The organism is Deinococcus frigens DSM 12807 (genome assembly GCF_000701425.1).
In the GTDB taxonomy this organism is placed as follows: domain Bacteria; phylum Deinococcota; class Deinococci; order Deinococcales; family Deinococcaceae; genus Deinococcus; species Deinococcus frigens.
In genome coordinates this window covers 1-55,290 of the sequence record NZ_JNIW01000015.1, presented here as the reverse complement: position 1 = coordinate 55,290, position 55,290 = coordinate 1, and the positions used below count along the sequence as shown (strand labels likewise).

Annotated in this window: 61 protein-coding genes (1 of these 61 only partly in view); 36 read left to right on the top strand and 25 right to left on the bottom strand. The window is 64.2% G+C overall.

Annotated elements, in window-relative coordinates; translation table 11 throughout:
• From pulA to Q322_RS0107675, 10 genes are all read left to right on the top strand, one after another.
• A protein-coding gene (gene pulA / locus Q322_RS0107720) for a pullulanase-type alpha-1,6-glucosidase (protein WP_029477301.1) crosses the window boundary here: on the top strand, positions 1-1,255 show its 3' portion. The gene continues 2,105 nt to the left of window position 1, outside the view; 1,255 of the gene's 3,360 nt are visible here — the last part of the coding sequence; the start codon falls outside the window, past its left edge; its stop codon occupies positions 1,253-1,255.
• A gap of 2 nt (positions 1,256-1,257) precedes the next feature.
• A complete protein-coding gene (locus tag Q322_RS0107715) occupies positions 1,258-1,839 on the top strand; it encodes an AAA family ATPase (protein ID WP_029477299.1) in 582 nt (193 codons plus the stop codon).
• Between the two features lie 307 nt (positions 1,840-2,146).
• Positions 2,147-2,602 (top strand): hypothetical protein, encoded by a 456-nt coding sequence (locus tag Q322_RS0107710; RefSeq protein ID WP_029477298.1) that lies wholly within the window; start codon positions 2,147-2,149, stop codon positions 2,600-2,602.
• A 36-nt stretch (positions 2,603-2,638) separates the two neighbouring features.
• The gene (locus Q322_RS0107705; RefSeq protein WP_029477297.1) at positions 2,639-3,826 is read left to right on the top strand and encodes a DUF3179 domain-containing protein; all 1,188 of its coding nucleotides are present in this window, start codon (positions 2,639-2,641) and stop codon (positions 3,824-3,826) included.
• A gap of 236 nt (positions 3,827-4,062) precedes the next feature.
• Positions 4,063-4,983 carry a glycine betaine ABC transporter substrate-binding protein gene (locus Q322_RS0107700; RefSeq protein ID WP_029477296.1) on the top strand — a complete coding sequence of 307 codons (921 nt, stop codon included), beginning with the start codon at positions 4,063-4,065 and terminating at the stop codon, positions 4,981-4,983.
• Between the two features lie 194 nt (positions 4,984-5,177).
• Positions 5,178-6,359 (top strand): ABC transporter permease, encoded by a 1,182-nt coding sequence (locus Q322_RS0107695; protein ID WP_029477295.1) that lies wholly within the window; start codon positions 5,178-5,180, stop codon positions 6,357-6,359.
• A gap of 64 nt (positions 6,360-6,423) precedes the next feature.
• Positions 6,424-7,368: an ABC transporter ATP-binding protein gene (locus Q322_RS0107690; RefSeq protein WP_029477293.1), complete on the top strand. Its 945-nt coding sequence runs from the start codon at positions 6,424-6,426 to the stop codon at positions 7,366-7,368.
• Positions 7,369-7,378: 10 nt separating this feature from the next.
• Complete coding sequence (locus tag Q322_RS0107685) at positions 7,379-8,125, top strand: ABC transporter permease (RefSeq protein WP_051668349.1); 747 nt, start codon at positions 7,379-7,381, stop codon at positions 8,123-8,125.
• A gap of 99 nt (positions 8,126-8,224) precedes the next feature.
• Positions 8,225-9,286 (top strand): DNA double-strand break repair nuclease NurA, encoded by a 1,062-nt coding sequence (locus tag Q322_RS0107680; RefSeq protein WP_029477291.1) that lies wholly within the window; start codon positions 8,225-8,227, stop codon positions 9,284-9,286.
• A complete protein-coding gene (locus tag Q322_RS0107675) occupies positions 9,283-11,130 on the top strand; it encodes an ATP-binding protein (RefSeq protein WP_029477290.1) in 1,848 nt (615 codons plus the stop codon). Before Q322_RS0107680 ends, Q322_RS0107675 begins: the two co-directional genes overlap by 4 nt.
• 122 nt (positions 11,131-11,252) lie before the next feature.
• Here the strand turns inward: Q322_RS0107675 and Q322_RS0107670 are convergent, their stop codons facing one another.
• The 5 genes from Q322_RS0107670 to Q322_RS21675 form a co-directional block, all read right to left on the bottom strand.
• Positions 11,253-12,005 (bottom strand): anti-sigma factor, encoded by a 753-nt coding sequence (locus Q322_RS0107670; protein ID WP_029477288.1) that lies wholly within the window; start codon positions 12,003-12,005, stop codon positions 11,253-11,255.
• A 143-nt stretch (positions 12,006-12,148) separates the two neighbouring features.
• Positions 12,149-12,694, bottom strand: a complete 546-nt coding sequence (locus Q322_RS0107665; protein ID WP_029477287.1) for a sigma-70 family RNA polymerase sigma factor — start codon at positions 12,692-12,694, stop codon at positions 12,149-12,151.
• Positions 12,695-12,791: 97 nt separating this feature from the next.
• On the bottom strand, positions 12,792-13,082 hold the full coding sequence (locus tag Q322_RS0107660; RefSeq protein WP_029477286.1) for a Sec-independent protein translocase subunit TatA/TatB: 291 nt from the start codon (positions 13,080-13,082) through the stop codon (positions 12,792-12,794).
• A 127-nt stretch (positions 13,083-13,209) separates the two neighbouring features.
• Positions 13,210-13,965, bottom strand: a complete 756-nt coding sequence (locus Q322_RS0107655) for a ferritin-like domain-containing protein (protein WP_084147869.1) — start codon at positions 13,963-13,965, stop codon at positions 13,210-13,212.
• 70 nt (positions 13,966-14,035) lie between these two features.
• Complete coding sequence (locus Q322_RS21675) at positions 14,036-14,806, bottom strand: ferritin-like domain-containing protein (protein WP_084147872.1); 771 nt, start codon at positions 14,804-14,806, stop codon at positions 14,036-14,038.
• Positions 14,807-15,028: 222 nt separating this feature from the next.
• On the opposite strand from Q322_RS21675, the gene Q322_RS0107645 reads away from it, so the two are divergent.
• Entirely contained in the window at positions 15,029-16,003 is a 975-nt protein-coding gene (locus tag Q322_RS0107645) for an RluA family pseudouridine synthase (RefSeq protein WP_051668346.1), read from the top strand.
• A gap of 141 nt (positions 16,004-16,144) precedes the next feature.
• On the opposite strand, the gene Q322_RS0107640 is transcribed toward Q322_RS0107645, so the two are convergent.
• From Q322_RS0107640 to Q322_RS0107630, 3 genes are all read right to left on the bottom strand, one after another.
• Complete coding sequence (locus Q322_RS0107640; protein ID WP_156952941.1) at positions 16,145-17,461, bottom strand: WD40 repeat domain-containing protein; 1,317 nt, start codon at positions 17,459-17,461, stop codon at positions 16,145-16,147.
• 245 nt (positions 17,462-17,706) lie between these two features.
• Complete coding sequence (locus tag Q322_RS0107635) at positions 17,707-18,225, bottom strand: DUF305 domain-containing protein (RefSeq protein ID WP_211248878.1); 519 nt, start codon at positions 18,223-18,225, stop codon at positions 17,707-17,709.
• Positions 18,226-18,314: 89 nt separating this feature from the next.
• Complete coding sequence (locus tag Q322_RS0107630; RefSeq protein ID WP_029477279.1) at positions 18,315-18,752, bottom strand: four-helix bundle copper-binding protein; 438 nt, start codon at positions 18,750-18,752, stop codon at positions 18,315-18,317.
• Between the two features lie 232 nt (positions 18,753-18,984).
• On the opposite strand from Q322_RS0107630, the gene msrB reads away from it, so the two are divergent.
• A complete protein-coding gene (gene msrB / locus Q322_RS0107625; protein ID WP_029477278.1) occupies positions 18,985-19,449 on the top strand; it encodes a peptide-methionine (R)-S-oxide reductase MsrB in 465 nt (154 codons plus the stop codon).
• Positions 19,450-19,522: 73 nt separating this feature from the next.
• Here msrB and Q322_RS21670 read toward each other — a convergent pair whose 3' ends face one another.
• The 7 genes from Q322_RS21670 to Q322_RS0107590 all read right to left on the bottom strand — a co-directional run bounded on the left by Q322_RS21670 (position 19,523) and on the right by Q322_RS0107590 (position 25,458).
• Positions 19,523-20,704, bottom strand: a complete 1,182-nt coding sequence (locus tag Q322_RS21670) for a hypothetical protein (protein WP_051668345.1) — start codon at positions 20,702-20,704, stop codon at positions 19,523-19,525.
• A 32-nt stretch (positions 20,705-20,736) separates the two neighbouring features.
• Entirely contained in the window at positions 20,737-21,507 is a 771-nt protein-coding gene (locus tag Q322_RS22355; RefSeq protein ID WP_162176599.1) for a CAP domain-containing protein, read from the bottom strand.
• Positions 21,508-21,547: 40 nt separating this feature from the next.
• Positions 21,548-22,213: a hypothetical protein gene (locus Q322_RS0107610; RefSeq protein WP_051668344.1), complete on the bottom strand. Its 666-nt coding sequence runs from the start codon at positions 22,211-22,213 to the stop codon at positions 21,548-21,550.
• A 12-nt stretch (positions 22,214-22,225) separates the two neighbouring features.
• On the bottom strand, positions 22,226-22,429 hold the full coding sequence (locus Q322_RS0107605; RefSeq protein WP_029477273.1) for a tautomerase family protein: 204 nt from the start codon (positions 22,427-22,429) through the stop codon (positions 22,226-22,228).
• 82 nt (positions 22,430-22,511) lie between these two features.
• Positions 22,512-23,975, bottom strand: coding sequence for a sigma 54-interacting transcriptional regulator (locus Q322_RS0107600; protein WP_029477272.1), 1,464 nt, complete (start codon positions 23,973-23,975; stop codon positions 22,512-22,514).
• Between the two features lie 79 nt (positions 23,976-24,054).
• Positions 24,055-24,549 (bottom strand): hypothetical protein, encoded by a 495-nt coding sequence (locus tag Q322_RS0107595; RefSeq protein ID WP_029477271.1) that lies wholly within the window; start codon positions 24,547-24,549, stop codon positions 24,055-24,057.
• A gap of 27 nt (positions 24,550-24,576) precedes the next feature.
• Positions 24,577-25,458, bottom strand: a complete 882-nt coding sequence (locus tag Q322_RS0107590; protein ID WP_211248877.1) for an ornithine cyclodeaminase family protein — start codon at positions 25,456-25,458, stop codon at positions 24,577-24,579.
• Positions 25,459-25,537: 79 nt separating this feature from the next.
• On the opposite strand from Q322_RS0107590, the gene Q322_RS0107585 reads away from it, so the two are divergent.
• Positions 25,538-25,750, top strand: a complete 213-nt coding sequence (locus Q322_RS0107585) for a hypothetical protein (protein WP_029477268.1) — start codon at positions 25,538-25,540, stop codon at positions 25,748-25,750.
• A 3-nt stretch (positions 25,751-25,753) separates the two neighbouring features.
• On the opposite strand, the gene Q322_RS0107580 is transcribed toward Q322_RS0107585, so the two are convergent.
• The gene (locus Q322_RS0107580) at positions 25,754-26,422 is read right to left on the bottom strand and encodes a VOC family protein (RefSeq protein ID WP_034417974.1); all 669 of its coding nucleotides are present in this window, start codon (positions 26,420-26,422) and stop codon (positions 25,754-25,756) included.
• 152 nt (positions 26,423-26,574) lie between these two features.
• Between Q322_RS0107580 and soxR the strand changes: the two genes are divergently transcribed.
• From soxR to Q322_RS0107565, 3 genes are all read left to right on the top strand, one after another.
• Entirely contained in the window at positions 26,575-27,027 is a 453-nt protein-coding gene (gene soxR / locus Q322_RS0107575; protein WP_029477265.1) for a redox-sensitive transcriptional activator SoxR, read from the top strand.
• 98 nt (positions 27,028-27,125) lie between these two features.
• On the top strand, positions 27,126-28,655 hold the full coding sequence (guaB, locus tag Q322_RS0107570; RefSeq protein WP_029477264.1) for an IMP dehydrogenase: 1,530 nt from the start codon (positions 27,126-27,128) through the stop codon (positions 28,653-28,655).
• Complete coding sequence (locus Q322_RS0107565) at positions 28,642-29,202, top strand: HIT family protein (protein ID WP_029477262.1); 561 nt, start codon at positions 28,642-28,644, stop codon at positions 29,200-29,202. The genes guaB and Q322_RS0107565 overlap by 14 nt, the downstream gene beginning before the upstream one ends.
• 55 nt (positions 29,203-29,257) lie before the next feature.
• Here the strand turns inward: Q322_RS0107565 and Q322_RS0107560 are convergent, their stop codons facing one another.
• Positions 29,258-29,683, bottom strand: coding sequence for a hypothetical protein (locus Q322_RS0107560; RefSeq protein WP_029477260.1), 426 nt, complete (start codon positions 29,681-29,683; stop codon positions 29,258-29,260).
• Between the two features lie 121 nt (positions 29,684-29,804).
• Here Q322_RS0107560 and Q322_RS0107555 point away from each other — a divergent pair, with 121 nt between their 5' ends.
• Positions 29,805-31,259 (top strand): DR2241 family protein, encoded by a 1,455-nt coding sequence (locus tag Q322_RS0107555; protein ID WP_281173633.1) that lies wholly within the window; start codon positions 29,805-29,807, stop codon positions 31,257-31,259.
• Positions 31,260-31,261: 2 nt separating this feature from the next.
• On the opposite strand, the gene Q322_RS0107550 is transcribed toward Q322_RS0107555, so the two are convergent.
• Complete coding sequence (locus tag Q322_RS0107550; RefSeq protein ID WP_029477257.1) at positions 31,262-32,077, bottom strand: HEAT repeat domain-containing protein; 816 nt, start codon at positions 32,075-32,077, stop codon at positions 31,262-31,264.
• 453 nt (positions 32,078-32,530) lie between these two features.
• Between Q322_RS0107550 and purC the strand changes: the two genes are divergently transcribed.
• The 12 genes from purC to Q322_RS0107495 all read left to right on the top strand — a co-directional run bounded on the left by purC (position 32,531) and on the right by Q322_RS0107495 (position 41,188).
• Entirely contained in the window at positions 32,531-33,250 is a 720-nt protein-coding gene (gene purC, locus Q322_RS0107545; RefSeq protein ID WP_029477256.1) for a phosphoribosylaminoimidazolesuccinocarboxamide synthase, read from the top strand.
• 75 nt (positions 33,251-33,325) lie between these two features.
• Complete coding sequence (purS, locus tag Q322_RS0107540) at positions 33,326-33,604, top strand: phosphoribosylformylglycinamidine synthase subunit PurS (RefSeq protein ID WP_029477254.1); 279 nt, start codon at positions 33,326-33,328, stop codon at positions 33,602-33,604.
• Entirely contained in the window at positions 33,601-33,972 is a 372-nt protein-coding gene (locus tag Q322_RS0107535; protein WP_029477253.1) for a cupin domain-containing protein, read from the top strand. Before purS ends, Q322_RS0107535 begins: the two co-directional genes overlap by 4 nt.
• Positions 33,969-34,634, top strand: a complete 666-nt coding sequence (purQ, locus tag Q322_RS0107530; RefSeq protein WP_029477252.1) for a phosphoribosylformylglycinamidine synthase subunit PurQ — start codon at positions 33,969-33,971, stop codon at positions 34,632-34,634. Before Q322_RS0107535 ends, purQ begins: the two co-directional genes overlap by 4 nt.
• A complete protein-coding gene (locus Q322_RS0107525) occupies positions 34,631-35,101 on the top strand; it encodes a DinB family protein (RefSeq protein WP_029477251.1) in 471 nt (156 codons plus the stop codon). Before purQ ends, Q322_RS0107525 begins: the two co-directional genes overlap by 4 nt.
• Before the next feature lie 41 nt (positions 35,102-35,142).
• A complete protein-coding gene (locus Q322_RS21665; RefSeq protein ID WP_051668343.1) occupies positions 35,143-35,553 on the top strand; it encodes a helix-turn-helix domain-containing protein in 411 nt (136 codons plus the stop codon).
• On the top strand, positions 35,550-35,978 hold the full coding sequence (locus Q322_RS0107515; RefSeq protein ID WP_034417970.1) for a type II toxin-antitoxin system VapC family toxin: 429 nt from the start codon (positions 35,550-35,552) through the stop codon (positions 35,976-35,978). Before Q322_RS21665 ends, Q322_RS0107515 begins: the two co-directional genes overlap by 4 nt.
• Positions 35,968-36,099: a hypothetical protein gene (locus tag Q322_RS24785; RefSeq protein WP_281173632.1), complete on the top strand. Its 132-nt coding sequence runs from the start codon at positions 35,968-35,970 to the stop codon at positions 36,097-36,099. Before Q322_RS0107515 ends, Q322_RS24785 begins: the two co-directional genes overlap by 11 nt.
• Complete coding sequence (locus tag Q322_RS23190) at positions 36,099-36,500, top strand: hypothetical protein (RefSeq protein WP_156952940.1); 402 nt, start codon at positions 36,099-36,101, stop codon at positions 36,498-36,500. Before Q322_RS24785 ends, Q322_RS23190 begins: the two co-directional genes overlap by 1 nt.
• A complete protein-coding gene (gene purL, locus Q322_RS0107505; protein ID WP_029477247.1) occupies positions 36,497-38,737 on the top strand; it encodes a phosphoribosylformylglycinamidine synthase subunit PurL in 2,241 nt (746 codons plus the stop codon). Before Q322_RS23190 ends, purL begins: the two co-directional genes overlap by 4 nt.
• Positions 38,734-40,188, top strand: coding sequence for an amidophosphoribosyltransferase (purF, locus tag Q322_RS0107500; RefSeq protein WP_051668342.1), 1,455 nt, complete (start codon positions 38,734-38,736; stop codon positions 40,186-40,188). The genes purL and purF overlap by 4 nt, the downstream gene beginning before the upstream one ends.
• 79 nt (positions 40,189-40,267) lie before the next feature.
• Positions 40,268-41,188, top strand: coding sequence for a LysR family transcriptional regulator (locus tag Q322_RS0107495; protein WP_029477245.1), 921 nt, complete (start codon positions 40,268-40,270; stop codon positions 41,186-41,188).
• Here the strand turns inward: Q322_RS0107495 and Q322_RS0107490 are convergent.
• The 5 genes from Q322_RS0107490 to Q322_RS0107475 all read right to left on the bottom strand — a co-directional run bounded on the left by Q322_RS0107490 (position 41,172) and on the right by Q322_RS0107475 (position 48,489).
• A complete protein-coding gene (locus Q322_RS0107490) occupies positions 41,172-41,897 on the bottom strand; it encodes a M48 family metallopeptidase (protein WP_051668341.1) in 726 nt (241 codons plus the stop codon). The two genes, Q322_RS0107495 and Q322_RS0107490, sit on opposite strands and share 17 nt — an antisense overlap.
• A complete protein-coding gene (locus Q322_RS0107485; RefSeq protein WP_029477243.1) occupies positions 41,881-44,913 on the bottom strand; it encodes a type I restriction endonuclease subunit R in 3,033 nt (1,010 codons plus the stop codon). The genes Q322_RS0107490 and Q322_RS0107485 overlap by 17 nt, the downstream gene beginning before the upstream one ends.
• Positions 44,910-46,079 carry a restriction endonuclease subunit S gene (locus Q322_RS23185; protein ID WP_162176598.1) on the bottom strand — a complete coding sequence of 390 codons (1,170 nt, stop codon included), beginning with the start codon at positions 46,077-46,079 and terminating at the stop codon, positions 44,910-44,912. The genes Q322_RS0107485 and Q322_RS23185 overlap by 4 nt, the downstream gene beginning before the upstream one ends.
• A gap of 68 nt (positions 46,080-46,147) precedes the next feature.
• A complete protein-coding gene (locus Q322_RS0107480; RefSeq protein WP_051668340.1) occupies positions 46,148-47,734 on the bottom strand; it encodes a type I restriction-modification system subunit M in 1,587 nt (528 codons plus the stop codon).
• A 134-nt stretch (positions 47,735-47,868) separates the two neighbouring features.
• The gene (locus tag Q322_RS0107475; protein ID WP_084147867.1) at positions 47,869-48,489 is read right to left on the bottom strand and encodes a restriction endonuclease subunit S; all 621 of its coding nucleotides are present in this window, start codon (positions 48,487-48,489) and stop codon (positions 47,869-47,871) included.
• Between the two features lie 389 nt (positions 48,490-48,878).
• Between Q322_RS0107475 and Q322_RS0107470 the strand changes: the two genes are divergently transcribed.
• The 5 genes from Q322_RS0107470 (at position 48,879) to Q322_RS0107450 (ending at position 51,096) form a co-directional block, all read left to right on the top strand.
• Complete coding sequence (locus Q322_RS0107470) at positions 48,879-49,259, top strand: hypothetical protein (protein ID WP_029477239.1); 381 nt, start codon at positions 48,879-48,881, stop codon at positions 49,257-49,259.
• Entirely contained in the window at positions 49,256-50,059 is an 804-nt protein-coding gene (locus Q322_RS0107465; protein ID WP_029477238.1) for a RecB family exonuclease, read from the top strand. Before Q322_RS0107470 ends, Q322_RS0107465 begins: the two co-directional genes overlap by 4 nt.
• Before the next feature lie 128 nt (positions 50,060-50,187).
• Positions 50,188-50,451: a hypothetical protein gene (locus tag Q322_RS22350; protein ID WP_029477237.1), complete on the top strand. Its 264-nt coding sequence runs from the start codon at positions 50,188-50,190 to the stop codon at positions 50,449-50,451.
• A gap of 97 nt (positions 50,452-50,548) precedes the next feature.
• The gene (locus Q322_RS0107455) at positions 50,549-50,770 is read left to right on the top strand and encodes a ribbon-helix-helix domain-containing protein (RefSeq protein WP_029477236.1); all 222 of its coding nucleotides are present in this window, start codon (positions 50,549-50,551) and stop codon (positions 50,768-50,770) included.
• Complete coding sequence (locus Q322_RS0107450) at positions 50,770-51,096, top strand: type II toxin-antitoxin system PemK/MazF family toxin (protein ID WP_034417984.1); 327 nt, start codon at positions 50,770-50,772, stop codon at positions 51,094-51,096. Before Q322_RS0107455 ends, Q322_RS0107450 begins: the two co-directional genes overlap by 1 nt.
• A 54-nt stretch (positions 51,097-51,150) precedes the next feature.
• On the opposite strand, the gene Q322_RS0107445 is transcribed toward Q322_RS0107450, so the two are convergent.
• Positions 51,151-51,561: a phospholipase A2 gene (locus Q322_RS0107445; RefSeq protein WP_162176597.1), complete on the bottom strand. Its 411-nt coding sequence runs from the start codon at positions 51,559-51,561 to the stop codon at positions 51,151-51,153.
• A gap of 256 nt (positions 51,562-51,817) precedes the next feature.
• Here Q322_RS0107445 and uvrB point away from each other — a divergent pair, with 256 nt between their 5' ends.
• Positions 51,818-53,833 carry an excinuclease ABC subunit UvrB gene (gene uvrB, locus Q322_RS0107440; RefSeq protein ID WP_029477232.1) on the top strand — a complete coding sequence of 672 codons (2,016 nt, stop codon included), beginning with the start codon at positions 51,818-51,820 and terminating at the stop codon, positions 53,831-53,833.
• An 81-nt stretch (positions 53,834-53,914) separates the two neighbouring features.
• Here uvrB and Q322_RS0107435 read toward each other — a convergent pair whose 3' ends face one another.
• Positions 53,915-54,874 carry a DMT family transporter gene (locus Q322_RS0107435; RefSeq protein WP_211248876.1) on the bottom strand — a complete coding sequence of 320 codons (960 nt, stop codon included), beginning with the start codon at positions 54,872-54,874 and terminating at the stop codon, positions 53,915-53,917.
• 142 nt (positions 54,875-55,016) lie between these two features.
• On the opposite strand from Q322_RS0107435, the gene Q322_RS0107430 reads away from it, so the two are divergent.
• A partial coding sequence (locus tag Q322_RS0107430; RefSeq protein WP_029477230.1) for a transposase occupies positions 55,017-55,290 on the top strand: 274 nt, incomplete at its 3' end.

Genomic DNA, 55,290 nt, shown 5'->3' with positions numbered 1-55,290 from the left:
GATGATCGACACGCTGGTGCTAATGGCAAAGGCTTACAAGGTGGACGGCTTCCGCTTCGATCTGATGGGCCACCACATGGTGGAGGATATGAAGGCCGCCCGCGCGGCGCTGGACGCCCTGACCGTGCAAAAGGACGGCGTGGATGGCAGAAAGCTCTATCTCTACGGCGAGGGCTGGGACTTCGGCGAGGTGGCGGGGGGCAAACGCGGCGTGAATGCCACCCAGATCAACCTGTACGGGCAGGGCGTCGGCACCTTCAATGACCGCATCCGGGACGCGGTGCGCGGCGGAAATCCTTTTGGAGGCTTGCAGGAACAGGGTTTCGCCACCGGCCTGGTGGGTCTGCCCAACGGCCAGAAGGGCAACACCGACACCGCCAAATTGCTGCAACTCTCGGACCTGATCCGGGTGGGGCTGACCGGCAACCTGCGCGACTACAAATTCACGGGCGCAGCGGGGCAGACGGTCAAGGGCGCGGACATCAAGTACGGCGACTCTCCTGCCGGGTACGCGGCCAGCCCGCAGGAAACCATCAGCTACGCCAGCGCGCACGACAACCAGACGCTGTTCGACGCCGTGCTGCTCAAGGCTCCGCAGAACGCGACAGGGGCGCAGCGCACGCGGATGCAGAACCTGGCCAACAGCATCATTTTACTGGGTCAGGGCTTGCCGTTCAGCACATCGGGCGACGACATCCTGCGCTCCAAGAGCTTCGACACCGACAGCTACAACAGCGGCGACTGGTTCAACGTGCTGGACTGGACCCTGAAGACCAACGGCGAGGGCCGGGGCCTGCCTCCCGCCGAGAAGAATGCAGACAACTGGAACCTCTACCGCCCCATTCTGGGCAACGCGGCACTGAAACCCAGCCCGGCAGATATCCAGCGGGCCTTCGACTCCTACCGCGATTATTTGCGGGTGCGCTATTCCTCGGACCTGTTCCGGCTGGAGACGGCGGCAGAGGTACAGCAGAATTTGACGTTCCTGAACACCGGCCCCAAACAGATGCCCGGCGTGATCGCCATGAAACTCAGCGGGGCGGTCAGCACTGGCAACCCGTATAAAAACATCGTGGTGGTCTTCAACGGCAGCGGCAAGTCTGTGACCGTGACCGACGCGAAACTGGCCGGCCTGAAGCTGAGCCTGCATCCGGCACTGGCGTCAAGCACAGATTCCATCGTCAAGACGAGCAAATACGCCGGAAATGGCGTCACGGTGCCGGGCCTGACGACTGCGGTGTTCGTCGGGAAATAACTGTGAAACCGCTGCTGGTGCTGGTAACAGGCGTGCCGGGCAGCGGCAAGACCACGCTGGCCGCCGCCCTGCGCGCAAGATTGGGATTCGTTTCGCTGTCCCGTGACGACTTTCAGGTGCGGCTCTGGAACCTCTGGCAGCACCAGCCGGACTTGTTGCCCCAGGTTCCCAGGGCGCACTGGGCCGCGTATTACGCCGCGATTGACGCCCTACTAAGCGCGGGCCTGAGCGTGGTGGCGGAGGGGAGCGTCCACAGTGAGCGCGGCGTGGCTGAAATCGGGGCGCTGCTGCCGAAAGCCGATGCGGTGGTCATCCATTGCACGGTCCCGGAAGCCGTTAGCCACGAGCGATTCCGGGCGCGGGCGGGAACAGGGCGTCGCCTTCACCCCGCTTACACAGACTCCGAAAACCTGCGGCAGATGGAGGAAAACCCGGCCCGCTGGGCGCACTTTGCGCAGCCCGTTCAACTGGGCCTTCCCACGCTGATCGTGGACACGGGGGACGGCTATCAACCTGAACTGGAGAGCATCCTGGAGTTCGTCTGGGAGCGCGGGCAAATGCGGAGCGACGCCCAGCGCAATTGAAGATGTTCCAGAGCCTTTGTCGTAAAGAGACCGTCCTGATGACCGAGCAGGACTGGCACAGCTCCGCAGGAGAGGAGCAGCGTCCTCATGGGCGTCTGTGCGCGACGATAGCAAGTGAATTTTGCCCGGCAGGACGGAGAATGGAGTCACCATAAGTCTGTTTTTCCGGTGACGTAGTTCGGAGAACCGCTTGATTGCTGAGCTGGAATGGGCTAGCGACACTGCCCTACTTTTCAAGACCTGTCATCCTGGGGGGCAGCCGCCTTCCATTCCTCCTCTGTGGGAGGCCGCCAGGGAGGAAGGTCAGATGCCCCATGGCTCGCGCCTGCTCACGGTTCCGGGTCTGCTGGTTGCGGGCCTGCTGGTTCTGGGCCTGGGTGGCGCGGCGCGGCAGATGAACCCGCCCCGGCAGTTCTTCGCGGCGCAGCAGGGCCAGGACCCCCGGCCCGACCTGCCCTTTCCTGACAATGCCGATGCCAGCCAGTGTGGGCTGCCCACGCTGCTGGGCAACGCCTACACCGGAACATTGACGGGCGTGTACCAGGGCACGCTGACCGAACCGCAGGTGCGTCTGTACGACTCGCACGCCCGCGCGAGGGTTCTGGCACAAATCCAGGCCGGAACGCGGGTGCGCGCCCTGTTGCTGGTGGCTGGTCCGCAACTGGATTACCTGCTGGTGCGCGCTGTGATGGACGGTAAAACGCTTGAAGGCTGGGTTCCCGCACCGTATTTCCAGGCAGATGCCAGAACACGCGAGTTCTGAGCTGCCCCGTTCCCACTCTGTTTCAGGAGGTTCCACATGATCAGAACACTCCTCACCCTGGCCGCCCTTTCCGTCGGGGTGGTCGCCGCGCAATCGGCACAACTGGACGCGCTGAAAGTTCAGACACAGTTCAAGAACATCGCCCTGAGCGACTTGCGTTCCGGTGGGCCGCCCCCCAACGGCATTCCGCCGCTGGGCTTCGCGGGCGACAGCGGCCCCCTGCCCGACACCAGCGCCGTGAAATTTGAGAGTGTGAAAGAGGCGGCGGGCTGGCTGACCCCGCGTGAGCCGGTCATTCTGGTGACGGTGGGCGGCAGGAGTGGCATTTTTCCCATGCAGGTGCTGCTGTGGCACGAGATCGCCAACGTGACGCTGGGCAACGTGCCGCTGGCCGTGACCTTCTGCCCGCTGTGCAATACCGCCCTGGTGGCGGACCGGCGTATCCCCATCGGCCCGGAGCAGCGCACACGGCTCAAGGGCACCCCGCAGGCCAACGCCTCATCGGTGCTGGTCACCTTTGGCGTGTCGGGGCTGCTGTACAAGAGCGATCTGGTGATGTTCGATTCGGTCACGCATTCGCTGTGGTATCAGGCCATCGGGCGCGGGCTGGTGGGGCCGCTGGAGGGCGCGGAGCTGAGGGTGTATCCCAGCCTGATCGTGCCATTCGAGGAAGCCGCGTGGGCCGCGCCGCGTGCGCTGGTGCTGTCCAAAGAAACGGGCTACGACCGCCCCTACGGACGCAATCCCTACGTGGGCTACGACAACGCTGCCGAGCCGCCCTTCCTGTACGACGGCCCGGTGGACGGACGCCTGCCGCCCAAGGAGCGGGTGGTCACCGTGACGGCGGGGGACGCGCGGGCCGCCTATCCCTTCACGTTGCTGTCCAAACTGGGCGTGGTGAATGACCGGGTGGGCGACGTGCCGCTGACCGTATTTTGGGCGAGTGGCACCACCAGCGCCCTGGGCAGCGCCGCCCTGCGCGACGGGCGCGATGTGGGCGCGGGCGTGGTCTTTGACCGCCGCGTGGGCGGGCGCACCCTGACCTTCGGGCGCGTGGACGGCAGCTTCCGTGACCGCGAGACGGGCAGCACCTGGACCCTGACCGGGCAGGCCACGGCAGGAGCCTTGAAGGGCCAGACCCTGAAACCCGTCGTCCACGCCAACCACTTCTGGTTTGCCTGGGCGGCCTATGCGCCGCAGACGCGTATCTATACGGCGCGCTGAGAATGTGTTTTTCAGGTCACCACTCCGATGTGGGCGGTGGCCTCTGCGCCTGTCTTAAGGCCACGTTCAGGAAGAAGCAACCGTCGGTCAGCTCTCAAGCCTTTATCTGAGATAAATGAGAGGTAGAGGCACAAAGTCACACCTCTGTCTAGCATTAGCCTTTCTTTTGCACCTGAACGCTGGACTTAAGCTCAATGACGTTCCTACCATCATTGAATGTTTTACGGAGGTTTTCCATGAAAGTATCACCCCTGACCCGTTCCACCCTCGCCCTGCTGGCCGCGTCGCTGCTGGCTGGCGCGTCTGCCAAGCCCATCATCGTGGGCAGCAAGCTCGATCCCGAAGCACAGATTCTGGGCCAGATGATCCTGCTGACCCTCAAGAACGCGGGCCTGGAGACCACCGACAGGACCAACCTGGGCGACACTGGCGTGAACCGCAAGGCCATCCTGGCCGGGGAAATCGACGTGTATCCCGAATACACCGGCAACGCGGTCTACCTGTTCCCGGCGTCCAAGATCTCGGCCAAGCAGGCGGGCAACCCCGGCACCATCTACGGGCTGGCGCGGCAACTGGACAGTAAGAACGGCGTCACCTGGCTCAAGCCCGCCAACGTGAACAACACCTGGGTTATCTCGGTGCCGCAGAAGCTGGCGACGGCGGAGAAGCTGAGGAGCGTGGCGGACCTGGCGAAATACGTCAATGGCGGCGGCAAATTTAAGATCGCGGGCAGCCCCGAGTACTTTAACCGCCCCGATACCTTCCCGGCTTTCGAGGCCGCCTACGGCTTCAAACTCAAACCCGATCAGAAGCTGGTGCTGGCGGGCGCGACGCCCCCGCAGACGCAACAGGCAGCCAGCAACGGCACCAACGGCGTCAACGCGGCGATGGCCTACGGCACCGACGGCACACTGGCGGCCCTGAGCATGGTGGCCCTGACCGACCCCAAGGGCGCGCAGTTCGTGTATCAGCCCGCGCCGATCATCCGCACCAGCACCCTCAAGGAAAACCCGCAGGTAGAGTCGGCCCTGAACAAGGTCTTTGCCAGCCTGAACGCCAGCACCCTGCAAGGGCTGAATGCCAAGGTGGCCCTTGAGGGCCGGACCCCACAGGCTGTGGCGCAGGAATACCTGAAGTCCAAGGGCCTGATCAAGTAACCGGATTTCCTGGAGCGGGCGGTGGAGTGGCCGGAATAGATGGCGCTCCACCGCCCTTCTTCTCTCCTGCATCCTTCATCTTTCAACAAAAAGTAAAGCGGATCGGACGGTGAAGTGAGCTGACCTCCTCAATGATAGGGACGTTTTCCCAACTCTCTCGCATGGAGGAGATTCCTCTTGACTGTTCCCAACGCATGACCCCATCCACCCTGAGTCCAGAGGTCAAGCCTCGCCGCCTCGCCGCCCAGCCGGACGTGCAACTGATCTTCTGGCTGGGCGGCATGCTGATGCTGGTGGCCTGCTTCCTGCCGTGGGCGCTGCTGCGGCCCAACCGTCTGGCGGCGGGCGTGTACCAGAATCTGCCTGTCGCCTGGATGGTGCTGGGGGCAGTGCTGGCGCTGGCCGTTCCCCTCTCGGCCCGGGTGCTGCCACGCATCATGCCGTTGCTGGGCGGCACGGCCCTGGCGCTGGGCTTCTACCTGCTGGGGGCACGGATGACCGCCGCCATGCTGGATCAACCCGAGATTGCGCGGGCCAGCGCCAGCAGCGGGCTGTGGGTGTGGCTGCTGGGCGCGGGCATCGCGGTTTATGGTGCGGGCCAGATCGGGCTGCCGGAGCGGTTCTGGTCCTGGCTGGCGTGGCTGTGGCTGCCCGTGCTGATTGTGCTGGCCCTGACCGGGCAACTGGCCGCGTGGTCCGTGCTGCGCGAGCTGGACGCCCAGCAGGCCCGCTTTCTCCAGGAAGTGGGGCAACACCTGAAACTGGTGCTGACCGGGCTGGGCCTGGCGGTGCTGATCGGCGCGCCGCTGGCGGTGTGGGTGTCGCGGCGGCCCCGCGCGGCGGAGGCGGTGCTGGGCTTTGCCAATGGCATTCAGACCATTCCCAGTCTGGCGCTGCTGGGCCTGCTGATCGCGCCGTTGGGGGCGCTGGCGAACGCGCTGCCATTCCTGCGACAACTGGGCGTCAGCGGCATCGGCACGGCCCCAGCGCTGACTGCGCTGACGCTGTACGCGCTGCTGCCGGTGCTGCGAAACGGCCTGGTGGCCCTGCGCGGCGTGTCGCCCGGCGCGCTGGACGCCGCACGCGGCATGGGCATGACCGACAACCAGCGCTTCTGGCGGGTGCAGTTGCCGCTGGCGCTCCCCGTGTGGCTGTCCGGCATCCGGCAGGCGGCGGTGCTGCTGGTGGGCGTCGCCAGCATCGCGCAACTGATCGGCGCGGGCGGCCTGGGATATTTCATCTTCAGCGGACTGCAAACGGCGGCCAGTGACCTGATCCTGCTGGGCGCGATTCCCGCCGCGCTGCTGGCGATTGGCGTGGACGCCCTGCTGCGCGGCCTGGAAGTGCTGCTGACCCGCCAGTGGGGGCGGGCGTGAGGTCATCCACGGACAATCCCACAGGCGTACCAGTGACCCAATTTTCCATCTCCTCGGAGCAACCATGATTGAACTTCAACATCTGGAAAAGAAGTATGTCAACGAGACTTCCGGCGAGATCTTTTACGCCGTCAAAGACCTCAGCCTTGTCTTCCCAGACGGGAAAATTACGGCGCTGCTGGGGCCTTCAGGCTGCGGCAAGACCACCACGCTGCGGATGATCAACCGCCTGATCGAGCCGACAGGTGGCCAGATTCTACTGGACGGGCAGGACATCATGGCCCAGCGCCCAGAAGACCTGCGGCGGCAGATCGGCTATGTAATTCAGCAGATCGGGCTGTTTCCGCACCTAAGCGTGGTGCAGAACGTCGCCACCGTGCCGGACCTGCTGGGCCGCCCCAGGGCGCAGACGCGCGAGCGGGCGCGTGAGCTGCTGGAACTGGTGGGCCTGGAGCCGGGGCAATTCGCCGACAAGCACCCTCACGAGCTGTCCGGTGGGCAGGCGCAGCGGGTGGGCGTGGCGCGGGCGCTGGCCGCCGATCCGCCGGTGCTGCTGATGGACGAACCCTTCGGCGCACTCGATCCGCTGGCCCGCGACAAGTTGCAGGAGGCGTTTTTGGACATCCAGCGGCGCTTGCAAAAAACGATTGTGCTGGTCACGCACGACATCGACGAGGCGCTGCGCCTGGGCGACCGCGTGGCCCTGCTGACGGGCGGGGAGCTGGCGCAGTTCGGCACGCCCAATGATCTGGTGCGCCACCCGGAGAGCGAATTCGTGCGGCAGTTTCTGGGCGAGGACGCCCTGCTGCGCCAACTGGCGGGCCTGACCGCCGCTCAACTGGCGCAGCCCGGCGACGCCACCGGACTGCCACAGATCAGCGGGACTCTGAATGTGCGAAGTGCGCTGAGCGTCATGCTGGGGCAGCGTTCCGACGCCCTGGCGGTGCTGGACGCCCACGGGCAGGTGCAGGGCGTGCTGACCTGGCAGGCGCTGGAAGAGGCTGGATGAGGGTGGCCGGATGACCGTTGCCCGCGCCGCCGGAACGCGCCGCCCCGCCTCCGCGCGCCTGCTGGCGCTGCTGTGGCCCGCGCTGCTGCTGATCTGCCTGATTCCGGGGGTACTGTCCAACCTGTTCGCGCCGCTGTCGGCGGGGATTGCCCCCGACACCGGGGGGCGGCCCCTGTGGCAACTCACCCTGATTCACCTGCAACTGGTGCTGGGCGCGGAGCTGATCGTGCTGCTGATCGGCGTGCCGCTGGCAGTGTTCGTGACCCGCCCGGGCCGCGCCGCTCTAATGCGCCTGACCGAGACGATTACCGGGCTGGGCCAGACGGTTCCCACCATTGCCATCCTGGCCCTGGCCGTGCCGACGCTGGGGCTGGGGCTGCCGCCCACCGTGCTGGGGCTGGTGCTGTACGGGCTGGTTCCGGTGGTGTCCAACGGCATCGCGGGCTTGCTGGCCGTGGACAAGGGCGTGCTGGACGCGGCGCGTGGCGTGGGCATGACCTCCCGGCAACGGCTGATGCGGGTGGAGCTGCCTCTCAGCCTCCCGGTGCTGATGGCCGGAATCCGCACCAGCACGGTCTACAACGTCGGCACGGCAACGATTGGCGCGGCGCTGGGCGCGGGCGGCCTGGGCAGCCTGATCATCAACGGGCTGTCGCAGCAAAACACCGGGTTGGTGCTGATCGGCGCGGTGCTGGCTGGACTGCTGGCGCTGAGCCTGGACGCTCTGCTGGAGCTGGTTGCGCCGGGCGGGCGGTAAGCTGAGAGGCGAGTTTTTAATGCTCCCCGGCTCCCTTTTGGGGGGAGCTGGCCGCGACGCGGACGGAGGGGTTTCACTTCCCGCTCTAGAATGCCCCCCATGCGGATTCGTCTCGACCCCTGGCCGGTGGATACCCAGGACGGCCAACTGACCCTGAAGCCCTTCGCCGGGCTGGTCTTCAACGCGGAAACGGAATACTGGGCCGCCACCGCGCCGCGCGACATTCCAGCGCGACTCTCGAAAATCCTGGTGGTGGACGGCAAACCGCGCATGGAGGCCCGCCTGCTGCTGGACGACGAGGCGGGCGGCCTGAGCCTGGCGGGTTTCGGGGCCTTTGTGGCGGGCGCGGTGGACCTCTGCCCGCACGGCTCGCGGCAGGCCGCACTGCTGGAAGTGGCGGCCCAGCGCGTGCTGGCCTATAGCGACGAGGGCGGCGCGGCGGTGCAGGTCACCCGCCTCAGCCCGCGCAATCCGCACACCGGACGGCTGGAATACACGCCGCATGTCTTTAGCGGTAGCGGGTTGGAGGGCGCAAAAAGCAAGGTGCAGCGCCTGATGCTGGACGCCGAGGCGGCATTGAGCCACAAGCTGGCCTCCGCCCTGCCGCTGGACGAGCATGATCCCAACGCTCTGCCCGATACGCTGGTCTTGCAGGACGGCCCGGTACGCATCGGCGGCGCGGGCCGCGCGGTGCTGGGCTATGTCAAGACATTGCACACCGATTACCTGGGCGCGGACCGCATTGGCCTGCTGGGAACCCTGAAACCCGGCGAGCGCACGCCCGTCCTGCGCTTCCGGGTGGGCGATCAGGGCGACGCGCAAGGCTCCGAGGGCCGTGAGCAGCGCTTCACCTGGTACGTGCGGCTGTGCGATCCGCCGTTCTATCAGCACCCGCTGGCGGGGGTGGTGCGCCTGGAAATGCACGCGCCGGAGGACAGCGACTTTGTGCCGCGCGGCGTGCTGGATATCGCCAACCTGTCGGGGCGGCTGCTGTGCAAGCTGGCGAGCGCGCCGCACAAGGACGCCCGCGCGCCGCAGAACCTGATTCCCACCGCCGCGCTGGAACAGGCGATGGGCCGCGCGATGGGCAGCGCCGAACTGGTCACGCGCCGCATCCGCTCGCATCTGGCGCGCGAGCTGGGCCAGGGGGCCGTGGCATGACCGGAACCCCTGCTGGAACCTCAGCCGCCCGCATCGGCATGGTGCTGGGAACCGAGGACGTGATGCCCACCGTCTTCTGGTTCGCCGTCAGCGCTGGCGCGAGCGTGCAACTCGACGATCTGGTGGTGGTGGAGACCCTGAGGCCCGATGGCCGCCCGGTGCGTTTTTATGGCCTGGTGGACAACGTTCGCAAGCGGCACGAGGGCGTGACCTTCGAGTCCGACGTGGAGGACGTGGTGGCCGGAATCCTGCCCGCCAGCGTCAGCTACGCGGCGCGGGTGCTGGTCACGCGGGTGGACCCCGAGAATTTCATTCCGCCGCAGCCGGGCGATACCGTGCGGCACGCGCGCGGCGACGATCTGAACATGGCCCTCAGCGCCGACAAGATGGGGCAGGCCAGCTTCCCCGGCGGCCTGCTGGCAGACGGCCAGCCCCTGCCCCTCAACTTCCGCTTCGTCAACGGCGAGAGCGGCGGCCACATCAACATCTCCGGCATTTCGGGGGTGGCGACGAAGACCTCGTATGCCCTCTTTCTGCTGCACAGCATTTTCCGCAGCGGCGTGATGGACCGCGTGGCGCAGGAAAGCGGCGGGCGCATGGCGGGCAGCTCCGGCGGGCGGGCCATCATCTTCAACGTCAAGGGCGAGGACCTGCTGTTTTTAGACAAACCCAACCGCAAAGTCGCCGACAAGGAATCCGAGGCAGGCGTAAGCAAGGGCTTCGCCGGGGACCGCTACGCCCTGCTGGGCCTGCCAATGACTCCCTTCCGCGACACGCAATTTCTGGCCCCGCCCCGCCCCGGAGCGCCTGGCAGCGCGATTGTCCCCCACACCGATCAGCGCTCGGAGGGCATCACCCCGTTTATCTTCACCCTGCGCGAGTTCTGTGCGGGCCGCCTGCTGCAATACGTCTTCTCAGACGCGGGCAGCAGCCTGAATCTGGGTTTTGTGATTGGCAACATCGAGGAAAAGCTGTTCCGACTGGCTGGGGCGCAGCAGAGCAAGGGAACCGGCCTGATGGTGGAAGACTGGCAGGTGGACCTCAGCGAGTCGCCGCCGGAGGATCTGGAATTTGGCGATCTGGGCGGCGTCAATCTACGCACCTTCGATCAACTGATCTCATATGTAGAGTTCAAGCTCCTCGAAGACCGCGACGGCGAGGGCGATCCCAAATGGGTCCTCAAGCAGGCCCCCGGTACGCTGCGCGCCTTTACCCGGCGGCTGCGCGGCGTGCAAAAGCACCTGACGCCCCTGATTCGCGGCGACCTGACGGAAGCGGAGGCCGCCCGTTACCGCCCCAATCTCCTCAGCGGCGCGCAACTGAGCGTGGTGGACATCCACAACCTGTCCGGCCCGGCGCAGATGTTCGTGGTGGGCGTGCTGCTGCGCCAGGTCTTTGACCATAAGGAGAAATACGGGCGGCAGGACACCGTGTTCGTGGTGCTCGACGAGCTGAACAAGTACGCCCCGCGCGACGACGGCAGCCCGATCAAGGACATCCTGCTGGAGATTGCCGAGCGCGGGCGTTCGCTGGGCATCATCCTGATCGGCGCGCAACAAACGGCCAGTGAGGTAGAGCGGCGCATCGTTTCCAACGCCGCCATCCGCGTGGTGGGCCGCCTGGATCTGGCGGAAGCCGAGCGCCCCGAATACCGCTTCCTACCCCAGAGCTTCCGCGCCCGCGCGGGCATCCTGCAACCCGGCACCATGCTGGTGTCTCAGCCGGACGTGCCCAATCCCGTGCTGGTCAATTACCCCTTTCCTGCCTGGGCCACGCGCGGCGATGAGGTAGACGATTTGGGGGGCCGCGACGTGGTGGAAGTGGGCGACGACTGGCTAAGGTGAAGTGCAGGCATGGGATGGGCGTCGCATTGCCCTGCAAGGCGTCAGGAATAGCCGTTCGACGTGCGTCAGAGGGCGGGAAGGGACAGGGGTCAATCTTCACCGTTGACCGCTGCCCTTCCCCGCTACAACTGCTGCACCAGAATTGGCGTGGTGGTGGGCTGCTCGCTGCCGCCGGGCGGCTCCACGCTGACGGCCAGGGTCAGGCCATCGGGCGCGTCCTGCACCAGTGTGCCCTGACCGTCGATCACGCCCAGCGATACCGGGGTCTCGCCCACGATCTTCCACAACTGGTACACCTGTCCCTGCGGCGGCGCGGCGCTCAGATACAGAAAAGCGGTGCCGTCACGCAGACGCACCACCTGGCCGATCTCCGATTTATTTGCGCCGGTCAGGGGTTGGCTCACCGCGCCGGGCATCCCTGCATAGCGGGTCAGCGGGTCGGTGGGAGGGCGCAGGGCGAAGAACAGCGCCAGCGCGGCGGCCAGTCCCAGCGCCCCCAGGCCCAGGGTCCAGCCTCGACTGTTTGTGGAGGCAGGCTCCGTCACAACCGCCGACCCCTGGCCCCCAGACCCCTGGCCCCCAGACCCCTGGCCCCCAGACCCCTGGCTCCCGGGCAACGGCATATTGGAAGTGGTGACCGGGGCCAGTTGCGGCAACCCCTCGGCGCGCATCCGGGCCATCATGCGCTCGGCGGCTCCTTCCGGCACCTGACCGGGCGGCAGACGTTCGGGCAGGGTGTGCAGAACCCGAATATCGCTGTGGTACTCGGCCAGCAGGACAGGGTCAGCTTGCAGAGCCGCCTGAACACGCGCCTGGTCCTGCGAGGACAGGGTCCCCAGCGCCAGGGCGATCAGATCGTCTCTTTGAATGGACATGCGTGTTCACCTGCCTTCTGTTCTGCGCGGCCAGAGCGGATCATGGCCGCTCCATTTTGAGGGTGTGTGATGAGGAGGACTGGAGAGCGGGCATAAGGTCGCGGGTTACTGGGGTGCGGGATGCTGGGTGGTGGGTTGCCGGATCATAGGGTACCGGACGGTCCCAGCGCGGTCTTCATGCGGCCCAGGGCCGACCGCAGGCGTGATTTGACAGTGCCCACCGGCAGTCCCAGCAACGTCGCCAGCTCGCTGTGCGTGTAACCCCGGTAGTAGGCCAGCTCGACCAGTTTCCGGTGGTCCGGCTCCAGCCCCTGCACCGCCTGCTCGGCCATCAGGCGGTCAGTGGGATCGGCGGCGGCAGTGGGAGCGTCCCAGTCCTCAATCTCCAGGGGGGTGTCGGGGCGGTCCCGCAGTTCCTGCAAGAAGCGGTGGTGCGCGATGCTGACCAGCCAGGTCTTAGCACTGGCCCGCGCCGGATCGAAGCGCGCGGCGTGTTTCCAGGCGTTCATAAAAGCGTCTTGCACGCAGATTTCCACGTCGTCGGTCTGGCGGAGCATCCGGTGACCCAGCGCGTACAGCAAGCGGGCATACCGTTCATGCAGTTCGCGCAGAGCGTCTTCCTGCCCGCCCGCCATGGCCTGCATCAAAGCCTCGTCGGGAAAATCGGGGGGAAGGGTGGGTTGGGTCATGGAGTGAATGCCAGCTTATCAAAGGTGAAGCGGCCTTCAGCAAAACCGACATTGGCAGAACTTTATTGATCGGGGGGGAGAGGGTTAAAAAACCGTCTTAAGCTTCCACATTGCGGGACGGCGTCACGGCGGCGGCATGCACCGGAGCGGCAGCGACCTGGGCAGCCACCTGGGCGGCGGGCTGGGCCACGGTCACGGGCTGCTGGATAACGGGGGTGGCGACGATATTTGCGCCGTCCAGCTCGTCTTTGAGGCCCTGGGTACTCTTGCGGAATTCGCGCAGGCCGTGGCCCAGGCTCTTGCCCAGTTCGGGCAACTTGCGGGGGCCAAAGACCACCAGGGCGACAAGGAGAATCACGATCAGTTCAGCGGGGCCGATGTTGGGCATGGACAGTACCTCCGGTCAGGAAAAAGAGTAGAGAATAGAATAGGGGACGGGCCGCCCGGAGGCCAGCCTGCGTCCCCTGAGGACGGATCTTGTGAAAGCGTTGCTGTGGTGAAAGTGTTGCTCTAGATCACCCGACGATCAGCGGCCCGACGATTTTCAGAACCTCGTCCATCGTCAGCGGCTCCCACAGCGCCGTGGGCATCGGCGAGAAGTCGGGATCGAAGTCCGCCGTGCTGGTGCTTTTGGGCGCAGCGTCGCTCTGAGGCGCACGGGCGGTCATGCGGGTGGGCTTCAGGTTGTACCCCAGGAAGACGCGCAGCTGCTGGAGGCCGCTCACGTGGTTGGCTTCCACGGCCAGAATGCTGGCGGCGGCAGTCAACACGTCCCCGTTCATGACGTTGGGAGCCTGACCCAGGTAGGCGCGGGTGCCTACTGGCTCAAAGGTCACAGCCAGTTGCAAAAACACCTTATCGTTAAGGCCGCTCCCATCGCCAATCAACGGGCTAAAGTCCAGGTTGGGCTTGGCCACGGGCGTACCGCCCAGCGAATTGATGGTAGCGATCAGGGCATTGACATGCGCCTGCTCCTGCGCGGCCAGTTCCTTGGCGTATTCCTTGACGCGGGGAATGATCAGCTTGTCTGCGTAAGGTCCCTTTCCTCTAACATCATCCTTGTTGTTGGCTGCTTCATCAAAAGCGGCGTAGAACACGGCCTCGATGTATTCCAGGGTCAGCGCGTAGTTCAGGATCACGATGTCCTGCGCGGCGCTCTTGGTGTTGGGGCTGGCAGCGGCCAGGGCGGACAGGTTCAGGCCACCGAGCATCATTGCGCCCGTGCCTGCTCCGGCGTATTTCAGGAAAGAACGGCGATCAGGGGTAGTCATGTGGAATTCTCCTCTCGTGTCACGGCTGGGGTACAGCTCGGCTTCAGGAACTCTTGGCGCGTCTTGGGGCTTACTTGACGATCAACGGTCCGACGATGGCCAGGGTCTGCGCCATCGTCAATCCCTTCCACAGGAACGTTGGCGTTGGGGAAAAGTTGGGGTCAAAAGAAGACGCGTTGGTGTTGTTGATGTCGGTCTGGGGCGCGATATCCGTTTGACGGGTGGGCTTGGTATTCAGACCCATGTCCGTGCGCAGTTCCTGAATGGCCGACACGTGGTTGGCCTCGACAGCCAGAATGGAGGAGGCGGCGGCCAGCAGATCGGGATTGCTCAGTCGGGCGGCCTGGCCCAGGTAGGCGCGGGTGCCGACTGGCTCGAAGGTCACGGCCAGTTGCAGGAAGAACGCGTCGTTGAGCTTGCTGGGATCAGGGATCAAAGAGCTGTAATCGAACTTGGGCAGAGGAACGGGTTTGCCGCCCAGGCTGATGATGGTCTTTGTCAGTACGGCGACGTGGGCCGCTTCCTGCTCGGCCAGTTCCCGGGCAAATTCCTTGACGCGGGCATCCTTGAGCGTGCCCTTCAGGTCACCGGAATCGAAACGGCGGTAAAAGTCCGCTTCCAGGTACTCCAGGGTCAGCGCGTAGTTCAGGATGTCGATGTCCTGTTTCTCAGCCGCCGTCATGGCCTTGGGGGTGGGCGTGGGGCTGCATGCCACCAGGGCCGCGCCCGCGCCGAACAGGGCGGCGTAGCCCACGAACTGGCGGCGGGACGTGCCCTGCCCGCCTGTGATTTCTGACCCCTGGGTCGCGGTCTGTGCGTTGGTTTCTACGTTCTCCGGCATGAAAATCCTCCCTTGAGCGGCGTCGGTCGCCTCTTCGTCTGCCCGGACCTTGGCAATCCCGGCAGGGTCCAACTCGCGCGGGTGACCGCTGGGGCCGCCCACAAAAACATCGCTCAATGGGATATATGCAGCCGGACAGGGATCGGATCATGTGTGCGAGGAGGCTAAAGGCCGCATGAAGACCGGCATGGGAACGGGGGGCAAGCCCCTAGACTGTCGGGCGTGAATGCCGAAGCGTCCTGTGCCCCCCTGCACCTGGAAGCCACGCCGGGCCGTCTGGACGCGGTGCTGGCCGCGCTGACGGGCCGCAGCCGCTCGCAGGTGTCGTCCTGGATCGCGGGCGGTTTCGTGCAGGTGGGCCAAGAGGTGAGCTTCAAGGCCAGCCTCAGGCTGCGGGGCGGCGAGGCCCTGAGCGTGCAGGTGCCGCCCCCGCCAGACGCAGCCGTGGAAGCAGAAGCGGTGCCGCTGGACGTGCTGTTCGAGGACGATCACCTGATCGCCGTGAACAAGCCGCCCGGCATGATCACCCACCCCGCGCCGGGGGTCAGGAGCGGCACGCTGGTCAATGCCCTGCTGGGGCGTATGGGGAGCCTGCCCGAACAATCGGACTTCGACGGCGAGGGCGGCTACCGTCCCGGCATCGTCCACCGACTGGACAAGGACACCAGCGGCGTGATCGTGGTGGCCAAGACCGTGGAGGCCCACGCCCGGCTGGCCGCCGCCTTCAAGGACCGCGACACCCGCAAGACCTATCTGGCGATTGCCGCCGGGAGCTGGAAGGCCGGGGGGGCGGTGAAGGTGGACGCTCCCGTGGGCCGCCATCCGGTGCAGCGCCAGCGCATGACCGTGGGCGGCGCAAACGCGCGCGAGGCCCAGACCCTCTTCACGCCGCTGGCCGCGCACCCGGACGGGCATGGGCGCACGCTGGCCCTGGTCCGTGCCCAGCCGCGCACGGGCCGCACCCACCAGATTCGCGTGCATCTGGCGCACCTGGGCAGCCCGGTCCTGGGCGACACGGTATATGGCCGCGCCAGCGAGGCCATGACCCGTCAAGCTCTACACGCGCAATTTCTGGAGTTGCCCCATCCGGTCACAGGCCAGACGTTGCACCTGCATGCGCCCGTGCCAGATGACGTGCTCAGTGCGTGGGTGGCGCTGGGCGGTGCGCTGCCGGACCATCTGGAAGTACCGGGTTAGAGTATCTGTCCAAATGACAGCGTCAGAGAAAAGACTTCTGTTGCTTCCATTCTTCTTACATCGTCTAGGTCATCACAACTGTCCAGACACAACCCTGGCCAGGACACTCAGCCTGCCTGTCGTTGGGGTGGGGCGGCCCCGTCACGGCGCGCGGCAGAGCGGGATGCTGACCGGCGTGGTGCGGGCCGAGTCGAACACGATCATATCGGCTCTGCGGTGGTTGATGGTGGCGGCGGGCCGAAGTGCCGGACTGCCCACCGCCCAGATCTGGGTCACGACCTGCGGCGGCCTGCCCTCTGCCGTCTGAATGACCAGCGCCGTGACCTCGCTGTCGCCTGGGCCACTGGCGAGTCCGGCCCCGGTGGTTACCCCCAGGCTCACGGTGGCCCCGGCTTTGCCGTCCCTAGTGCTGAACGCGCTCAGCACGCCCCTCGTGCTGGCCGTGACGATCCACTGGCCGTCGGGCGTCACCGCCCTGGCATTCAGCTTGAAGTTCCTCAGAGAAAAGCGGGGGGTGGCCCTGGCCGCGTCGTAGACCCGGATGGTGCTGGTGGGCGACCACTCCAGAAACAGCGAACTGCCCGCGCCCCGCAGGTCTGAGCTGATCAGCGATACGACCTGCCACGAGTTCAGCGTCTGGCCGCTGGCGATGTCCAGCCAGGTGTAGGTGGTGTTGGCGTCCAGGACCAGCAGCGTCTTGCCGTCGCCAGAGAAGGTCAGAGAGACGGGACCGGATGGCAGTCCCAGGGTTTGGAGCAGCGCCCCGGTGGCCGCGTCGAAGACCTTGACGGCTGGCCGGGCGTCCCAGCCAGCCACTGCGATCCGGCTGCCGTCCGGCGAGACATCGGCTTGCAGCGCACTTCCCGAGAACGCCCGAACCGAACGCAGGAGCGGGTCTGGTAGGGCGGTACACCAGTTCAGCCGCCCCGCGTAGTCGGCGGCGATCAGATAAGGCGTCTGGCCCAGGTAGGTTTCGTGCGGTGTGACGCGCTCGACCAGTCCGCTCAGGTCACGGGTGGCCTGACAGACGCTGAGATACAACGCCCCCTGGTACTCGTTGAACCCGGCGAAAGTCGGTCCTGCGCTGAAATACAGCCGGCTGGGATTCTGGTACAGCGGCTGTATGCCGGACTGCTTCAGCAGGGTCTGAACGAACGCCCGCCCGTCGTTGGGCGTGCCGGGCAGGGCCACGACTTCCCGCTCCCCCGAACACCGGAATCCAAAATCCGACGGCGCGTCGGTGAAGACCCGCTTGAGAAATTCGGCATTGATCACGGAGAGCGAGGTCAGGCGGATGCCGTCGCGTGGCAGGGGGCGGTTGAGCAGCCTGGAGGTGGTGGCCGCCTCGTAAGACCCTTCGGGCAGCTTCAGTGATCGCCCAAAGTCCAGAGCGGACAGGCGCTGCGCCCCCGCAGACGAGAGGCAGATGAACGCCAGCAGACAGGACACACGGAGCATGTTGCCCAGCATAAATCCACAACACGGGGGCGCACCTTTACTCTTTTCAGTCCTTTCGCCACTCTGATGTAACGCTTTAAAACATTGAGAGAGAGCGGTCAGGCCCGGTGAATCCTGGATAGATCCAGCAGTGCGCCCAGTCCCAGGCGGAGCGAGACCTGCGGACCTCTCTTGGGAGGACACACCTTTTCGGCTGGACCTTATGGCCTGCTGGCTTGCTCAGGGCCGGTCCGTCATCGGCCCGCTTACCGCTTGCTTTCCAGGTCCGTGATCAGCGCCTTCATCTCGGCGATCTCGCGGCGCTGGGTCTCAATGATGCCGTCGGCCAGATCGCGCACGCGGGGGTCCTTGATCTGGGCGCGTTCGCTGGTCAGGATGGCAATCGAGTGGTGCGGAATCATGGCCTTCATCCACGCCACGTCGCCCACCGTCGTCTGTGCGCGCACCAGGTACAGCGCCCCGGCAAAGACCACCGCGCTGCCGATCAAAATGCCCAGATTGGTACGGCTGTTCTTGTACATGTTCAGCATGAAACCCAGCATGATCACGGCCATCACTGCGCCCATGTAGAGCGCCATCCACATGCGCGTCTGGCTGTAATACACATGGTCCAACTGGTAGGTATTGAGGTACATCAGGCCGTACATGATCACGATAGAGGTGGCGATCATGGCGGCGAATCGGCCATAACTGCCGCCCATCTTGCCCATCGGTTTCTCGCCTGAGCCTGGTGCTGGGGACGGGCGATTCATGGAATCGTTCACAGGCTTCTCCTTTACATGTAAACACCGTCTACCAGCGCGGTGGCTGTGGCAGACGGCGGGAAACGCTCAGATCAGGTCACCAGGGAAATTCAGGCGCTCAGGCTGTCCAGCATCCTCTGGCACGCCTGCTCACAGCGGCGGCAGGACTCCATGCACACCTCGCAGTGCTTCATGCCCATCTTCTCGGCATGCTGCTGGCACTCGTCGCCGCACGCCTTGCAGGCGGCCAGACACGCCTGAAGCTGCGCGCGAACCACGGCCATTTCCGGCTGGGTCTGGCGCACCAGCACGCGCCCGGTGGTGGTGCAGACGTCGGCGCAGTCGGAGTTGAGGCGAATGCAGTGGGTCAGGTGCCCGGCGTGTTCGGTCTCGCCCAGGCAGGCGTCGGCGCAGGAGGTGCAGACCTGCGCACACTCGAAGCAGGCGTCGATGCACTCGGTCAGGGCACCCATCTCGAAGGGCGACTGGCCGATCTGGGGGTGGGTCTGCAACATGCGGGTGATGGCGGAGCTGGCGTTCTGGGTCATGGGGAAACCTCCGGGAAAAGAGAGAAGCGAATGTTCACCCGGCATGGTAGGGGCCGCCGTGTTCAGCTTGTGTAAGGCGCTGGCGTGTTTGAACGCCGTCTCAATGTCAGCTCAAGGCCATCTCAACAGGTCCGGGCCAGAAAGTCCCTAGCGAGAAGTCCCAAGAACCTCTCAAGCCCCCAGCGTTCGGGCTGCCACGGTTGCGGGCGGCCACGGCTTCTAGACTCTGGGCATGACCGATACGACACAGGCCCCCCCGTACAGCAAGCCCAGCGACGCCGAACTGCGCGAGCGCCTAACGCCTGAGCAGTACCGCGTGACCCAGCACGAGGGCACCGAGCGGGCCTTTTCGGGCGAGTACTGGGACACCGATGGCGACGGCATTTACGTGGACGTGGTGTCCGGCGAGCCACTGTTCTCCAGCGCCGACAAATACGACGCGGGCTGCGGCTGGCCCAGCTTCACCCGCCCGGTCCAGCACGCCAACCTGACCGAGAACACCGACCACAAGATCGGCTACGCCCGTACCGAGGTCCGTTCCGGCAGCGCGGATTCCCACCTGGGCCACGTCTTCCCCGACGGTCCGCAGGACCGGGGCGGCCTGCGCTACTGCATCAACTCGGCGTCGCTGCGCTTCGTTCCGGCGGAAAAGCTGGAGGCCGAGGGTTACGGCGAATACCGCCAGATGTTCAGCTAGGGAGTCCTTACCCCATCCCCTCTCCGGTGGAGGGGAATTTTTTTTGCCCTGAGTGTTGCAGGGGTCTGCGCGCTTACCTGACCGTCCAGCCAGACAGCCTGCCGCTGCTGTCTCCCACCCATACCTGACCACCGGCAAGCAGCAGGTTGCTGGTGTACGCGCCGCCCAGCGCCAGCTTCCCCGTTACCTGGCAGGTGGCCCGGCAATCCAGCGCCAGCAGACTGCGGTGGTCCTGGGCCGGGACGACAAGCTGTCCCGGCGCGGTGACGACTGCCGCGTTCAGGTTGCGGCTGCCGATGCTGTGGCTGGAAAGGCCGTCAACCGGCGCGGAGGCTTCCAGGGCCTCGCCCGACCGGGTGTACTGCACCAGACGGCCCCCGATGTGTGGCGTCTGCACCGCCCACAGTTGACCGAAGCCGACGGCGGGAGCCAGCCAGCGGTGCGTCTGGCCGAAGTCCGGCCCAGCAGCCTGGACCCGCAATCTGCTGCCCGCGCCCGCCACCAGCGCCAGCGCCGCTCCTCTGCCGGGACTGGAACGGACGACGGCCAGCGAATCTTTGTCATCCGTCAGCCGCACGGGCCGCGCCTGCAAATCCTCGAAGACGAAGGGAGCGGGCAGGCTCAGGCGGGCCAGCACCGTCAGGCCATGGCGCTCGAAGACCGTGATCTCTGTGGCCTCTACCGCGTCGCCCAGGATGCCGTGATCGTAACGCGCGCTGTCGGGCCGGGTCAGGGCCACCACCTCATCACCCGTGCCGTCCAGATCGGCCAGGGTCAGTTGGGCGTCTGACAGGGCGTGGGCGGGAGTCCGGGCGGCCTCGCGCCAGCCTGCGCCGCTGGGATCAAAGCGCACCAGATCGCCAGAACGCGCCACGGCCACGATGCCGAAAGGCAGACAGACCGGGTGGGCGCGCGGGGAGAGATCCGTATTGGGCGCAGTCTGAATGGCCTGGCCGTCCCAGACCTGCAATCTGCCCGCGTCGTTGACGCCCACCACCCGGCCCGAACAGGCGGTGATAAAGGCACTGGAAAAGTTCTTCGCCAGCGTGCGGGCCTGTCCGTTCTGAACGCCCAGCAACTCGGATGTTCCGGTCAGGGCGTACACCTGTTGCCCCTCCGCCGCCAGCCAGACTGCCGGGGCAGGCAGGGTCAGGGTCTGGACTGCCGTCGGCGCAGCCTGAGCACACGCGGCTTGCAGCGCCAGCGCCAGGAGGCTCAGGGTCAGCCGGACAGGGGAAAGGAGAGCAGGAGCCATACCCGGGGGTACGCGTCCTGGCTTGTGGAGGTTCAGCGCGTGCCGAAATCCTGCACCCAGTAGCGCCTGCCGCCCGCACCCTGCGCCAGCCCGATGCCCAGCTCGGTGTAGCTGGCGTTCATCAGATTGCGGCAGTGGCCCTCGCTGCGGACCCAGCCGGACACGACTTCCTGCGCACTCGTCTGCCCGGCAGCGATGTTCTCGGCAATCGCGCGCCACGGATAGCCGCTGGCGCTGATGCGGCCTGTGAGGGTGCCGCCATCCGGGCTGACGTGATTGAAATAATCGCGGGCGGCCATGTCGGCGGCGTGGTTTTGCGCGGCCTGGCCCAGCCGCGCCTCGGCACCCAGCGGGGGCGCGGCTGGGAAGGACTGGCCGCCGCAGCTCTGGCCGCTGGCCCGCGCGTCGTTGGTCAGTTTCAGCACCTCCCCGGTCAGCGCGTCCAGCCGCTGCGGGGTGGCGGGCGGCGGGACCATGACCTGCATGCGGAACTCGGCCAGGGCGCGGCCCGAGCCGGTCTGGATGGCCCGCACTGCCGCCTGTCCCGCCGCGCCCGCCCGCGCCAGTCCGCCTGCCGAGACGGTCACGACGCGCAGATCGCTGCTGACCCAGGTCAGGTCATCCGGCGGCACCCCTCTCCCGTTGAGCGTCACCGTGAGTTGCATGCTCTGGCCCATGCCCAGGCGCACCGGCAACACCTGCGTCTGAACCGGTCCCAGGGTCACGGTGGGGCGGGCCGTTCGGGGCGCGCAGGCCACGAGGGTCAGGAGGCTCAGGGGCAGGATCAGGAGACGGGGGCGCATTCCCTTCATTAAAGCGAGGAGACGCGGCCCGGACTGAGATTCAGTCGGCAGTCTCGGCACTGGGCAGGCTGAAGCGCACCCGGCCCACCTCTGAAAGGTCCAGCTCGCCGGGCAGGGCAGAGACGCGCAGGCCACCTGCCAGCGCCCACGCCGCATTCAGCAGCGGCAACTGCGCGGCGCTGTCGGTCACGCCCCACAGATGCGCCGCGCCCCCGCTCTTTGTGGCCCGCCACAGCAGCGCTCCCACCGCCTCACCCGCGCCGCCGTACGCCAGCAGCAGAACATATTCACGCTGCCCCTCCAGCCGCGCGGCCAGATGCCGGGCCAGCGACGTCGCCCACTCCGGCGTTCCATGTGCGGCGGTCAGGACCCCGGCCCACTTCTGGAGATGCAGGCGGCTGATCTGCTCCACCACGGCACCGGAGTCCTGCGGTTCAGCAGGCGTGAAGGTGCCCACTTGCAGCGCCGCCATTTCTCTTGCTCCGGGAACAGGCGACGGCGAGGCGAGCAATGGCGGCAAGTCCTGCGCCCGGTGCCACGCCAGCGCAGAGCACAGGTCCGGCACGTCATCCGGCAGATACGTCGCGTTCAGGCCCAGCACATTCACGCCCGGCGTCAACAACGTCAGAGCGCCGCCCTCCTCCCGTTGAAAGGTAGAAAGCGGCGAAAAATAGTTGGTCAGTTCGGTCAGGACGGGGGGCAGCACGGCTTTCGGATGCTATCGCTGCCGCTTGCGGTGTTCGGAGGTCAGCTCGCCCGCGTAGCCCCAGTTCTCCGGGTCGATCTCGTCGATCATGACATGCACGCTCTCGGGCCGCTTGCCCAGCACGCTTTGCATGGTGGCGGTGATCTCCCGGACAATCTGCGCTTTTTGCTCTGCCGTGATGTCCTTGCGGGTCAGCCGGACGTTGATGTAGGGCATACCCCGATTCTAGTCGAGACAGAAAAATGGAGTCGCCGGAAAAAACTCCCAGCGACTCCATGCTCTGACCGACCCGGTTAAATCAGTTCCAGCGTCCGCCGCGCTGCTGGCGGGTTTCGGGTTCGGGGGCGGCATACAGCTCCTCGGCCCTTGAGAGCTTCTTGCGCCCGTACAGCCCCTCCAGCACGAACTCGGCGGCGCTGACGCGCACGGCGTCGCTGTTGCTGTCCGCCACTTCCTTGGCGATGTCGCTCAGGCCGGGGACTTCCCTGGTGGCCTTCATGCCCGCGCCGGAATCGCCGGACTGCGGGAAGCGAAAGACGTTGCCGTCCTCGAACCACTTTTCCAGTTCCTGGGTGTCCATGCTGCCGCACAGGCGTCCGTACACGGCCCCCGCCGCCTTGCGGATAACTTCCTTGGCCACGTTGTCCGCACCCTTCAGCTCGCCCTCGTATTCCAGTTCCATCTTGCCGGTGATCGCAGGCAGGCCCGCGTACACGTCGCTGACGCGCACCACGGCGTCATCGCCGCCGATCAGGCTGCGGCGCTCGGCGTTGGCGGCGGCCACCTCCAGCAGGCTGATGGGCAAGCGCTGCGAGACGCCGCTCATCTTATCCACGCGGCCATCCTCACGGGCCTGGAAGGCGATTTCCTCGATCAGCTCGGCCATGAAGCCAGGAACGGTCACGGCGTCGGCCTTGACGGCTTCCTGCGCGGTGATGTCCATGCCCAGCCTGACATCGGTGGGGTAGTGGGTGCGGATTTCGCTGCCGATGCGGTCCTTGAGCGGCGTGACGATCTTGCCGCGCGCGGTGTAATCCTCGGGGTTGGCGCTGAAGACCAGCATCACGTCCAGTTCCAGGCGGATCGGGTAACCCTTGATCTGCACGTCGCCTTCCTGAAGGATGTTGAACATCGCCACCTGCACCTTGGGCGCGAGGTCCGCCAGCTCGTTGATAGCAAAAATCCCCCGGTTGGCACGCGGCAGCAGCCCGAAGTGCATGGAGCGGGTGTCGCCCAGCGAGGTGCCCAGACGCGCGGCCTTGATCGGGTCCACGTCGCCGATCAGGTCCGCCACGGTCACGTCAGGGGTTGCCAGCTTTTCCACGTAGCGGTCCGCGCGGGGCAGCCAGCGGATCGGCAGGTCCAGGCCGTGCGCCTCAAGCATGTGCTTGCCCTCCGCGCCCACGGGATTCAGGGGATCGTCGGGCATGTCCACGCCGTCGATCACGGGCACCACATCGTCCAGCAGCTCCGTGATGGCGCGCAGGATGCGGCTCTTGGCCTGGCCGCGCAGCCCCAGCAGAATGAAGTTCTGCCGCGCCAGCAGGGCGTTGACCAGTTGCGGAATCACGGTGTCGTCGTAGCCCACCACACCGGGAAACAGCTCCTCGCCCGCGCGCAGTTTGCGGGTCAGGTTCTCGCGCACCTCATCCTGCACCAGGCGAATTTTGCCGTCGAAGGGGGTCCGACCAGCGTAACCGGGCAGTTGGAGCAGTTCGCCCAGTGTTCTGGCTCTGGCGGCGGTTGTATTTGCAGCGGTCATATGCAAAAAAACGTAGCACGGGGTCTACACCGTGAATGTGCAGGTTGCTGAAGAATGAGGTGCCGGAAAAGGGCGCTGCTCAGCCCGAGCTTGAACCGGCCTTCGCAGCGTTGTGCTCGTCTTCCAGCGCCTTGAACGCGCACACGGCGGCCAGCGCGGCCAGACCGGGCGGAATCTGCCCGAACTCCAGGTCCACGTCCTTGCCGTCCAGGTTTCCGCCGATGCGCCCGCGCAGGGTCGGCCCCTCGCGGCGCAAGTTCACGGTCTTGCCGTCAATCCGGCCCGAGAAACGCCCCGTGATGCTGTCGGCGCTGATCTTCAATTCCACGTTGTCGCCGTTAATCCGCCCGCCCAGCCGGACCTCCACCCGCCCCGCGCCGATTTCACCGCGCGCGTCGAAGCCGCCGAAGACGCCGCCGATGCGTCCGTCCACCTCCTCACCCTTGAGGGTCAGGTCGATGTCTTTGCCGTTAAAGCGCCCGCCGACGCGCCCGCGCAGGCGCTCGCCGTCCCATTTCGCCCTGATGTCGTAGCCCGCCGTGAGGCCGCCCATGCGCCCAGTCAGATCGCTCATGGGGGACATGATGGCAGAGCGGGGCCTTCAGCTCACTCCGAGGAGCGCGTCGGCCAGCAGCACTTCCGTTCCCGCCAGCCCCACCGACAGGAAGACCGTGATGTCGTGGGCGTGGCGAACCGGCGGGTCGTTCAGGCACGCGCCGAGCGAGCGCACTGGCGCGTCTGCAAAGAGATGGCCGCCCGGATACGCCGCCAGTTGCGCCGGGCTGTCCGTGACCACCAGCGCCGCCATGCCTGCCAGGTCCGCCGGAAACTCGTGGCGATTGCGTTCCTTGGGGCCGAGGGTACAGACGTGCGTGCCAGGTCTGATCCAGCCGGTCTCGATGACGGGCGCGGCGCTGTTCGTCGCCAGCGTCAGCAGGTTGGAGTTCTCGCAGACTTCCCGTGCGGAGGCGGCGCTGACGGCGGGCAGGCCCGCACAGCGAAGCTCGGCGGCCAGAGCTTCACGCCGCGCGGGGTCACGGCTGTACACCGTCACCGCCTCCAACTCCCTGACCGAGGCCACCGCCAGCGCGTGCGCCCTGGCCTGCGTGCCACTGCCGATCAATCCCAGACGGGCCGCAGCCGGGTCTGCCAGCACTTGCGTCGCCAGCGCCCCCAGCGCCGAGGTCCGCAGCGGTCCCAGCGCTCCGCCGATCACGATGCCCCGCACGCGCCCGGAGGCGTCCCAGACCACCACGGCCTGATCGTCGTGCGGCGTATCGCGGGTGTGGTAGGCGCGGAAGCCGAAGACCTGCGGGGTGCCGCCCGCCGTGAAGGTCAGGTCTGCGGCGTGAAGCCTTGCGGGTGCGCTCAATTCACCCGATTCGGCGGCCAGGACGGCGGCGCGCATGAGTTCCACGGCAGCGGCGTTGGGAAAGCGGGCCACATCGGCGTCGGTCAGCAGGCGGGCATTGGAATCTCGCACGTTCATTCTCCTCTCCTGTTCTCAAGACCACTTGAACCTTTCCATATCCCGGCGGGGGCCGCATGGCCGACTCTGAAGCATGGATGACAACCAGAAAGGCACCGGTCTCAAGGACACCTCCCCATTAATCGGCATCCACGATGACCACGAGGAGGACACCCCGGCCACTGCCGACGCGGCGGAAAAGCGCAGCTTCGCCAGCGTGCTGCTGGGCACGGCCACCGACACCGAGGAGCCGGAGGAACGCCGCAGCCCCGACGCAGGCGAAACGGGCGAGAATTCGCAGGGGTAGGCGCTACGGGAACTGGAGCCGTTCACCGTTCCTCAGCCGGTTGACGCGGCCCTGATGTTCAAAGGTCATCCGGAAGGGCGCAGCAATGGCGGGCCGCCCAGTGGGAAACCATCCCCGCCCTTCCCGTACCACGATCAGCAGGCCGCCTTGATCACCCACAGGCGAGAATGTGCTGCCCTGTTCGTTGAATGGCGAGAGACCAAAGCGCCGCTCCAGATCAAGAACAGCAGCCGTTACATCCGGCACGATGACGCCCAGCTCGCTGACGTGCAAGATGCTGGCCGGGCTGAACGGGGCGGCACTGTCGCTGGGCAAATCACGGCGCACGATGAATTCCAGGATGTTCCCGGCGGCGTCCCCGAAATACAGGCTCTCGCTGTTCCAACCCTCGCTGAGCGGAAAGCGGCTCACGCCCTTGGCGTCCTCCAGCAACGGCACACGCGCCCGCAACCATACTTCGGCCTCGTCCACCCGGTTGCGCGGAATATCGAAGGCGAGGTGATAAAAACCCTCGAAATCCGCGTGCTGCTGGAACGTCAGAAGGGTCCGCCCAGCCCGGAGCGTTGCGCGGGCGGGAGTCCGCGCTATAGCCTCCAGACCCAGCGTGGCCGCGTAAAAAGCGTGCTGGGCGTTCAGATCGGCGGTCCAGAGGGTCACGGTTTCAATGTGCATGAGTTCTTCCTGGGGGCGAGCCCGCGGCGGTCATGCGGCGGGGCGGCGGGCAGACAGGCAAAGTGTCGGTTTCATCGCTGGTCCTCCATTGGTGCTTCCATAACTGTAAAACCTCAAGTATGGTTGAGGTCAAGCTCCCTGGAGGTGGCCGCATGTCCCCACCCGCTTTTCATTGGACGCCCGCCCAGCTCTCGGAGCGCAGCGGTCTGAAGATTTCCGCCCTGCACTTTTACGAACGCGAGGGGCTGATTTCCAGCACGCGCACCGGAGGCAACCAGCGGCGTTATTCGCGCGACACGGCGCGGCGACTGGCCTTTATTCAGGCGGCGCAACGGGTGGGCGTCCCGCTGGCCGGGATTCGCGTAGCGCTTGCTGCCCTGCCCGCCGGGCGCACCCCGACGGCGGCGGACTGGGAGCGCCTCTCAAGGAACTGGCGCGCAGAGCTGGACGAACGCATCGCCACACTGACCCGGCTGCGCGACGATCTGGGCGGGTGCATCGGTTGCGGCTGCCTGTCGCTGGAGCGCTGCGTCCTGTTCAATCCGGGGGACGAGTACGGCGCGCGGCATCCGGGAGGGAATCGGCTGACGGACCCAGGGGAATAGGGGGAGGTCAGCCGATTCCTTCCCGTCCTTAAGAAATCCACCGGCCTTGTAGACCCAAACACTGCATCCCGCGCGTCAAGTGCTTACACTTCTAAAGCATGAGTGCGCCCACTGCCGCCCCGGCTCCCCCAGATTTTGCCGCCGACGATCCTCAAGACGGCCAACAGGACCGTTTCGCCTACAAATTTGGCCAGCAGGGCATCACCTTCGACGACGTGCTGCTTCAGCCGCGCCATTCCACGGTCCTGCCGCACGAGGTAGACGTTTCAGCCCAGTTGACCCGCCGGGTGCGCCTGAACATTCCCTTTGTCAGCGCGGCGATGGACACCGTGACCGAGACCGGCATGGCGGTGGCGATGGCCCGCGAGGGCGGCATCGGCGTGATCCACAAGAACATGGGCGTGGACGCGCAGGCCGAGATGGTCCGCAAGGTCAAGCGGTCCGAGAGCGGCATGATCGTCGATCCCATCACGCTGCCGCCTGCCGCCACGGTGGGCGAGGCGGACCGCCTGATGGGCGAGTACAAGATCAGCGGCGTGCCGATCACTGATCCGGCGGGCCACCTGCTGGGCATCATCACCAACCGCGACATGCGCTTTATCGATGACCTGTCCACCCCCATTCAGGACGTCATGACCCGCGAAAACCTCGTGACCGTGCCAGTCGGCACCACGCTGGAGCAGGCGCAGGAAATTTTTAAACGCCACCGCATCGAGAAACTGCTGGTGGTGGACGAGGGCAACCTGCTGCGCGGCCTGATCACCATCAAGGACTTGACCAAGCGCGTCAAATACCCCAATGCCGCCAAGGACGATCTGGGCCGCTTGCGCGTCGCGGCGGCCATCGGCGTCAGTGCGGACCTGATGGACCGGGCCGGGGCGCTGGTGGCGGCAGGGGTGGATGTCCTGGTGCTGGACAGCGCCCACGGCCACAGCCAGGGCATCCTGAACGGGCTGTCAAAGGTCAAGGAGCAGTTTGACGTGGATGTGATCGCCGGGAATGTCGCCACGCGCGCCGGGACCAGGGACCTGATTCTGGCCGGGGCAGACGCGGTAAAGGTGGGCATCGGACCGGGTTCGATCTGCACCACCCGCATCGTCACCGGCGTCGGCGTTCCCCAGATCACCGCCATCTTCGAGGCCAGCGCCGCCGCGATGGAAGCCGGAATTCCCGTGATCGCCGACGGCGGCATCAAGCAGACGGGGGACGTCCCCAAAGCCATCGCGGCGGGCGCGGGCGTGGTCATGATGGGCAGCATGCTGGCCGGAACCGACGAGGCCCCCGGCGAGTCCATCCTGCGCGACGGGCGGCGCTATAAGAGCTACCGGGGCATGGGCAGCCTGGGCGCAATGGACCAGGGCAGCAGCGACCGCTATTTTCAAAGTGGCAGCCGCAAATTCGTCCCCGAGGGCATCGAGGGTATCATCGCCTACCGGGGCACGGCGGGCGAGGTGATTTATCAGTTCGTGGGCGGCCTCAAGAGCAGCATGGGTTACTGCGGCGCGCCGGACCTGCAAACCCTGCGCGACACCGCCCAGTTCGTGCGGATCACCGGAGCCAGCCTGATCGAGAGCCACCCGCACGGCGTCACCATTACCAAGGAATCACCGAATTATGGAGGCAGGTAAGGCGGTGTTCAGGGCGCTGGCCGCCGCGCCTCATGCCTGTCTGAACCGCGAATGCATCACCTGCACGCCGCCGCAGGATGATCCCGACACCATCTTCTTCACGGACGGCTGGAAGGTGATCTTGCACCCCTCGCAATGCGGGCTGGGCAACGTGCTGCTGGCGACGCGCCGCCACGTCCCGCGCATGGCGGACCTGACCCCCGCCGAGTGGCAGGAGTTTCAGACGGTCATCGCAGCTCTGGAACTTGCGCTGGAGCGGGCCTTTGGGGCAGCGCTGATCAACATGGCCTATCAGCGCAACTGGGCCTACCGGGAGGCCGAGCCGGACCCGCCATCCAGGAACGGTCAGCCCAACCCGCACGTCCACTGGCACATCACGCCGCGTTACGCGCAGGCGGTTCACTTCGGCGACATGGTCTTTGAAGATCCAACCTTCGGGGAGCCGTTCGAGTGGCGCAAAGTGACGGTTCCCGCAGAGGTGCGTCGCGCCATTGTCGAGCGCTTACAGATGGAAACCGGAGTGATTATGGCCGAGGACGCCCGCTAGAGCCAGCAAAAAACCCCACACGACGGTGGGGTTCTTAGAGATTCAGAGTTGAGATCTAGCGCCGCAGCATCTTGCTGCCGATAATTCCGGCCAGGCCCACCAGACCAGCCTTGACCATCGGATTGCTGAGCATTCCACCCGCGCCGAACGCGGCTTCCAGCGGGCTTTTGCCGTCCTGCGCCGGAGCCTGAGCGGTGCGGGCGTAGGCGTCGGCCAGGTCGCCCGGATCGTCGTGGTTGACACGCTGCACCGGGTTGGCGGGGCTTTTCACGATGGCGTCGCCCATCTGCTGGCGGTCCTGCGGGGACATCCCGCCCATGTAGTCCTTCAGAATCTGCTGGCGCTCCTCGGGTGAGGCGCTTTGCATATAGTCCTGAATGTACGCGGCGGCCTCCTGTGGGCTGACGACGCCATCCCCATTGGTGTCGCGGGGATCAAGTTTGGACATCTGCTCGTGACGGTCTTTCTGATTAAAAAACATGGTGGACCTCCTGGGTTGGGGCTGAATTTGTGTCGCTCCTTACGCTAGATGTTGAGGAGTTGTCCGGTATGAGCGCTGACTTCAGGTTCACTTATCTCTGGCAGGGTCCGCCCAGCAAGAAGTGGGACATTTCCGCGCCCGGCATGGCGTTACAGTGCCTGCTATGCGCTCTCTGGTCCTGATTGGTCACGGCTCCCACCTGAACGGCGAATCGGCTGCGGCGGTCTACCGCTACGCCGAGATGATTCGCGCACGCGGCCTCTACGATGAAGTGGTGGAGGGCTACTGGAAAGAGGAACCCTCGTTGCGGCAGGTGCTGAAAACCACCGCCAGCACGGATGTCACCGTGATTCCCATGTTCATCTCGGAGGGGTATTTCACCGAAACCGTGATCCCGCGTGAGATGGGCCTGGGCCACCAGGGACCGGTGCCGCCCGAAGGCGTGGCCCGCGTGCTGGGCGGACGCACCGTGCGTTACACCCTGCCTTACGGCGTGCATCCCAGCATGTCCGACGTGATCCTGGCCCGCGCCCATGAAGCCCTGCCTGATTCCAACCCCGACGACACCGCTTTGATCGTGCTGGGCCACGGCACCACCCGCAACGAGAACAGCAACAAGATCGTGTACCAGAATGCCGAGGTGCTGCGCCAGTCCGGTCAGTTCGCGTCCGTTCACGCCCTGTTTCTGGATGAAGACCCCAAAGTGGGAACGTGGCCCGAGATGGTCAAGGCCCCGCGCGTTGTGGTGGTGCCGTTCTTCGCCTCCGAGGGCTGGCACACGCTGGAAACCATTCCCGAGGACATGGGACTGGAGGGGGCCGTCACGACATTTGCCGACAATCCGCACGGCACGCAGACGGTGCATTACGCCAAACCCGTGGGAACGCACAGCGCGGTGGCCGATGTAATCCTGCATCTGGCCGAGGAAGCGGCGGGGGCGTCAAAGAGCGACGGCGACACCGAACGCGCCCACGACGCGGCCTGGAGCGCCTTCATGGACCGCGCCCGCCAGGGCCTGCGCTTCGGCGAGGTGCTGGTTCAGCCCGAGAGCGGCATGTTCGAACTGCGGCACGCGCTGGACGAGGGACGGCCCGGCCACGAGCTGCACACCCTGGTCACGCCCGAGGGCGTGCGCGATCAGACCCGCCGCGACGAGGGCGGCCACCACCGCCCGGTGCATACCCTGCGCAACATGCCGCGCGGCTGGCGGGCGGTCCTCAGTGAGGCTGATCTGGTGCGCGCCGTGCAGTACCTGTATCCCGCCGTGATCGAGGAAACCTACGCCCACACCTGCCATACCCTGCGCCCCACCCCCTGGGTCACCACCGCCCGCCGCCAGACCGGCATCTACGCCCGCGTGCAAAAGGCCACCCCCGCGCAGGTGGAGGAAGTGGCAGCGGACGTGTGCGGCGGCTGCCTGCGGACCCGCCTGTGGGCCGGAGACAAGCTGCCCCAGACCTTTTTTGGCGGCGTGCCCGGCGCAATTCCCTGCGCCGAGGCCTGCACCTTCCTGGTGGCCGAGGTCCGCGAGGAAGTGGCGGGCAAGCGCGGCGGCGGGGCGGGACACAGCCACTGATTTCAAGTTCGCCGCCCCAGAATCTGTCGAGCTGAACGGGAGATCACCGTGTCGTCACTGTCTGACAGCCCGCTTAAGAGGTCCAACACCTGTTCCATCTGCGCGTAAGTCTCCAGCATGAGCACGGCAGCGCGGCGGACCCGGATACTCGGATCGTTGAGCACCAAGTCAAGCAGTGTCGGCAAGAAATCCGGCCCGGCATTTAGCGGGCTGAGTTTGCAGGCGTCACACGACAGCGAATGCAGTGCGGAGCGGCGCACACGCGGCACTGGGTCCTGTAGCCGCCGACGCAGGGGTTCAGCACAGCGGGCATTCGCGAAGTGATCCAGCGCTCCCGCACAATCGAATCTGACCCTGGCGCGGGTGTCTGCCAGCCCCACCAACAAGCTGTCTACCACCGCAGGAAGCTGCTCGGACTGTGACAGTTCGTCCCGCACGGCCAAGATGTCTCGCAGGGGCATTCGAGCAAATTCGCGGCCCAACGCCTGTGAATCGGCGGACATGACCAGAATTCTGACGGCCAGTTCCCGTATGAAGCGTTGCCGGACAGACGGATCTTTGCGCCGGAGCGTGCGCTGGGGCAACGCTTCCACATACGCTTTCAGCCGGGGCCAACTGGAGAAACTGTACTCGCGTGCCAGCACGAACTGGGCGTCGGCCAGCTTGAGGGGATGCACCGTGACGCGGCCCGGCATCTGCGCGGCGAAGCGCTGCACAGCGTCTGCCTCTGAGGCATGAACGGCTTTCAGAAGGGCCTTCGCCTGCCCTTTCAAGTGTTCGGGGCTGGGCGCGGCGGGCAACGAAAATGCTGCTGACATGACAACCTCCCATCAGGGCGGCCTGGGTCCGTCAACTGGGGCCAGTGGGGGTGTCGCGGGCTTGAGCTGTGGGGCAGCGGGCTAGGCCCTTTCCACGGACTGGACGCGGCTGCCCCGCGCTTGGATCACATTACCACCGGTTTGGGGGGCAGCGGCAAGCGCCATCCTGCCAGGGCAGATGCGCCAGATGGCGGAGGCGGCCACGTGTCCAGTCCACTCAGATGACGAACCCCAGCGGAGTGTTACCCTGATCTCCGGCCTCCAGTCTCTGGCGGCACCCCTCACCTCTAAGCGCGTCCCGTGAGACGCCCCGGCCCCCTGCGAGCCGTTCAGTCCGTCCAGCGAGACGGAGATGGAGCAACCACATGCCAAGTGCCGCGACTGCCGAGCGTCGCCCCGATACCGTGCGGGGGACGCTGTTTTTACTTGTCCCGAATGGGCGATGGAGAGCGAATGACCAGAGGTGAGCTGAAATACGAGGGCAAGGCCAAGCGCGTTTACGCCAGTGCCAATCCCGCCGAGTACATCGTGGAATACAAGGACGAGGCCACCGCCTTCAACGCCCAGAAACGCGGCGAGTGGGCGGGCAAGGGAGCCACCAACAACGCCATCACCGCCCACCTTTATCCCCTGCTGGAGGCGGCAGGCATCCCCACCCACTTCATCGAGAAGCTCTCCGACACTGAACAGCTCGTGCGGGCCGTGACCATTATCCCCGTGGAAGTGATCGTGCGGAACGTTGCGGCGGGCAGTTTTGCCAAAAAGCTGGGGTTGGAAGAAGGCACGGCCCTATCCCGCCCCGTCGTCGAATACTGCTACAAATCCGACGCGCTGGGCGATCCGCTGGTCAACACCGACACCGCGATTGCCCTGGACTGGGCCAGCGAAACCGATCTGACGCGCGTGCGCGAGCTGGCTCTGAAAGTGCGCGACTTCCTGACCCCGTTTTTTCTGGAACGCGGCGTGCGCCTGATCGACTTCAAGCTGGAATTCGGCAAATTGCCCGATGGTACGGTGATCCTGGCCGACGAGATCAGCCCCGACACCTGCCGCTTCTGGGACGCCGAGACAGGCGAGAAGATGGACAAGGACCGCTTCCGGCGCGATCTGGGCGGTGTGGAGGACGCGTATGCGGAGATGCTGCGGCGCGTGGCTTCGCCCGTTGATGGTTGATGGAGGATGGTTGATAGAAAAAGCTGTTCCATCAACTTTCAACCATCCTCCATCTGCCCTCTGAAGGAGTTCCCCATGCCCCACTACCATGCTCGCGTTTACGTCACCCTCAAGCCCAGCATTCTCGATCCGCAGGGACGCACCGTGGAACGCGCCCTGTCGCATCTGGAACACGCCAATGTCAGCGGCGTGCGCGTGGGCAAATACATTGAGCTGCGTCTGGACGGCGAACGTGCCGAAGTCGAGGGGCAGCTCCGCGACATCACGCAGAACGTGCTGAGCAATCCCGTGATGGAGGACGCCCGCTGGGAGCTGGAAGAAGTGGCCGCTCAAACGGGTATGGAGCCGGCGTGAGCGTGCCGCAGACGGTGAACTTGCCGGAAAAGTTTGGCCTCTTTACCGATCAATGGTCCCCCAAAGTGGTGGGCGAGTTGAACGGGCAGCAGGTTAAAATTGCCCGGATTGCGGGTGAATTTGAGTGGCATGCCCACGAGCAAGAGGACGAGCTGTTCATGGTGATCCGGGGCGTGCTGCGCCTGAAATTTCGGGATGGCGAGGCCATAGTGAATGAGGGCGAATTCATCATCGTGCCGCGTAGCGTGGAACATCTGCCGGTGGCCGAAACAGACGAAACCTGGATCATGATGTTTGAGCCAGCCAGCACTCTGAATACCGGAAACGCTGTGAGCGCGCGTACGGTCAGGGAATTGGAAAAGATATGAAAACCGCCGTCATCCAATTCCCCGGCTCCAACTGCGATGCCGATGCCCTGCACGCCGCCCGCCTGACCCTGGACTCGGACGCGCAGTTCGTGTGGCACACCCAGGTAGGTTTACCGGATGGCACAGAGCTGGTCTTCGTCCCCGGCGGCTTTTCCTACGGCGATCACCTCCGCAGCGGCGCGATTGCCGCCCGCAGCCCGATTATGGACGCCGTGAGGGCGCACGCTGAACGCGGCGGCTTTGTCCTGGGCGTGTGCAACGGCTTTCAGGTGCTGACCGAATCGGACCTGCTGCCCGGCGCGCTGGGCCGCAACCGTGATCTGCATTTCGCGTGCAAGCCGGTGCATCTGCGCGTTAACAACCGGACGGCGTTTACCTCGGCCTACAGCCAGGGCCAGACCATTGAAATCCCCATCGCGCACGGCGAGGGCAGCTACTACGCCGACGCCGAAACCGTGGCGCGGCTGGAGGGTGAGGGCCGCGTGGTCTTCCGTTATCTGGACAATCCCAACGGCAGCCTCAACGACATCGCCGGAATCGTCAACGAACGCGGCAACGTGCTGGGCATGATGCCCCACCCTGAGCGGGCGGTAGAGGCATTGCTTGGCGGCGAGGACGGGCGGGGTGTGTTTCAGAGTCTGCAAGGAGCGCTGGTAAAATGACGAGCATTCAGGAATTTCTGGCCGACAACTACCGCACTGAACTCAACGCTTTCCGCGCCGTGCTGGACGGCGTTCCAGAAGACTCATTTGCCACCGCACGCCTGGGCCACAGCCCCGCGTGGCACGCGCTGCACATTGCGGATTGGCTGCGTTTGACGGTGCTGGGCGACAAGACGCCCACTTATCATTACCTGGGCTGGGAAGACAAGGACTGGGTGGCTGGACTGGGAACCCAGCCCGCTCCTCTGAACGAGGACGCCGCCAGAGCTGACATCCTGGCGCGGCTGGACACGGTGGGAGCGGAAGCTGTGGCTTATCTGCAAAATGCCAGCGACGCTGATATGAGTGGCATGACCTTTTCCCCCAGCGCTCCGAACGGCGAACGCCCGCGCCTGGCCGCTGTGGGCTTGCACCTGCGGCATGTGGCCTATCACAGGGGCCAAGTGGTGCTGGGGCAGAAGGCTTGAGCCATGACTAGCAACTCCTCGCAGTATGGTAAGTTGGGAGTATGACATTGAGGCTGAATCTTGGAAGTTACCTGCAACAGCACGGCATTACTGCGTACCGCTTGGTGAAAGAGGTGGAGGGGCGGGTGGCACCGAATACCGTTTATTCGCTGGCCCGTCGCCCGGCGCAGCGCATTGACCTGGATACGGTGGAAGAGGTGTTGCAAGCACTGGGACGATTGACGGGTGAGGAAGTGACGCTGACAGAAATCGTGGGAAAGTTGCCCGAAAGCCCACAGAATCCAGTCAATCCAGGTTCACCTGTGAGCCTGACTGAAAAGCTGGAAGTTCCTCTTTATGATCCGAAGAACGCCAAGGTGTTCCGCCCCAGTGGAAAACTCTTCAAGGTCAAGCCGGGCGGTCTCAGCATCGAGCAGATGGTTGCGGAAGACCGGGGTAGATCCTATCCATGAGTATTGTTTATCTGGATTCCAGCGCCCTGGTCAAAATGTACCTGGCAGAAGACCTGACCGAGCGTGATCTGGTTTTGCACCGTATCAAGAGCGTTGGCCGGGTGGCGAGTTCAGTCATTGCTTACGCCGAAGTGAGCAGTGCCCTCGCGCGTTACTTTCATGAGGAGCGGATCAATGAGGAAGAATATGCCGCAAACGTTGACATCTTTGAAGACGAGTGGGGCAGCACCAATCAACTTGGTGTCATTCCAACGATCTCGGTCATGGCACGTCAATTGCTTAAGGCACAGCGTGGGTTACGGGCGATGGACGCCATTCATGTTGCTTCGGCGCTGTGGCTCCGGCAACAGGAAGAGATGACGTTCCTCTCGTTTGACGTTTTTCTCAATGACGTGGCACGCAGGCTGATGCCCGATGCCTTCTGATCTAAACGCCCTTCACCTCGCCTCGGCATTGGCGCTCCGTCAGTCCACGCCAATCAAGTTCCTCAGCTTTGATCGGCGGCTTCAGGATGTGGCGGGCAAGCTGATGCCGGAGGCGTTCTAATGGAATGGGATTTCACTGGTGAAACCAGACCAATTGATTCGGCAGGAAAGGCAGGAAATTACATTCGGATATTCCTGATTCTTGCGGGTAATTTGTCAGCTATATGGGTGACATTCATACACCCGCCGTTGATACTCGTCGGTGGCGGCGGCAGTACGGTGAATGCTAGAGCTAGATGTGAGGTTATCGGGGATGACTTCAGGAAAAGCAGTCAATTTACTCAATCACCAGTAGATGAGTGGGACTTTGGCGTTTCTGAGAGTGAGGAACAAGAGGCTCAGAAGTGGACGCGGGATTGCTTGAGGCTTGCCACTGTCAACGTCCCAAATGTCTTCCTGCAAATTTTCGTCATTGCCGCGATCACATGGATTTTGATGAGCTTTACAAGGACAATTAAATGACCCAACCCACCCCCCAACCCCAATCCCTCCGTTCCCAGGCCGCCACTTTTGGCCTGTCCACCGATGAATACGATCTCCTCGTGTCCAGCATCGGGCGTGAGCCGAATGCGCTGGAGACCGCCATCGTGGGCGCGATGTGGTCCGAGCACTGCGGCTACAAGAACTCGCGGCCCCTGTTCAGCGTCTTTCCCACCACCGGGCCGCAGGTGCTGCAAGGCCCCGGCGAGAACGCGGGCGTGGTGGACATCGGCGAGGGCTGGGGCGTGGCCTTCAAGATGGAATCGCATAACCACCCGTCGGCAGTGGAACCTGTGCAGGGCGCGGCGACAGGGGTGGGCGGCATCCTGCGCGACATTTTTGCGATGGGCGCGCGGCCCTTTGCCGTGCTGGACAGCCTGCGCTTCGGCAACCCCGACAGCCCCCGCACCCGCTTTCTGGTGAACGGCGTGGTGGAGGGCATCGCCCACTACGGCAACGCGATTGGCGTCCCCACCGTGGGCGGCGAGGTCACCTTTCACCCCAGCTATCAGGAAAACCCGCTGGTCAACGTGATGGCCCTGGGCCTGCTGCGGCACGAGGATTTGGCGACAGGCACGATGGGCGAGGTGGGCAACCAGATCATCTACGTGGGCAGCAAGACCGGGCGCGACGGGCTGGGCGGTGCGGTGTTTGCCTCCGCCGACCTCAGCAACGCCAGTCAGGCAGACCGCCCCGCCGTACAGGTGGGCGATCCCTTCATGGAAAAACTGCTGCTGGAAGCCACGCTGGAGGCCATCGAGTCCGGCGTGGTGGCCGGGGTGCAGGACATGGGCGCGGCGGGTCTGGTGTCCAGCACCTGCGAGATGGCCTACCGCGCGGGCCTGGGCATCACGATGGATCTGGATAGGGTTCCCACCCGCGAAAGTGGCATGGTGCCGATGGAACTGTGCCTGTCCGAATCCCAGGAACGCATGATCCTGGTGCCAGTGCCGGGGCGAGAGCAGGAGCTGTATGACCTGCTTGCTAAGTGGGAACTGGACGTGGTGAACATCGGGCAGGTGGAGGAGCACAGCAACTATCGACTGACCTGGAAGGGCGAGGTGGTCTGTGACCTCCCCGTCGCACTGCTTAACGAGGCTCCCAAATACACCCGCGAGGGCGTGGAATCCCCGGACATCAGGGCGGCCCGCGAGCGTGACCTGAGTGGCGTACCCCAGCCCAGCGATTCTGGCGCGGTGCTGCTGGAACTGCTTTCGCACCCCACGATTGCCAGCAAGCGCCCCATTTTCCAGCGTTTTGACCATCAGGTGATGACCAATACGGTGGTTGTGCCGGGCGCTGCCGACGCCGCCGTGATGCGGGTCAAGGGCAGCGGCCTGGGCGTGGCCGCTACCAGCGATTGCAACCCGCGTTTCGTGCAGCTCGATCCGTACACGGGCGCAGCCGCCGCCGTCGCCGAGGCCGCGCGCAATCTGGCCTGCGTGGGCGCAACGCCGCTGGCGATCACCGACAACCTCAACTTTGGCAACCCGCACCGCCCGGAGGTCTATTACCAGCTCCAGCAGTCGGTGCAGGGCATCGCGGACGCCTGCCGCGCGCTGAACACCCCGGTCACGGGCGGCAACGTCAGCCTGTACAACCAGTACACCCAGGGCGACGAAAGGGTAGCGATCCACCCCACCCCCACGATTGGCATGGTGGGCGTGCTGCCGGATATTGCCAAGCGGGCCACGCTGGGCTTAAAGGCAGCGGGCCAGACGCTGTATCTGCTGGGACAACACGCCGACAGTATTGGGGCCTCTCAGTATCTGGAAAGCGTGCATGGGCTGGAGGCTGGGCGCGTGCCACCGCTCGACCTGAAGCTGGAGCAGCAAGTCATCGACGGCACGCTGGCCCTGATCCGTGCGGGCCTGACCGACATCGCCCACGACTGCGCTGAAGGTGGCCTGGCCGTCGCCTTGGCCGAGATGGCGATGGCCGGAAGCATCGGCGTGGGGGTGACGCTGGACGCCCCCCCCGAGGTTCGTACCGACGCCCTGCTGTTCGGCGAGGCCCACAGCCGTGTGATCGTTGCGGTGTCGGACGCTGAGGCCACCGAAAGCTACCTGCGTGAGCTGGGCGTGCCGTTCGTGCGCCTGGGCGACAGCGGGGGCGACGCGCTCACCATTGCCGCTCCGGCGCGCGGCCTACACTTGAGCGTGAACCTCACGGCGCTGACCCTGGCTTACGAATCTTCGCTGATTGGGATTCTGGGATGACCATTCCTGATCCACACTCCCTGGCTGCCCTCTCCGAAAACGACTTCGGCACCGATAAACCCCGCGAGGAATGCGGCGTCTTCGGCCTGTACTCGCCCGAACCCAATGACCTGGCGTGGCTGACCTACCTGGGCATGTTCGCCCTGCAACACAGAGGCCAGGAGGCGGCGGGCATGTGTGTGTCTGACGGCGAGAAATTCCATGTGGAAAAGGATCTGGGCCTGGTCACGCAAGTCTTCGACGAGCGCCGCCTGGACAGCGTGCGGCTGCCCAACGCGCACGTCAGCATCGGGCATGTGCGCTACAGCACCACCGGCAGCAATCTGCGCTTCAATGCCCAGCCGCTGACCACCCGCACCAACAAGGGCATTCTGGGGATGGCCCACAACGGCAACTTCGTGAACGCGCTGGAGGTTCGCCGGGAGATGCTGCTGGAGGGCGCACTGTTCCAGACCACCAACGACAGTGAAGTCATGCTCAACCTGATCGCCCGCGAGAGCCACATGAATCTGGTGGAGGCCACCGCCGCCGCCATGAAGCGCCTCAAGGGCGGCTACGCCTGCGTGCTGATGAACCGTCACACGCTGATCGGCTTCCGCGATCCACACGGCGTCCGGCCCCTGGTGATCGGGCAACGGGATGACGGCGCACACGCGATTGCCAGCGAACCCTGCGCGCTGTATGCGGTGGGCGCGCGGCTGCTGCGCGACGTGCAGCCCGGCGAACTGGTCTGGGTGGACCGCGACGGCCTGCACAGCCTGATGGTGGAACCGCGCGCACCGACGCCCTGCGCCTTCGAGTGGATTTACTTCGCGCGCAGCGACAGCCAGCTCGACGGCATCGACGCCCATGAAAGCCGCATCCGCATGGGCGAAGGACTGGCCCGCGAATTCCCGGTGGACGCCGATATCGTGGTGCCGGTTCCCGACAGCGGCATCGGCGCGGCCATCGGCTACGCGCGCCAGAGCGGGATTCCCTTCGATTACGGGTTGTACAAGAACCCCTACGCGGGCCGCACCTTCATTGCCCCCACGCAGGAGGCGCGCGAGCTGAAGGTCAAGATGAAACTCTCGCCCACCAGCGCCGTGCGGGGCCGCCGGGTGATCCTGGTGGACGACTCCATTGTGCGCGGCACCACCTCCCGCCAGATCGTGAACCTGCTGCGGGATGCGGGCGCAACTGAGGTGCATTTCCGGGTGTGCAGCCCGCCGATCACGCACCCGTGCTTTTACGGCATCGACACCGCCGCCCGCAAGGAGCTGGTGGCCAGCACGCACACGCAGGAGGAAATCCGGCAACTGATCGGCGCGGACACCCTGGCCTTTATCAGCGAACGCGGCCTCCGCGAGGCGGTGGGCGGTCCCGGCCTGTGCCTGGCCTGCTTCAACGGCGAGTATCCGGCGGGAACGCCGCTGCTCAATGACGTGGACAAGCTGGCGCTGGAGGTCTGAAGCCGAGTGGACGCAGCCTGAGCGCCTCTGACCCGGACTGCCGACATTCTGCCCGCCCGATGTGGCAAGCTGGGCAGACATGGAACTGCGTCACCTGCGCCACTTTGTCGCGCTGGCCGAGGAGGAACACTTCGGACGGGCCGCCGAGCGTGTCTTTGTGGTGCAGCAGGCCCTGAGCAACAGCGTCCGCAATCTGGAAGAAGAGGTGGGTGTGCCGCTGGTCCTGCGCACCACCCGCCGCGTGCAACTGACGCCCGCCGGCCAGGAATTTCTGGTGGGCGCACGCGAGACGCTCTCTCTGGCGTCGCAGACGGTGGAACGCGCCCGCCGCGCCGCGCGGGGCGAGGTGGGCCGCCTGACGGTGGGCTTCGTCAGCGGACTGGCTTTCGGCGGTCTGCCGGAAATCGTGCGCCGCTTCCGCGAGCTGTACCCGAATGTCAGCGTGGACCTGCGCGAGCTGACCGCCCAGGAACAGGAAGCCGGACTGCGCGGCGACCAGATCGACATCGGCCTGATGCTGCTGCCGGTGCGCGCGCCCAACCTGGATTCGCGCCCGCTGTGGCGGCAGCCGCTGGTGGCCGCGCTGCCCGCCGGACACCCGCTGGCCCGCAAGCGCAAGCTCAAGATCTCCGATCTGGCTCCCGAACCCTTCGTGTTCTTTCCGCGCCAGCTCCGCGCCACCTATTTCGATCAGGTGATGCGCTGGTGCGCCACCGCCGACTTCACCCCCAACGTCGTGCAGGAAGCCATCGAGATTCCCACGCTGCTGTCGCTGGTGGCGGCGGGCGTGGGCGTCTTTTTGCCCATCGAATTCTTCAGCCGCCTGCCGCTGCCCGGCGTGGTCTACCGCCCGGTGGAGGACGCCCCACTGGTGGACATCGTGGCCGTGTGGCGGCGTGACGAGGGCAAGAATCCGGTGGTGTGGGCCTTTTTAGGGGTGGCAGAGGAAATGCTGGGGGCGGGGAAGGATGGTCAGAAGAGTCCTACCAGTCATACATAGAACCAAAATGCGCCAGTTGCGCTTTGCGTTCCAGGTAATCCGGCATTACCGCCCGCAGATGCGTCCAGAACTGCGGGCTGTGATCCGCGCTTCGTAGGTGCGTCAACTCATGGGCAATCACATAATCAATCAGGGACATGGGGGCCATCACCAGCCGCCAGTTGAGGCGCAGGTTGCCCAGAGCGTCACAACTGCCCCAGCGCCTCTTCTGGGAGCGGATCAGAATACGCCCCGGCGTCACGCCCAGCCGCCTGGCCCAGAGTGGCACACGCTCCACAAAGACAGAGGTGGCTTCCTTGCTGTACCACGCCTCCAATGCCTCGCGCACGCCCACAGCGGCGGCGGCACCCACGACGACATAGATGCCCTGTATCTTCACCGGATGATCCTTCCCACTCACCACGCGCAATAAATAGGGCCGCCCCACCAGGCGCAGGCTCTCGCCACTGACGAATTGTCGTTCGCGTTTAGGTGGCCCCAGCATGTCTTGATACAGCGCGTTGCGTTCCAGCAGCAGGGGCAGTTTGGGAATGAGCACCTCGCGGATACTGTCAAGATTCAGGGCTTCCGGCGCGGCGATATGCACGCCCCGCGCATCTATCACCACGCTACACGACTTGCGCCGGACACTCCTTATGACGGCAAAGGTGATGATCTCACCCTCGTGGAGCAGTTCCAGCGTCTCAAATGTTTTAACCGAATCTGGCACGGGCCACGTCCACGATTGCGGCGGTCAGACCTTCCAGCACCTCGGCGCTGACCCCGGCGGCGCGCAGCTCACGCTTGATCTGCCGCCGCATCTCGCGCTGCACGTCTTCCTTGTGGGACCAGTCCACCACCGTCAGCTTCTTGATGGTTTCTTCCAGAGTGCCAGCAAGCGTCTCGTCTGCCACGCCCTGAAGGCTGAGTTGCCCATACACCGCCTCGGCATCGGCGCTGAGGCGCGAGTGGGCGCGGCCAAAGGTGATCTGTTGCAACGATGAAATCACATCCTTGAGTTGGCCCACCGCCTGCCGGGCATCTATGCGCCGCAGCCGCTGCTGCTCCAGAATCTCTTCCAGCCGTTCGCGCAACGTTTTGTAAGCCGCCGGATTCTGGGGAAACTTCAGCGTGATCTCGTGGCGGGCTTGATGGGCGATTTCGCTGGCCAGCGCCTGCAAGTCCTTTTCTGAATCGGCGTCCTCGGCTTCCCGGTTGGCCTGCTGGATAAAGTCGGGGGCCAGGATGTCTATGGGCGGTAAAACTTGCTCCACGCTGTCGGCCACCACCACATCATCAATCAGGCGGCGCACCTTCTGGCCCATGTCGCGGTAATCCGCCGCCTCGGCGCGGTCAATGCGCTGGGCGGCGCGGTGACGCAGGACGCTCAGCCACTTGAAATCCGCTTCTATGCCGTCGTGGTTCACTTCCGGCAGCAGCGCGTTGTAGGTCTGTGCCAACTGGCGGTAGGCCACCTCAAATTCCTGGCGGGTGGGGGCGTCGTCCAGCATCAGCAGCGCGTCGTCCAGCGTGAGGCGAGTTGCACCGAACAGGCGCATGACGCGGCGGTGACGGATTTCCAGTTCGCGGCGCAGGTCTTCACGCGGTTTCATAACGCCCTGCACGTCGGCCTCGTCAAAGACTTTCAGGGCTTCCTTAAGGTCTTGCGTGATGCCCCAGTAATCCATGATGAATCCGGCTTCCTTGCCCTCATAAGTTCGGTTGACGCGGGCAATCGCTTGCAACAGGGTGTGCTGCGACAGCGGACGGTCCAGATACATCACCTGTTCCAGCGGTGCATCAAAGCCCGTCAGGAGCATGTCCACCACGATCAGCAATTTGAGGGAATCGGCGGGATCGTTGGCGAAGTCGTCGGTGAGCTTTTCCAGCTCTTTGGCCGTGCGCGAGAACTGGGCGAACTGATCCTCGTCGTTGGCCTTTGTCGTGATGACCACCGTGCATTCCGGCCCCTGCAAATCGCGGATGGCCTTCCAGTAACGCACCGCGTTTTCCCGCGAGGCCGCCACCACCTGCCCCTTGAAGCCGCTTGGCTCAATAAAGCGCGTGAAGTGCTTGATGATGTCCTCGGCGATGGCCGACACCCGCGACGTTGCCCCGGCCACCGCTTCCAGCGTCGCGTGCTTGCGCTTGGCGGTCTCGCGCTCGTCCAGATCAGGGAAGAAGCGTTCCATCGCCTCGTCAATGTCGCGGTTGGCAAGGAACATGCCGCCCACGTCCCGGCTCTCGTAATAGATCGGCACGGTGGCCTTGTCGCGCACCGCTTCCAGCATGGTGTAGCGGTGAATGTACGGCCCGAACACCCGCATGGTGCTGCGGTTGCGCTTTTCTATCGGCGTTCCGGTGAAGGCAATAAAGGTTGCGCCCGGCAGCGCCTTCCGCATTTCCTGCGCCATGTCGCCGTACTGGGTGCGGTGCGCCTCGTCCACCAGCACGAAGACCTTGCGGCCCGATGTGCGGCCCGGTTTTTTCATGAAGTCGGCGAACTTCTGCACGGTGGTCATGACGGTCACGCCGCCAGTTGCGCCCAGCAGCTTGCGGAGTTCTGTGGTTGTTCGGGCGCGTTCCGGCAGGGTCAGGCCCGCCTCGCCAAAGACCCCGGTGATCTGCCCGTCCAGGCTCACGCGGTCTGTGACCACCACGATATTGGGGTTCTCCTGGCGCAGCTCGGTCTGCCGCAGCTTTTGCGCCAGCCACACCATCGTCAGGCTCTTGCCGCTGCCCTGGGTGTGCCAGATGATGCCGCCCTTGCCGATGTCCCCGGCGGGCATGGCCGGGTCTGCCTCCGGCCCCACGGGCAGCAGCCCCAGCACCCGCCGCGCCACCCGGTCCACCGCCACGCGCTGCTGGTGCCGGGCTAGCTTGCGAATCAGCCGCCCATCCTTGACCTCGTACACGGTAAAGCTGCGGGCAAATTCCAGCAGGTTTTCGGGGGCAAAGACGCTGTACAGCAAAATCTGCTGCGGGTTGGGCTGTCCGCCCGGCGGCAACCCCAGCGCGTCGGCCAGCCACGCCGCGCCCTGCGGGTAGGCTTCCGGGAACGGCGCAAAGGCCCGCGCAGACGCGCCCACCGCCCCGTACACGCCCAGCGACACCGCTTCCGAGCCGCACAGCACGCCCAGCACCTGCACCGACGCGAACACCGACGGCGCACCCCGCCCCACGTAATCCGCGAGAGACTGATACCGCGAAAGCTGTAAATGTCCTTCAGACAGCGCCGCGCCCAGATCGCCCCGCGCGTACTTGCATTCCAGCACGGCCCACAGCACGCCGTTCACGAACAGGCTCAGGTCAAACTCAATGCGCCGCCCGCCCTCGCCCACCACCGGAAATTGCCGGATCAGCGTGTACTCGTTGCGCGAGGTATCTACAAAATCGGCCAGTTGCACCGTGCGGCTGGGCAGCCCGCCGGGGTCATCGTCCAGGCGCACGCTGAAGCCGTGGGTCAGCACGCCATGCACCTCGCGGTTGCCTTCCACCAGCCCCAGCCGTTCGCGGGCCGACACCCGCCGCACCGCCAGTTCCAGCGCCTCCGGCGACAGCCCCGGATTCAGCCTGGAGAGCGCCGCGTGCAGCCTGTCGCGCAAAATGGCGCTGCGCGGCCCCACCCGCTGCACGTCCGAGAGGGGCGTGAGCCGCCAGCCCAGCGTTTCCAGCGTGGCAATGGCCGGGTCTTCCACATACTGTTTCTCCGGCTTGCCCCGCCCCGGCGCGTCGGGAAAGGTCATGGAGCTGCCGCAGGGATGACGGATGCCCACCCGCCTTGAGGTTGAAGGGAACCGGAGAGGAGTTGATGGAGAAGGGATTGACGAAAAGTTCTGACTTCAGCTAGTAATTCATTTTGAAGCACGATGTTCTTATCAAAAGCCGTGAGTGCTACTGATATGGCTTTCTGCTGCTCAATTTTCTGTTTAGGAATCAAAATTTTGAGATAACTTTTTTGAGAAATGTTCTTCATTGAGCCGCTTGAACCGCTGGCGAGGTTTGCGATTGCGCCAGAGTTTTTCACGTTGATCAGATAATACATAAGCCATTTTGGGTCGATCTTCTTGCTTGGGCTTATACGTAATGCCCATAATTTATCTGGCAAAAATAGATTTGGAGAGTCCTGCAAAGGCATTCCAACCTCTCCAACCAATTCCAGAGTATTGCTTCGGCTGACCAGAATATCTCCGGCATTAACTGAAGTTCGCAGACGTGAGATTTCTTCACCCACTACCGTTTTGTTCTCGCGTGGCTTGAAAAATCCCTGTGCTACAGCGGACACCTTCAAAACGCCAGACTCGTCTTTGCCTGCGGGCTTGTTGGCTCCTTCAGCACTCACGCCCGAATCAACAGAGTCAATAATTTCTGATAGCTCTATCGTTCCAGGCGGAAAAATACTTGCAAGCACTTTCCTTCTGGCCGCGTCAAGCAACTTTGAATTCTCCACATTCTTATCCAGCCATTCGTCTACGCTGGCGAGGGCGTCGGCAATCCAGCGTTGCACAGGTAAAGGCGGGAGGGGGATATAGACGTCCCCGAATGCTCTCCATTCTATTTTTTTTCGCTTACCGTCTGAATTGCCGCCATAACTACTTTGATTAAATTCGTGCCTTACCCTCGCGTCTTTTAAGACATACTCAAGATAATCGGGCAGAATACTTTCCTTATATGCAAAACAAACGTAGGCAGGACTGACAATACCCATAGGCAGTTTATTTTGTCTCCCAATGGCTCCATAGTAAAGCGACATCGGATCATAAGCAAATTCACCATATTCAACAATTTTGTATTTTGAAGTGTTCGCGCTGGCTATCCTCTTGCCGTATTTTTCAGACTGTAAAATCAGTCCCTTATCTTTCGTGACAGAGAAAATGGGCAGATCACTGTTATCCAGATTGAGACGTTTCACTTCATGAACACAATCGCCCAACCTCACCCACGTCCACCCTTGCGGCAAAGGTTGAGTCGGCTTCGGACTCATACTTCAATCCCCAACGCTTTCAGATACCCATTCACTTTCGCCCGCGCCTCGTCGCGTTGCCCCTCCAGCTCTTGCAGGCGCTTCAGGGTGGCGTGCAAATCTATGGCCTCGGTCACGGCGGCGGCAGACACGTAACGGCTCAGGTTCAGGTTCCAGTCGTTGCCCGCGATCTCGTCCAGCGTCACCACGCGGCTGTAGCCCTCCACATCTTCATAACTTTTGAAGGCGGCGACGGTGCGGGCAATATGCCCCGGCTGCAACTTGTTCTGCTTCTTGCCCGGCAAAAAGTCCTTGCTGGCGTCCATGAACAGCACGCGGTTTTGGCGTTCGGCAGGTTTGGCACGGTTGAACAGCAAAATGGCGGCGGGAATGCCCGTGCCGTAAAACAGGTTGGCGGGCAGGCCAATCACGGCCTCTAACTGGTCATCTTCCAGAATGCTGCGGCGAATGCGTTCTTCCTCGCCGCCGCGAAACAAAACGCCGTGCGCGGTGATAATCCCGGCGCGGCCCCCGTCCCGCAGCGTGGCGAGCATGTGCTGAATAAAGGCGTAATCGCCCTTGCTGGCGGGCGGCGTGCCGTGCGTAAAGCGGCGGAAGGGGTCACGGCCCTCCCACCGGTCCGGCGTCCACTGCTTGAGGCTGAACGGTGGATTGGCCGCCACGATGTCAAACAGCATCAGGGCGCTTTTGCCGTCCACATCGGGCATCGGGTCTGCAAAGGTGTCGCCGTGGCGAATGTCGGCTTCGGGGTAATCGTGCAGCAGCATGTTCATCTTGGCAATGGCCCAGGTGTTCACGTTCTTTTCCTGCCCGTACAGTGCCAGATCCAGCGGGACATTACGCGGACGCCCGGCCTTTCCATACACGTCCTGCTCCACATGCTGCGCCGCTTCAATCAGGATGCCGCCGCTGCCACACGCCGGATCGCTGACGCGCATGCCCTGCTGCGGCTCCAGCAAAGACACCAGCAATTCCACCACCGTTTTGGGCGTGTAGAACTCGCCGCCCTTCTTGCCCGCGTCGTCGGCAAACTTTTCAATCAGGTATTCATAGGCGCGGCCCAGCAAATCCGGCTCGCCAAAGCTGTCGTTGCCCAGCGGAATCCGGTCAAAGTGCTGCACCAGCTTTCTCAGAATGGTGTTGATGTTGGCCTGCCCACCCAACCTGCGCTCATCGGCAAAATCCACGATGTCCAGCACGCCTTCCAGCGTCTTGTTGGTGTTGGCAAGCGCGTGCGTCGCCACGTTCAGCGCCACGCCCAGCCCCTCGCTGACGGTCATCAGATGTTCCCAGCGGGCATTTTCGGGAACGTAAAAGCGGTGTTCGTCGGGATCGTCGTAGGCCAGGGCGCGGTCTCCAGTGTCCTGCAAGATGTCCTGCGCCTCTTCCTCAAAACGGTCACTCATGCGCTTGAGAAACAGCAGCGCAAAGATGTAATTCTTGTAATCGCTGCTGTCAATGCTGCCGCGCAGAATGTCGGCGGCCTTCCACAGCTCCCGCTCCAGCGTCTCGCGGTCAAGTTTGCGTGGAGCCTCGGTGGCTTTGTTGATGGCGGTCTTGCTGCTGGCGCTGGATTTGTTCATGGGAGCCTCTTGGTTGCTGAAAATGTGGATTCTGTGGCGTTTTCCCCTCTACCCTTGTGGGAGAGAGAGGGAGCCGCGAAGCGGCGGAAGGGTGAGGGGGCGTCGGGGCCAACGAACCCGCCAATAAGTTAGATTCACTCCAACCCCCCACGAATAGCCTGAGAAATACTCTGCTGCACCAGCACACGCCGCTCGTCCAGAGCAGACCAGGCGGCGCGTTCCTCGTCTTCAAAGCCAAGCGCCAGTTCAGCAATTCGTCTTTGCAACTCCAGCGGCGGCAGCGGAATGGGAATCTCGCTCAGCGTGGACAGCTTGAGCAGCGGCGTGGCGGCGCTCTGGGTATATTGCCCGTCCAGCACGGCCTGAGCTTCGGGCGTGTTCAGGTATGCGGCCAGATACGGGCCGTGCAGGTCACTGGAACGGGGCCGCAACACCGCCAGATTCTGCGTGGGCATCATCGGCATGCTGTCGTTCAATACCACCGCCGCCCGGAAAGGCCGGGTACGAATGGTCATCAGCACGTCGCCTTCTCGCAGCGCGTATTTGTTTACGGGCGTGCCGTGGGGCAGATGCACAGGCTGGCTGTCTGGTGGCCTGAGCGCCAGCCCCGCGATGTCCCCGATGCTCAGCAGGTGAAAAGCGGGGCCGTCCGCTTGCTCCTGCCCACGCGAGGGCGTGAAGCGGTGCGGCAAACCCTGCATCAACTCGCCCAGTTTGCCGAGTGGGACGGCGTTCATCCGCTGCCCCGGCGACATGCTAAAGTTTTCCAGAAAACGCCCATGCGCCAGATTTTAGCATAGAGTAGCCTGCTTACTTCAGAAGTAATGATCCTACTGAGCGTGGAGAAAGGATTGGACTCGGTTCAGACTTTTGCATATTTCGCTTGACGCCACTCCATTTGTAATTATAAACTGATGCCACCCCGGAGCATCCGGTAGTCAGGAGAGTGGTTTTATTCGGATACCCCAGCGGCCTCGCCGGGTGGGCCAACACAAACACAAAAAGACCCGGTAGCTTCTCGCCCCAGGCCTCTTTGCTTCACATGCTTTCGCACGCGACGTCAGATACCGCCAGCTTAACATGTGAGCAGGGAACTTGGGAAGGCGTGATCACATTTTCACGCCGCCTCTGACAGGTGTTCTCTATGAATAAAATCTCTGCCATCACGGTCACCCGCGCCCCGGATGACCGCACCACCCGCATTCCCGAAGGCGTCCACGAGCTGACCATCGTTAACTCCATCCTCAAGCTCCACCGCAATCGCTTTGGCGACAAGTACGCGGCGTTGCACCTGACCTTCGCTGCCGACAGCGGCCTGACCGCCAGCAGCATGACGCCGGAGTTCAAGGGCGGCATCGTGGGCGCATTGACCGCGCTGAAAGAAGCGGTGCTGAACCTGCGTGACCTGACCCCCGAACGTCTGATGGGCCTGCGGGGCCGCCGGGTTCGCGCCACCATCTCGCACCGCGCCTACCGCAACGCGATTTACGCCAACGTGACCGCGTTGGAAGGCCGTTCGCTGTGAGCGCCCTGCCCATGTTGATGGCCGCGCCGTTTGCCCCCATGAGTCCCTCGGTGGCCGAGACATACCAGCTTTGCCCCCACAAGGAGCTGCTGAGCCACTTCTATGTGGAAAGCGAATTCAACGAGAATCTGCACAAGGGTCAGGCACTCCACAGCACCGTGCGCGATGCGGCCCGCAAGTTTCAGGTGGGCGGCAACTGGCCCGATATGGATGAGCTGGTGCCGATGCTGCGTTCTCACCTGAGCAAGCTGCCCAGCGGGGAAGAACAGAGCGGTCAGAGCGAGACGCTGGCAGAGCGCGTAGACCGCTGGCTGTCCGAGCTGCTGGAATGCCTGGGAGGGTTTTTGCTGTTCGCAGAGGGCAAGGTGTTTCCGGGCGGCGTGGTCAGCGCCGAGGAGTGGGTGTGCCTTGACCTGGATCACCCGGCGGGTAAGGTGCGTGCCACGGGCCGGATTGACCTGCTCCTTCGCGTGAACGGCGAACTATGGGTGGTGGATATTAAAACGGGCAAAGTCCCCGAAAGCTACGAGGTCACCAGTCCGCTGGCCCTGGCGCTGTACGTGGCAGCCATGCGTGAGGCCCATCCGGGCCAGACGGTTCGCGCCTACGAAGTGTATCCGGCGGGCGATACGCTGCTGGAATACGACACGGACAATGTGGACGCCGATCTGGGCAAGCTCGTGGCGTTGGGCCAGCATCATTTTGTGGAAACTGAGTGGCCCAAGCACACTGGGAACCACTGCAACTGGTGCGATCACTACCGCCGCTGCATGGGGCTGGACGAGGCCGCCGCCGACTAAGCACGCTACTGGGATGGACTGATTCTAATGCCTGGTCTATCCCGGCCCAACTTAGAAAAAACCTTTCTAGCACGTCGTAAATGAGTGCTGCCGTCAGATTGCCTCCCAGTACGGGTCAAGGAGAACAAATGCAAATCAATATCGCTCACATCAATATTCAGGGGCAGAGTTGCCTTATCTGCGACGCCGAATCCACGGGCCATAATGACAGCGCCCGCAGTGTTTTGCTCACTCAACTTGTCGCCGCAGCCCGCGCTCAGAATCTGCGCGTTGACAAGTCGGCGCTGGCTTTTACCGAATATGGCCGACAAAAATTTTGTGGGAGCACTGACCTCGTGGGCTTTCTGGTAAACAATGGTCTGCCACGTTGGACACATACCCTGACCGTCTGAATCTGAAGTTTTAAACCCGTGCAGGTGGTGGAGAGCGGCAAGGCTCTCTACCATCTACACGCTATCTATCCACATCTCTATGTGGTAATTTATCCACATGAAAACCGTGCAGATGACCATTGACGATGAGTTGCTGTCTGCGGTGGATCGTGCGGCAGGCGAGGGTCAGGAAACGCGAAGTGCTTTCATTCGTTTGGCGTTGCAGGCCGAACTCAAACGCCGTCAGAACGCCGCCTTGGAAGAAGCGCACCGACGAAGCTTCCAGGCTCAGCCGGATGACGACGCCTGGCAGCCTGGCAGCCGCGCCTGGGGCGAGTGATGGTCCGTGCCTGGCGGCGCGGCGACATCTGCTGGTGCGATGGGGACAAGCGGCGTCCTGTGGTCATCCTGACGCGCGACGCCCTCATTTCACACCTGAACAACGTCAGTGTTGCGCCGCTGACCACACGAGTACGCAACATTGCCTCGCAAGTCGTTCTGGAATCTTTCGATGGTGTGCCGGAACGCTGCGCGGTCAGCCTGGACAATATTCAGACCGTTCCAAAGGAGAGTCTGGGCGAGTTGATCTCGTCTCTCTCCCCATTTCGGCTTCAAGAATTACAACGGGCAGCCATCTTTGCGCTCGAACTGGACACATTCAGCTAGCAGTCAAATCCCGCCCGCAAACATCAACTGGGGTCACAGCGGACCGCCCGTACATCACCACACTCCGCCGAAATAAAAGCCGCCGAACACCCTCACAAAGCCGTACAGGGCGGCTGCCGTCCAGTCGCAGGCCCGGCGCTGCCCGGCACCCCTGAGTGCACAGGTGGCGCGCATGTGGGCGTACAGCGCGTCGTCGGTCATTTTGCGGCTGGCACCGGTATGGGTGCTGGCATGCAGGCGCAAGTTGCGGTATCCGAAGTCATGCAGGTTGCAGGCCAAGGTGAACTCTGCGGCGTAGCCCAGGCTCAAGCGGTCCGCGCAGCCGTTGCGAAACCAGTCCACACCGGGGAAAGTATCATCTGTTTCCACGTGTTGGGCGTGCTGCTCCTCGTAAGTGCTGACGCTGCCCCAGGCCACCGATTCCACATATGCCAGACCGCCCGGCGGCAAGTCACCTGCTGCCACGGTCGCCGGGTAACAGCCTGTCAGCAGGGCCACAAGGAGGACGGACCTGCACAACGGGGCGGCACGGTGCGGGCGAACAGTGAAGACTCGCAGGGGGGTGAGGCCGGACATCCCTTCAGAGTAAAGAACTTGGAGGTTCTCTCCGCCATCTGGCCTACCATCCTCTTACGCTGGGGGCGTAAACTGTGGGGATACGTTCGGCGCTTGCCGCTGCTGCCCTGGTTTTCCCATCTGGCCCCGTTTGGAGGTTTCCCCGATGCTCAAGATCAAATCCGAGTTCACGCCGTCCGGCGATCAGCCCACCGCCATTCGCTCGCTGGTGGACGGGCTGGAATCGGGTCTGCGGTTTCAGACATTGCTGGGGGCGACGGGCACAGGAAAAACGTACTCCGTCGCAAAAGTCATCGAGGAAACAGGCCGCCCCGCCCTGATCATGGCCCCCAACAAGATCCTGACCGCCCAGCTCGCCTCCGAGTTCCGCGAGTTCTTTCCCGACGCCGCCGTCGAATTCTTTATCAGCTACTACGATTACTACCAGCCCGAGGCGTATGTGCCAGGGAAAGACCTGTTTATTGAGAAGGACGCGGCGATCAACCAGGAAATCGAGCGGTTGCGGCACTCCACCACCCGCAGCCTGCTGACAAGGCGCGACACCATCGTGGTGGCGTCGGTGTCGTGTATTTACGGCCTGGGCGATCCCAAGGAATACACCGCCCTGAACCTGATTCTCAAGAAGGGCGATTCGGTGGGCCGCGACGAGATTCTGGGCCGCCTGGTGGGCATGCAGTACGAGCGCAACGACATCGAGATGATGCCGGGCCGTTTCCGGGTCAAGGGCGAGATGATCGAGGTCTGGCCCGCCTACGACGAGCAGCCGCTGCGGATCGAGCTGTGGGGCGACGATATCGAGCGCATCGGCGTGGTGCATCCGCTGACCGGCGAGCGGCTGGCCGAACTGGACGCCACGGTGGTCTATCCGGCCAAGCATTACGTGTCCAGCGCGGGCAATATCGAGCGGGCCATCGTGACCATTCAGGAAGAACTCGATCAGCGGCTGGAATACTTCAAAGCGGCGGGCAAGCTGCTGGAGGCCCAGCGCATCAAGGAGCGCACCCTCTACGATCTGGAGATGCTCAAGGTGCTGGGCTACTGCTCGGGCATCGAGAACTACTCGCGCCATATCGACGGACGCGTTCCCGGCATGACGCCGTACACCATGCTGGACTACTTCCCCGACGACTTCATCACCTTTATCGACGAGTCGCACGTGACGGTGCCGCAGATCGGTGGAATGGCCAACGGAGACCGGGCGCGCAAGCAGACGCTGGTGGATTACGGCTTCCGCCTGCCCAGCGCGATGGACAACCGCCCTCTGAACGCCGAGGAATTCATGTCCAAGACCGGGCAGACCGTGTATGTCTCCGCCACCCCCGGCCCTTTTGAGCGCGAGGTCAGCGACAGCGTTGCCGATCAGATCATTCGCCCCACCGGTCTGGTGGACCCGCCCGTGTCGGTGCAGCCGATTACCGGCCAGATCGACGATCTGCTGGGGCGCATCCGCGCCAAGACGGCGGTGGGCGAACGCACCCTAGTCACCACCCTGACCAAACGCATGTCCGAGGATTTAACTGAATACATGCTGGAAAAGGGCGTCAAGGCGCGCTACATGCACAGCGATATCGATTCGGTGGAGAGGCAGGTGATCATCCGCGACCTGCGCCTGGGCCATTACGACGTACTGGTGGGCATCAACCTGCTGCGCGAGGGGCTGGACCTGCCGGAGGTTTCATTGGTTGCCATTCTGGACGCGGATAAGCCTGGCTTCCTGCGAAGCGAACGCGCCCTGATCCAGACCATTGGCCGGGCCGCCCGCAACCTGAACGGCGAGGTCATCCTGTATGGCGATTTGGTGACCCCGGCCATGCGTTCGGCCATTGACGAAACGGCCCGCCGCCGCGAGAAGCAGACCGCCTACAACGTGGAACACGGCATCACGCCCACCACCATCATCAAGGGCGTGCGGAACGTGATCCGGGGCGAGGAGCAGCCCGACGAGATCGGCAGCGCCACGGTGGGGGGTGACCGCGACGCCCTGACCGCCCAGCTCACCGATCTGGAACTGGACATGTGGCAGGCATCCGAGGATCTGGACTTCGAGCGGGCCGCCAGCCTGCGCGACCAGATCCGGGCCATCGAGGCCAAATTGCAGGGCAAGGAATTCAAGCAGGCGACCGTGCCGGGGCAGAAGGTGCGGGCGCGGGGGCGGCGCTAGCGACCTCTCACCCTCACCCTCGTGGCACCCTCTGCCAGCAGGTCTTCGACTCTCCCCGTGGTAGGGGGTCAATACGAGGCTTTACCCCGCCCGCCTCCGCGCAAACGCCCCCCTTACCCCTGGCGTCACGCTCGCCAGCAGCACGCCGCCCACGCAGCCCAGCAGCCCCACCAGGGCCAGGGCGCTCAGGCGTTCGCCGTACAGGAAATACGCCTCAATGACCACCAGCGGCGGCACCAGATAAAACAGGCTGCTCACGCGTGCGGCGGGCATCCGGCGAATCAGCGTGAGCAGCAGCAACACCGCGCCCACCGATAGCGCCAGCGTTAACCACACCAGCGACACGATAAATTCCGTGTTCCAGTGGATATATGCGCCGCCGTGAAGAGCAGTCAGAATCAGCATGGCAACGGCACTGGCCGCGTACTGCCCGGTGGTGCCGCCCAGCAGCGGGATGTCGGCCCCCGAACGCCGCTGATACAGGGTGCCGAGCGTGGTTGCCAGCAGCGCAAAGAGGGCCGCCAGCAACGCCGGGGCGGTGTAGACGCCGCTGCCCGGTGCGCGGCCCAGCACCACCAGCACCACGCCCACAAAGCCCAGGCCCAGGCCCGCCCACTGCCTTGCGCTGACGCTCTCGCCCAGCAGCGGCCCCGACAGCAGGCCGGTCAGCAGCGGTTGCAGGCCCACAATCACCGACATCACCCCCGCTGGCAGGTGCTGCGCGATGCCGTAGGTGACGGCCCCCAGATACCCGGCGTGCAGCAGCAGCCCGCTGACCGCCGCCTGCGTCCACTGCGCCCGTCCACGCGGCCAGGGAGAGCGCAGCGCCAGCGTCAGCCCGGCCATCAGCAGCGCCGCCAGCACGAAGCGCACGCTGAGAAAGGCGAAGGGGTCCGCATTCAGCGCCGCGCCCTTGGTGCCGATAAAGCCGGTACTCCACAGCAAGACGAACAGCAGCGGGGCCAGCGTGGTGGCCGCCGGATTGGGCTGGGCCGGGGCCAGATTCAGCGAGGCGGGGGCGGACGGGCGAGGGCGGGGCACGTCAAGAGCCTAGTGCAAGCGCGTGAACAGCAGGAGCGAAACGGCTTCCTCTCTTCCCGTTCAGGCAAGTGGGGAGGTCGGGCCGTGGACCCTGAGAGGCTGTTTGAAGCCTATGGGATAGCGAATTTGCTAAGCTGTCCTGATGGATCGTCCGCTTTATCCCAGCGACCTCACGGATGCCCAGTGGGAACTCATTGAACCACTGTTGCCGCCGATTGGCGAGAGCACCTTCTGCACAACCGTTCCCAGACGTGAAATCGTCAACGGGATTCGGTACGTTCTGCGAGGTGGAATCCAGTGGCGAATGATGCCGCACGACCTCCCCAAGTGGGAAACGGTGTACTACCACCACAACCTTTGGTCAAAAACAGGCGTGTGGAAGGCCATGAATGCAGCGTTGGTGAAGATCGAGCGTG

Coding starts and splice junctions, on each gene's coding strand:
- Q322_RS0107710 (WP_029477298.1), top strand. CDS start 2,147: ATGCCCCATGGCTCGCGCCTGCTCACGGTTCCGGGTCTGCTGGTTGCG.
- Q322_RS0107705 (WP_029477297.1), top strand. CDS start 2,639: ATGATCAGAACACTCCTCACCCTGGCCGCCCTTTCCGTCGGGGTGGTC.
- Q322_RS0107700 (WP_029477296.1), top strand. CDS start 4,063: ATGAAAGTATCACCCCTGACCCGTTCCACCCTCGCCCTGCTGGCCGCG.
- Q322_RS0107695 (WP_029477295.1), top strand. CDS start 5,178: ATGACCCCATCCACCCTGAGTCCAGAGGTCAAGCCTCGCCGCCTCGCC.
- Q322_RS0107690 (WP_029477293.1), top strand. CDS start 6,424: ATGATTGAACTTCAACATCTGGAAAAGAAGTATGTCAACGAGACTTCC.
- Q322_RS0107685 (WP_051668349.1), top strand. CDS start 7,379: ATGACCGTTGCCCGCGCCGCCGGAACGCGCCGCCCCGCCTCCGCGCGC.
- Q322_RS0107680 (WP_029477291.1), top strand. CDS start 8,225: ATGCGGATTCGTCTCGACCCCTGGCCGGTGGATACCCAGGACGGCCAA.
- Q322_RS0107675 (WP_029477290.1), top strand. CDS start 9,283: ATGACCGGAACCCCTGCTGGAACCTCAGCCGCCCGCATCGGCATGGTG.
- Q322_RS0107670 (WP_029477288.1), bottom strand. CDS start 12,005: ATGTCCATTCAAAGAGACGATCTGATCGCCCTGGCGCTGGGGACCCTG.
- Q322_RS0107665 (WP_029477287.1), bottom strand. CDS start 12,694: ATGACCCAACCCACCCTTCCCCCCGATTTTCCCGACGAGGCTTTGATG.
- Q322_RS0107660 (WP_029477286.1), bottom strand. CDS start 13,082: ATGCCCAACATCGGCCCCGCTGAACTGATCGTGATTCTCCTTGTCGCC.
- Q322_RS0107655 (WP_084147869.1), bottom strand. CDS start 13,965: ATGACTACCCCTGATCGCCGTTCTTTCCTGAAATACGCCGGAGCAGGC.
- Q322_RS21675 (WP_084147872.1), bottom strand. CDS start 14,806: ATGCCGGAGAACGTAGAAACCAACGCACAGACCGCGACCCAGGGGTCA.
- Q322_RS0107640 (WP_156952941.1), bottom strand. CDS start 17,461: ATGCTCCGTGTGTCCTGTCTGCTGGCGTTCATCTGCCTCTCGTCTGCG.
- Q322_RS0107630 (WP_029477279.1), bottom strand. CDS start 18,752: ATGACCCAGAACGCCAGCTCCGCCATCACCCGCATGTTGCAGACCCAC.
- msrB (WP_029477278.1), top strand. CDS start 18,985: ATGACCGATACGACACAGGCCCCCCCGTACAGCAAGCCCAGCGACGCC.
- Q322_RS21670 (WP_051668345.1), bottom strand. CDS start 20,704: ATGGCTCCTGCTCTCCTTTCCCCTGTCCGGCTGACCCTGAGCCTCCTG.
- Q322_RS22355 (WP_162176599.1), bottom strand. CDS start 21,507: ATGCGCCCCCGTCTCCTGATCCTGCCCCTGAGCCTCCTGACCCTCGTG.
- Q322_RS0107605 (WP_029477273.1), bottom strand. CDS start 22,429: ATGCCCTACATCAACGTCCGGCTGACCCGCAAGGACATCACGGCAGAG.
- Q322_RS0107600 (WP_029477272.1), bottom strand. CDS start 23,975: ATGACCGCTGCAAATACAACCGCCGCCAGAGCCAGAACACTGGGCGAA.
- Q322_RS0107595 (WP_029477271.1), bottom strand. CDS start 24,549: ATGAGCGATCTGACTGGGCGCATGGGCGGCCTCACGGCGGGCTACGAC.
- Q322_RS0107585 (WP_029477268.1), top strand. CDS start 25,538: ATGGATGACAACCAGAAAGGCACCGGTCTCAAGGACACCTCCCCATTA.
- Q322_RS0107580 (WP_034417974.1), bottom strand. CDS start 26,422: ATGCACATTGAAACCGTGACCCTCTGGACCGCCGATCTGAACGCCCAG.
- soxR (WP_029477265.1), top strand. CDS start 26,575: ATGTCCCCACCCGCTTTTCATTGGACGCCCGCCCAGCTCTCGGAGCGC.
- guaB (WP_029477264.1), top strand. CDS start 27,126: ATGAGTGCGCCCACTGCCGCCCCGGCTCCCCCAGATTTTGCCGCCGAC.
- Q322_RS0107565 (WP_029477262.1), top strand. CDS start 28,642: ATGGAGGCAGGTAAGGCGGTGTTCAGGGCGCTGGCCGCCGCGCCTCAT.
- Q322_RS0107560 (WP_029477260.1), bottom strand. CDS start 29,683: ATGTTTTTTAATCAGAAAGACCGTCACGAGCAGATGTCCAAACTTGAT.
- Q322_RS0107550 (WP_029477257.1), bottom strand. CDS start 32,077: ATGTCAGCAGCATTTTCGTTGCCCGCCGCGCCCAGCCCCGAACACTTG.
- purC (WP_029477256.1), top strand. CDS start 32,531: ATGACCAGAGGTGAGCTGAAATACGAGGGCAAGGCCAAGCGCGTTTAC.
- purS (WP_029477254.1), top strand. CDS start 33,326: ATGCCCCACTACCATGCTCGCGTTTACGTCACCCTCAAGCCCAGCATT.
- purQ (WP_029477252.1), top strand. CDS start 33,969: ATGAAAACCGCCGTCATCCAATTCCCCGGCTCCAACTGCGATGCCGAT.
- Q322_RS0107525 (WP_029477251.1), top strand. CDS start 34,631: ATGACGAGCATTCAGGAATTTCTGGCCGACAACTACCGCACTGAACTC.
- Q322_RS21665 (WP_051668343.1), top strand. CDS start 35,143: ATGACATTGAGGCTGAATCTTGGAAGTTACCTGCAACAGCACGGCATT.
- Q322_RS0107515 (WP_034417970.1), top strand. CDS start 35,550: ATGAGTATTGTTTATCTGGATTCCAGCGCCCTGGTCAAAATGTACCTG.
- Q322_RS24785 (WP_281173632.1), top strand. CDS start 35,968: ATGCCTTCTGATCTAAACGCCCTTCACCTCGCCTCGGCATTGGCGCTC.
- Q322_RS23190 (WP_156952940.1), top strand. CDS start 36,099: ATGGAATGGGATTTCACTGGTGAAACCAGACCAATTGATTCGGCAGGA.
- purL (WP_029477247.1), top strand. CDS start 36,497: ATGACCCAACCCACCCCCCAACCCCAATCCCTCCGTTCCCAGGCCGCC.
- purF (WP_051668342.1), top strand. CDS start 38,734: ATGACCATTCCTGATCCACACTCCCTGGCTGCCCTCTCCGAAAACGAC.
- Q322_RS0107495 (WP_029477245.1), top strand. CDS start 40,268: ATGGAACTGCGTCACCTGCGCCACTTTGTCGCGCTGGCCGAGGAGGAA.
- Q322_RS0107485 (WP_029477243.1), bottom strand. CDS start 44,913: ATGACCTTTCCCGACGCGCCGGGGCGGGGCAAGCCGGAGAAACAGTAT.
- Q322_RS0107480 (WP_051668340.1), bottom strand. CDS start 47,734: ATGAACAAATCCAGCGCCAGCAGCAAGACCGCCATCAACAAAGCCACC.
- Q322_RS0107475 (WP_084147867.1), bottom strand. CDS start 48,489: ATGTCGCCGGGGCAGCGGATGAACGCCGTCCCACTCGGCAAACTGGGC.
- Q322_RS0107470 (WP_029477239.1), top strand. CDS start 48,879: ATGAATAAAATCTCTGCCATCACGGTCACCCGCGCCCCGGATGACCGC.
- Q322_RS22350 (WP_029477237.1), top strand. CDS start 50,188: ATGCAAATCAATATCGCTCACATCAATATTCAGGGGCAGAGTTGCCTT.
- Q322_RS0107455 (WP_029477236.1), top strand. CDS start 50,549: ATGAAAACCGTGCAGATGACCATTGACGATGAGTTGCTGTCTGCGGTG.
- Q322_RS0107450 (WP_034417984.1), top strand. CDS start 50,770: ATGGTCCGTGCCTGGCGGCGCGGCGACATCTGCTGGTGCGATGGGGAC.
- uvrB (WP_029477232.1), top strand. CDS start 51,818: ATGCTCAAGATCAAATCCGAGTTCACGCCGTCCGGCGATCAGCCCACC.